This is a genomic window from Synechocystis sp. FACHB-383 (assembly GCF_014698605.1).
GTDB classification, from domain to species: domain Bacteria; phylum Cyanobacteriota; class Cyanobacteriia; order Cyanobacteriales; family Microcystaceae; genus Synechocystis; species Synechocystis salina.
The window spans coordinates 1-57,671 of record NZ_JACJTJ010000013.1 but is presented as its reverse complement, the minus strand read 5'-3'; the positions used below and the strand labels follow the sequence as shown (position 1 = coordinate 57,671).

The 57,671-nt window shown below is 49.5% G+C and carries 47 protein-coding genes (1 of these 47 running past the window's edge); 31 read left to right on the top strand and 16 right to left on the bottom strand.

Translation table 11 applies throughout. The annotated features are described in order from the left end of the window. The 5 genes from urtC to H6G45_RS02495 form a co-directional block, all read right to left on the bottom strand. Nucleotides 1-224 carry the beginning of an urea ABC transporter permease subunit UrtC gene (urtC, locus tag H6G45_RS02515; protein ID WP_190596289.1) on the bottom strand. 1,009 nt of this gene lie to the left of the window's left edge, so the window shows 224 of its 1,233 coding nt (coding positions 1-224); its start codon is at nt 222-224; the stop codon falls past the left edge of the window. 103 nt (nt 225-327) lie between these two features. Then, a complete protein-coding gene (gene urtB, locus H6G45_RS02510) occupies nt 328-1,494 on the bottom strand; it encodes an urea ABC transporter permease subunit UrtB (protein WP_190596287.1) in 1,167 nt (388 codons plus the stop codon). 183 nt (nt 1,495-1,677) lie between these two features. Beyond that, nucleotides 1,678-3,357, bottom strand: a complete 1,680-nt coding sequence (mutL, locus tag H6G45_RS02505; protein ID WP_190596285.1) for a DNA mismatch repair endonuclease MutL — start codon at nt 3,355-3,357, stop codon at nt 1,678-1,680. 220 nt (nt 3,358-3,577) lie between these two features. Then, nucleotides 3,578-4,213 (bottom strand): peroxiredoxin, encoded by a 636-nt coding sequence (locus H6G45_RS02500; RefSeq protein WP_190596284.1) that lies wholly within the window; start codon nt 4,211-4,213, stop codon nt 3,578-3,580. Nucleotides 4,214-4,396: 183 nt separating this feature from the next. Further along, nucleotides 4,397-4,684, bottom strand: a complete 288-nt coding sequence (locus H6G45_RS02495) for a DUF2442 domain-containing protein (protein WP_190596283.1) — start codon at nt 4,682-4,684, stop codon at nt 4,397-4,399. A gap of 54 nt (nt 4,685-4,738) precedes the next feature. On the opposite strand from H6G45_RS02495, the gene H6G45_RS02490 reads away from it, so the two are divergent. Then, entirely contained in the window at nt 4,739-5,065 is a 327-nt protein-coding gene (locus tag H6G45_RS02490) for a YbjQ family protein (RefSeq protein WP_190596281.1), read from the top strand. Nucleotides 5,066-5,097: 32 nt separating this feature from the next. Here the strand turns inward: H6G45_RS02490 and dprA are convergent, their stop codons facing one another. From dprA to H6G45_RS02470, 4 genes are all read right to left on the bottom strand, one after another. Continuing rightward, nucleotides 5,098-6,294: a DNA-processing protein DprA gene (dprA, locus tag H6G45_RS02485; protein WP_190596279.1), complete on the bottom strand. Its 1,197-nt coding sequence runs from the start codon at nt 6,292-6,294 to the stop codon at nt 5,098-5,100. Between the two features lie 27 nt (nt 6,295-6,321). Beyond that, entirely contained in the window at nt 6,322-7,611 is a 1,290-nt protein-coding gene (locus H6G45_RS02480) for a hypothetical protein (protein WP_190596277.1), read from the bottom strand. A 28-nt stretch (nt 7,612-7,639) separates the two neighbouring features. After that, entirely contained in the window at nt 7,640-8,104 is a 465-nt protein-coding gene (locus H6G45_RS02475; RefSeq protein WP_190596275.1) for a DUF3531 family protein, read from the bottom strand. Between the two features lie 141 nt (nt 8,105-8,245). After that, nucleotides 8,246-8,914 carry a Mo-dependent nitrogenase C-terminal domain-containing protein gene (locus H6G45_RS02470; RefSeq protein WP_190596273.1) on the bottom strand — a complete coding sequence of 223 codons (669 nt, stop codon included), beginning with the start codon at nt 8,912-8,914 and terminating at the stop codon, nt 8,246-8,248. Between the two features lie 142 nt (nt 8,915-9,056). Here H6G45_RS02470 and H6G45_RS02465 point away from each other — a divergent pair, with 142 nt between their 5' ends. Continuing rightward, nucleotides 9,057-10,142 carry a phosphotransferase enzyme family protein gene (locus H6G45_RS02465; RefSeq protein ID WP_190596271.1) on the top strand — a complete coding sequence of 362 codons (1,086 nt, stop codon included), beginning with the start codon at nt 9,057-9,059 and terminating at the stop codon, nt 10,140-10,142. Between the two features lie 20 nt (nt 10,143-10,162). Here H6G45_RS02465 and H6G45_RS02460 read toward each other — a convergent pair whose 3' ends face one another. Next, complete coding sequence (locus H6G45_RS02460; RefSeq protein WP_190596269.1) at nt 10,163-10,372, bottom strand: hypothetical protein; 210 nt, start codon at nt 10,370-10,372, stop codon at nt 10,163-10,165. On the opposite strand from H6G45_RS02460, the gene smc reads away from it, so the two are divergent. The 21 genes from smc (at nt 10,371) to H6G45_RS02355 (ending at nt 43,510) form a co-directional block, all read left to right on the top strand. After that, nucleotides 10,371-13,973, top strand: coding sequence for a chromosome segregation protein SMC (gene smc / locus H6G45_RS02455; protein ID WP_190596267.1), 3,603 nt, complete (start codon nt 10,371-10,373; stop codon nt 13,971-13,973). The two genes, H6G45_RS02460 and smc, sit on opposite strands and share 2 nt — an antisense overlap. Before the next feature lie 344 nt (nt 13,974-14,317). Then, on the top strand, nt 14,318-15,349 hold the full coding sequence (gene hemB / locus H6G45_RS02450) for a porphobilinogen synthase (RefSeq protein WP_190596429.1): 1,032 nt from the start codon (nt 14,318-14,320) through the stop codon (nt 15,347-15,349). A gap of 34 nt (nt 15,350-15,383) precedes the next feature. After that, complete coding sequence (locus H6G45_RS02445) at nt 15,384-16,460, top strand: GTP-binding protein (protein WP_190596265.1); 1,077 nt, start codon at nt 15,384-15,386, stop codon at nt 16,458-16,460. Between the two features lie 87 nt (nt 16,461-16,547). Then, nucleotides 16,548-17,153: a GTP cyclohydrolase I FolE gene (gene folE, locus H6G45_RS02440; RefSeq protein WP_347338238.1), complete on the top strand. Its 606-nt coding sequence runs from the start codon at nt 16,548-16,550 to the stop codon at nt 17,151-17,153. Nucleotides 17,154-17,195: 42 nt separating this feature from the next. After that, a complete protein-coding gene (locus tag H6G45_RS02435) occupies nt 17,196-17,972 on the top strand; it encodes a GTP-binding protein (RefSeq protein ID WP_190596261.1) in 777 nt (258 codons plus the stop codon). After that, on the top strand, nt 17,969-18,781 hold the full coding sequence (locus H6G45_RS02430) for a metallophosphoesterase family protein (RefSeq protein WP_190596259.1): 813 nt from the start codon (nt 17,969-17,971) through the stop codon (nt 18,779-18,781). The genes H6G45_RS02435 and H6G45_RS02430 overlap by 4 nt, the downstream gene beginning before the upstream one ends. Before the next feature lie 58 nt (nt 18,782-18,839). Beyond that, nucleotides 18,840-19,574: a metallophosphatase gene (locus H6G45_RS02425; protein ID WP_190596258.1), complete on the top strand. Its 735-nt coding sequence runs from the start codon at nt 18,840-18,842 to the stop codon at nt 19,572-19,574. Next, nucleotides 19,571-21,337, top strand: coding sequence for an SWIM zinc finger family protein (locus H6G45_RS02420; RefSeq protein ID WP_190596255.1), 1,767 nt, complete (start codon nt 19,571-19,573; stop codon nt 21,335-21,337). The genes H6G45_RS02425 and H6G45_RS02420 overlap by 4 nt, the downstream gene beginning before the upstream one ends. A 39-nt stretch (nt 21,338-21,376) precedes the next feature. Then, nucleotides 21,377-23,647, top strand: a complete 2,271-nt coding sequence (locus tag H6G45_RS02415) for an ATP-dependent helicase (protein WP_190596253.1) — start codon at nt 21,377-21,379, stop codon at nt 23,645-23,647. Between the two features lie 93 nt (nt 23,648-23,740). Continuing rightward, nucleotides 23,741-24,538, top strand: a complete 798-nt coding sequence (locus H6G45_RS02410) for a DUF6816 family protein (RefSeq protein WP_199309538.1) — start codon at nt 23,741-23,743, stop codon at nt 24,536-24,538. Continuing rightward, nucleotides 24,535-28,653 (top strand): PAS domain S-box protein, encoded by a 4,119-nt coding sequence (locus H6G45_RS02405; RefSeq protein ID WP_190596251.1) that lies wholly within the window; start codon nt 24,535-24,537, stop codon nt 28,651-28,653. The genes H6G45_RS02410 and H6G45_RS02405 overlap by 4 nt, the downstream gene beginning before the upstream one ends. Before the next feature lie 95 nt (nt 28,654-28,748). Continuing rightward, the gene (gene rpsT, locus H6G45_RS02400; RefSeq protein WP_190596249.1) at nt 28,749-29,042 is read left to right on the top strand and encodes a 30S ribosomal protein S20; all 294 of its coding nucleotides are present in this window, start codon (nt 28,749-28,751) and stop codon (nt 29,040-29,042) included. Between the two features lie 135 nt (nt 29,043-29,177). Beyond that, nucleotides 29,178-29,963: a TatD family hydrolase gene (locus tag H6G45_RS02395; protein ID WP_190596246.1), complete on the top strand. Its 786-nt coding sequence runs from the start codon at nt 29,178-29,180 to the stop codon at nt 29,961-29,963. An 85-nt stretch (nt 29,964-30,048) separates the two neighbouring features. Next, a complete protein-coding gene (gene rpoB, locus H6G45_RS02390; RefSeq protein ID WP_190596244.1) occupies nt 30,049-33,357 on the top strand; it encodes a DNA-directed RNA polymerase subunit beta in 3,309 nt (1,102 codons plus the stop codon). 130 nt (nt 33,358-33,487) lie between these two features. Further along, the gene (locus H6G45_RS02385) at nt 33,488-37,441 is read left to right on the top strand and encodes a DNA-directed RNA polymerase subunit beta'' (RefSeq protein ID WP_190596242.1); all 3,954 of its coding nucleotides are present in this window, start codon (nt 33,488-33,490) and stop codon (nt 37,439-37,441) included. Between the two features lie 341 nt (nt 37,442-37,782). Further along, nucleotides 37,783-39,912 (top strand): ComEC/Rec2 family competence protein, encoded by a 2,130-nt coding sequence (locus tag H6G45_RS02380; RefSeq protein ID WP_190596239.1) that lies wholly within the window; start codon nt 37,783-37,785, stop codon nt 39,910-39,912. Beyond that, nucleotides 39,909-40,058 (top strand): hypothetical protein, encoded by a 150-nt coding sequence (locus tag H6G45_RS02375; RefSeq protein WP_190596237.1) that lies wholly within the window; start codon nt 39,909-39,911, stop codon nt 40,056-40,058. Before H6G45_RS02380 ends, H6G45_RS02375 begins: the two co-directional genes overlap by 4 nt. Nucleotides 40,059-40,284: 226 nt before the next feature. Next, nucleotides 40,285-40,521, top strand: coding sequence for a hypothetical protein (locus H6G45_RS02370; protein WP_190596236.1), 237 nt, complete (start codon nt 40,285-40,287; stop codon nt 40,519-40,521). A 217-nt stretch (nt 40,522-40,738) separates the two neighbouring features. Then, a complete protein-coding gene (cobQ, locus tag H6G45_RS02365; protein ID WP_190596234.1) occupies nt 40,739-42,256 on the top strand; it encodes a cobyric acid synthase CobQ in 1,518 nt (505 codons plus the stop codon). Next, the gene (locus H6G45_RS02360) at nt 42,256-43,299 is read left to right on the top strand and encodes an amidohydrolase family protein (RefSeq protein ID WP_242018010.1); all 1,044 of its coding nucleotides are present in this window, start codon (nt 42,256-42,258) and stop codon (nt 43,297-43,299) included. Before cobQ ends, H6G45_RS02360 begins: the two co-directional genes overlap by 1 nt. Next, nucleotides 43,271-43,510 carry a 2Fe-2S iron-sulfur cluster-binding protein gene (locus tag H6G45_RS02355; RefSeq protein WP_190596230.1) on the top strand — a complete coding sequence of 80 codons (240 nt, stop codon included), beginning with the start codon at nt 43,271-43,273 and terminating at the stop codon, nt 43,508-43,510. Before H6G45_RS02360 ends, H6G45_RS02355 begins: the two co-directional genes overlap by 29 nt. A gap of 5 nt (nt 43,511-43,515) precedes the next feature. On the opposite strand, the gene H6G45_RS02350 is transcribed toward H6G45_RS02355, so the two are convergent. After that, the gene (locus H6G45_RS02350; RefSeq protein ID WP_190596227.1) at nt 43,516-43,968 is read right to left on the bottom strand and encodes a hypothetical protein; all 453 of its coding nucleotides are present in this window, start codon (nt 43,966-43,968) and stop codon (nt 43,516-43,518) included. Between the two features lie 348 nt (nt 43,969-44,316). Here H6G45_RS02350 and H6G45_RS02345 point away from each other — a divergent pair, with 348 nt between their 5' ends. The 3 genes from H6G45_RS02345 to H6G45_RS02335 all read left to right on the top strand — a co-directional run bounded on the left by H6G45_RS02345 (nt 44,317) and on the right by H6G45_RS02335 (nt 47,105). Continuing rightward, nucleotides 44,317-45,021, top strand: coding sequence for a cupin domain-containing protein (locus H6G45_RS02345; protein ID WP_190596225.1), 705 nt, complete (start codon nt 44,317-44,319; stop codon nt 45,019-45,021). An 83-nt stretch (nt 45,022-45,104) separates the two neighbouring features. Continuing rightward, entirely contained in the window at nt 45,105-45,905 is an 801-nt protein-coding gene (locus tag H6G45_RS02340; protein ID WP_190596224.1) for an extracellular solute-binding protein, read from the top strand. A gap of 351 nt (nt 45,906-46,256) precedes the next feature. Further along, on the top strand, nt 46,257-47,105 hold the full coding sequence (locus tag H6G45_RS02335; RefSeq protein ID WP_190596221.1) for a hypothetical protein: 849 nt from the start codon (nt 46,257-46,259) through the stop codon (nt 47,103-47,105). A gap of 112 nt (nt 47,106-47,217) precedes the next feature. Here H6G45_RS02335 and pyk read toward each other — a convergent pair whose 3' ends face one another. Continuing rightward, nucleotides 47,218-48,639, bottom strand: coding sequence for a pyruvate kinase (pyk, locus tag H6G45_RS02330; protein WP_190596219.1), 1,422 nt, complete (start codon nt 48,637-48,639; stop codon nt 47,218-47,220). Nucleotides 48,640-48,714: 75 nt separating this feature from the next. Beyond that, entirely contained in the window at nt 48,715-49,941 is a 1,227-nt protein-coding gene (locus H6G45_RS02325; protein ID WP_190596217.1) for an NAD(P)/FAD-dependent oxidoreductase, read from the bottom strand. Nucleotides 49,942-50,304: 363 nt separating this feature from the next. On the opposite strand from H6G45_RS02325, the gene trxA reads away from it, so the two are divergent. Beyond that, on the top strand, nt 50,305-50,628 hold the full coding sequence (trxA, locus tag H6G45_RS02320; RefSeq protein WP_010873851.1) for a thioredoxin: 324 nt from the start codon (nt 50,305-50,307) through the stop codon (nt 50,626-50,628). 152 nt (nt 50,629-50,780) lie between these two features. On the opposite strand, the gene H6G45_RS02315 is transcribed toward trxA, so the two are convergent. Together H6G45_RS02315 and H6G45_RS02310 are read right to left on the bottom strand one after the other, a co-directional pair. Further along, a complete protein-coding gene (locus H6G45_RS02315; RefSeq protein WP_190596215.1) occupies nt 50,781-51,734 on the bottom strand; it encodes an asparaginase in 954 nt (317 codons plus the stop codon). A gap of 64 nt (nt 51,735-51,798) precedes the next feature. Then, nucleotides 51,799-52,314, bottom strand: coding sequence for a CGLD27 family protein (locus H6G45_RS02310; protein ID WP_242018009.1), 516 nt, complete (start codon nt 52,312-52,314; stop codon nt 51,799-51,801). Between the two features lie 179 nt (nt 52,315-52,493). Between H6G45_RS02310 and wecB the strand changes: the two genes are divergently transcribed. Both wecB and H6G45_RS02300 read left to right on the top strand, forming a co-directional pair. Further along, on the top strand, nt 52,494-53,609 hold the full coding sequence (gene wecB, locus H6G45_RS02305) for a UDP-N-acetylglucosamine 2-epimerase (non-hydrolyzing) (protein ID WP_190596211.1): 1,116 nt from the start codon (nt 52,494-52,496) through the stop codon (nt 53,607-53,609). 440 nt (nt 53,610-54,049) lie between these two features. Next, complete coding sequence (locus tag H6G45_RS02300; RefSeq protein ID WP_190596210.1) at nt 54,050-55,513, top strand: sodium/glutamate symporter; 1,464 nt, start codon at nt 54,050-54,052, stop codon at nt 55,511-55,513. Nucleotides 55,514-55,596: 83 nt separating this feature from the next. Here the strand turns inward: H6G45_RS02300 and aroH are convergent, their stop codons facing one another. Then, nucleotides 55,597-55,980, bottom strand: coding sequence for a chorismate mutase (aroH, locus tag H6G45_RS02295; protein ID WP_190596208.1), 384 nt, complete (start codon nt 55,978-55,980; stop codon nt 55,597-55,599). A gap of 203 nt (nt 55,981-56,183) precedes the next feature. Between aroH and H6G45_RS02290 the strand changes: the two genes are divergently transcribed. Beyond that, nucleotides 56,184-57,377, top strand: coding sequence for a tetratricopeptide repeat protein (locus H6G45_RS02290; protein ID WP_199309536.1), 1,194 nt, complete (start codon nt 56,184-56,186; stop codon nt 57,375-57,377). A 73-nt stretch (nt 57,378-57,450) separates the two neighbouring features. Continuing rightward, nucleotides 57,451-57,666 (top strand): hypothetical protein, encoded by a 216-nt coding sequence (locus tag H6G45_RS02285; protein WP_190596447.1) that lies wholly within the window; start codon nt 57,451-57,453, stop codon nt 57,664-57,666. The last annotated feature ends 5 nt before the right edge of the window (nt 57,667-57,671 follow it).

Here is a 57,671-nt window from a genome sequence, read left to right as displayed (position 1 = left end):
ATAATGGCCAAGGAAAGGAAACGCCCCATTAACCTGAGCCGTAGGAAGGGAAAATTCTTCAGCAACCATTGACCCACCACCCAATCCGATAGGGATAAAACGGCAATAATCAAGGGAATACAGGCAAAAACCAGCACCGCTCCAAATAGGGCATAGTCACTCCAACCTAGCTTCTTTAGGAGTTTGCCTAGGGGAGAACCAGGGTTTTGGGGAGGATTTTGCATAGGAAAAATGACCAGGGATAAACAAACAAGTTAGCTAAATGAATTACCCCCTTGGGCCAGAGCAACAGAACTGACCTGCCAGAGGGGAATGGATGGGTCACTGCTATAGCTCTGCGGTACGCCCCTTGGGGGGGAAAATGCCCGCTGGCTTAATTTGCAAAAAGAGAATAATCAAAGCAAATACCAACACCCGGGCCATACTGGTGGTGGCGAAAAAGGTGAAAAATTCGTACAGGGGTTGCAAGGCTCCCTCTGCGGGAAATAGGCGAATTAGGGTGCCACTACCGATGAGGTCACTGGATACCCCGATCGCCAGGGAAGCAATGATGGTTCCCAATAGGTTACCAACGCCCCCCACCACCACCACCATGAAGGTGTTGATAATGTAGTTTTGGCCAATGTTAGGCCCCACCGCCCCGAGAAAACTAATGGCACAGCCTGCAATGCCCGCTAGCCCAGAGCCTAGGGCAAAGGTCAAAGCATCCACCTGCCCAGTGGGAATGCCCAAACAGGCACTCATACCCCGGTTTTGGGTAACGGCCCGAATCCTCAGTCCCCAGTTGGAGCGGTAGAAAATCAAATATACCGCCAGTAAACAGAGCAGAGTCAGGAAAATGATAAAAATCCGGGTGGAGGGTACTTGGAAAGTGCCAATGGCAAATCCCCCCCGCAACCAAGTGGGAGCACTGACGTTAACGTTCCTGGCCCCAAACCAAGCCCGATTCCATAGGGGCGAATTGCCCTGGGCCACAGCGAAGCCACTAATGCTGGCGATCGCCACCGAGAGAAAGAAAAGAACTACCTGGGCTTTCCCTAACCAAGGTTTGCCACCGGCCTGGCGTTTGATTAACCAGGTGCCGCCAAAATAGAGCAGCAAAAATATGCCCACCACCAGCACCATAATCCAGTTCACACTGCGGACAAACTGCTGCAAAATCAGGCTTACTCCCCAGGTGGCTAGCAACGTTTCCAGTGGTCTGCCATACAAGTAGCGGATGACCTGTCTTTCCAAAACTAGACCGGCGATCGCCGCCACCAGGAAAGCAACGGGTAAAGCCGCAAAAATGTAGAGGTCAAACCAAGGGTCGCCAAAGCCCTGGAAGAGGTTTTGCACCACAAAGGTGCTGTAGGCACCCAACATCATCAATTCCCCATGGGCCAGATTAATTACCCCCATGAGGCCAAAGACGATCGCCAATCCCAGGGCGGCAATCAGTAATACTGAACTTGTGCTTAAACCGTTAAAAATACCTTCTAGGAGTACTGACACAATGTTTTCTAGAATTGGAAGAAAGGGGGGCAAATCCAGCTTAAACCCTTCATTTCCGATGGTTTGGACGGAAATGGCTTGGGGGAAAACCGAGTTAGCCTTTATAGTTAACCCTGCCCTGTCCGATAAATTTGTTACCCGTGATACCAAGAGTGGGTTAAGCCAGCATCGGTTCACAGTAATTTAAGGGGAAGAAGTTTTCGGGTTAACAAGCCAATTCCGGCGGAAAAAACGGGCCAGGGATGATTCTTCCAGGGCCAAATAGATGGGGCGACCGTGGGGACAGGTGTGGGGATTTTCACATTTTTGCCATTGCTCAATCAATGTTTTCCAGGCACTGCGATCCAATTCCGTACCATTTTTAATTGCACTACGACAGGCGATCGCCGCTTGGGCAGTGGAGAGGGAAGATAACTGACTGAGTTCCCGGAGAATGGCAATAATTTCTGCTTGCCCCTGAAGTAGGGCTGGTAAACTACGCACAGCCCAGATGTCCTCCCCGAAAGGATCTATTTCTAGCCCTAAACTTTGTAATTTTTCCACCTGTTCCAAGCTAAATCCTTGCAATATCAGCGGTTGCTCGAGGGAAACACATTGCCAATGTCGTTGCAACTCCTCGAACAAAACCCGTTCATGGGCCACGTGCTGTTCCACCAACCACATACCCCGGTCATGTTCCACCACAATGTAGGTCTGGCAAATTTGGGCGATCGCCTTGAGGGCAGTGGGCTGGCCCAACACAGTTTCCGTGAGGGAGGTTGGGGCCTGCAACTGGTAAACTCCTCCAGGTTCCGCCGCCTTGAGCAATTGGTTCAAGCGGGGAGTGGCACTGCCTTCTACTAGGGCTAACTCCTTTTGCAACAAGGCTTGCAGTTGTCCCTGCCAGTGGGGCATATCCTGCAAATAAATTTCCGTTTTCGCAGGGTGACGGTGCCAATCGATGCACTGGGGCGGCAGTTGCCAATGGGCAAAGCACAGGGGATAGCGTTGCCGGGGCAAGGTGCGGTGAAAGGCAGCCGTAATTGTCTGGGTTAGCTCTGGCACATTCACCGGGCGACCATTAATGGCAATGATTAACCAATCTGGCCGGGGACGATGGCAGCGGTCGGGGTAGCCAAAGGTCAAACTTAAATGGGCTGATGCCGCTGAATCCTCTGAATCATCTATGGTGGCGGGTAGGGGCAAAGATTGTTCCCCATGGCCAAGCTGGCTAGCTTGGAGGGATTTCAGGCATTGCAACAAGATCGCTTCAGCATCGGGGCCAGGGCTAAGGCTCAACCGTAACCGTTCGTCCTGCCACAGTTGCCAAGTTACCTGGGGATGGCAGAGGGCTAATTGTTGCAGATAGGTCACCATCGGCCGCCAAAACTGCTGACTTTTAGCAAAAGCCTGCCGACGTTGGGGAAAATTAGCAAACAGTTGCCGCACTTCCACCCTGGTTCCCACGGCGATCGCCACCGGTTCAATCTGCTCTGGTTGACCCTGGGGACTGTAGGTAATGCGCCAACCACAATCCGCACTGGCCACACTGCGACTGCTAATGGTTAACTGGGCCACCTGGGCCAAACTATGGAGGGCTTCTCCTCGAAAACCTAAAGTTTTAATCCGCTGTAAATCTGCTTGGCTACTAATTTTACTGGTGGCATGGGGCAAAACACTGGTTTTCAGTTCCGTCAAATCCATGCCCTGGCCATTGTCCAGCACTTCCAAGCGCCACTCTTCCCACCAAAGACGAACCAAAATTCGATCAGCGCCAGCATCCAGGGCATTTTCCACCAATTCCCGCACCACCGCCAAGGGAGAATCAATCACTTCCCCCGCTGCAATTAAATCCACCAACTGGCGATCGAGAACTTGGATCATCGGAGTAAGTTGAGGAAATTTCTGCAAAGGGCCACAAAAAAGAGGGTAGATGATTATCCTCCCCCTTTGCTCAAAAGCTTGTTGAATTTAATTGATCAAATTGATCAAGTTGATCTCAGAACCCAATCGGTCAGTCCCTATGGCTAATGGCCAAGGAGGCGGATCAGAAAGTGTTTCAAATATCTGTCAATCGCGGCCAAAGGAGTTGTGCAAATCAAAACTACTTGTTTGGTTGGGGGGTCATGCGCAGGTAGGGTTTGATTTCTTCCACACCTTTGGGGAATTTGACCTTGGCATCCTCGGTGGAAATGGAGGGCACCACCACACACTTGTCGCCATCTTGCCAGTTAGCCGGGGTGGCCACTTGGTGATAGTCGGTTAATTGTAAGGAGTCAATGACCCGGAGGATTTCAGCAAAGTTACGGCCAGTACTAGCGGGATAGGTGAGGGTCAACCGTAGTTTTTTGGCGGGATCAATGATGAAGACAGAACGCACCGTCAAATTATTGAGGGCATTGGGGTGGATCATGCCATAGAGATCGGACACCTTTTTATCGCCATCGGCCAAGATGGGATAGTTAACGCTGGTGTTCTGGGTTTCATTAATGTCACAGATCCAGCCTTGATGGGATTCCACGTCGTCCACACTGAGGGCAATCACCTTAACGTTGCGCTTATCAAATTCCGGCTTCAGTTTGGCAACAGTGCCCAATTCGGTGGTACAAACCGGAGTGTAATCCGCAGGGTGAGAAAATAAAACAACCCAGCTATCGCCGGCCCACTCATGGAAAGAAATGGGGCCTTGGCTGGATTCTTGGGTAAAGTCGGGGACAACATCACCGAGTTGTAACGCCATAACAAATAGTTCCTAATACAATGCAAAATGGGGATCTTCTTCGATCATACTGCCATATCAGATACAGAATTTGGACGAATTGTTAGAAAACGCAAAATTGTCAGGAAAGGATTGGAATTGGGGCAAAAACTACTGACCTGACGCCCAAGATCCGGCCAGTTAGGCTAGGGCAAGGCGATCGCCTTAGGTCAAAGGCAACTGAAAATGGCCGGCCACTACTCCAGGGACAGTAATATCCTCATCTAACTCTTCCCAGCGGAGGGCATAACCATTCACTTCAACTTTGACCTTTGCCAGTTGTTCATTGGTAGCTTCTTTAAGGATACGGAAGCGATCGCCAGGAAAGCCAAAGATCCGTCCATCACTGAGTTCAATGTATATCATTCGTTTCTCCGCCCATGCTCTAACAGCAGTGGGTTCAACAATGGCATTACTGTTGGCATTTCTTGAATTTTTTGGGAGTGGTAACATCAGTAAGCTTTGAAGTTAAAACTAATTTAAACAAAATCGCAGAATCTTAAAACTATGCTGACTTCCACAACGGATATTGTTCAAGGCCGGACCATTGCTCGCTACCATGGCATTGTCACAGCGGAAGTGGTATACGGCACCAATGCTCTGCGGGACTTTTTTGCCGGTATTCGAGATTTAATTGGCGGTAGAACCGGTAGCTATGAACAAATCTTTGAAAAAGGCCACCGAGAGGCGATCGCCGAATTGGGTCAACGGGCCCAGAAACTAGGGGCCAATGGAGTAATCGGAGTGTCTGTAAATACCGGAACGATTAACATAGACGACCGGGGAGCATTGCTATTAATTACAGCGACGGGAACGGCGGTAACAGTGGATTAATTTGCCCGGTGGTGATAACTGATACCCCATATTCAACGTCTTTGGTAGCGCATGCCCGGTTCCTGGCTGACTAAACCAAGAATTTCCAACTGTAATAATCCAGCGGAAACATCTCCAATGGCCAGGGCTGTGACAGCGACAATTTGATCCAGAGCTGTGGGCTCTTCCTCTACTGCGGCCAGGATTTTCCCTAAAGTTGCCTCCAAGTCCTCCGGTGGTTCAGTCAAAGGTTTTTTACCCCTTGCCCCAGTGGTTAAAGTAGGAACATTGGTTGGGTCTGGATAGCGGGCTTGGCGATCGCCTTGGACATTTTTTTGCTCTTGTCCTTGATCTAGTAGGGGCATAGCTCCTAGGCTGGCCAACAATTGATTTTCCGAGAGAATTACCTCCGCTCCGTTATGGATGAGATTTAAACAGCCGTGGGCTTCGGGAATATCGGGGGAATTGGGTAGGCTAAACACGTCCCGGTTGAATTCGTTGGCATACTTGGCGGTGATTAATGCCCCGGATTTGGGGGGAGCTTCCATGACCAACACAGCCCTGCTCAGACCGGCAATGATACGATTACGGGCGGGAAAATTGCCCCTTTCCGGTTTACTACCCACGGGATATTCACTCAAAATTAGTCCTTCTGCGGCGATTTGCTCGAATAATTGCCGATTTTGGGGAGGATAAACCAAATCTAACCCAGTGCCTAAAACGGCGATCGTCCTTCCGTTCACCCGCAAACAACTGTTATGGGCATCAGCATCAATGCCAGCGGCTAAGCCAGAAACGATGGTGAAACCAGATTTGACCAGAGCTTGGCTAATTTTCCTGGTCCAACGGCTCCCATGCTCCGTGGGGTAACGGGTGCCCACCATGCCTACTCCGGGAATTTGTCCTTGACTTTCCCGGTGGTCAAGACGTCCCAGATAATACAACACCGGCGGCGGACTGGGGATTTCCCAAAGTAAACGGGGATAGTCTGGGTCATTGGGGGTAAGAAACTGAGGATTTTTTTGTTGATGTTCCTCTAAAAATTGAAAGGGATTGAGAGTATTTCTTTGTCCGACAATTTTCTCAATCAGTTTTTGGCCAAAACCCTCCACTTCCCCCAGGGCGATCGGTCTAGCCTTCCAGGCATTTTCCAAGAGCTCAAAATGTTGAGCCAGCCGCTTGAGCAACACTGGCCCTACCCCCTTAACCTGACTCCAGGCTAACCAATAGGCCTGTTCAGAATTCGCCATGGCTAATCAAAAATTTGTGAATAAAATCTATGACCCAGTGCCCCCAGAAATAGTTTGTATTTGATTAAGAATATTGTTTTCCTTTGTGCTGTATTTAAGGGAACGGGCTAGGGATAACGCTTGTTGATAGGCGGTTAACGCCGCACTGGGTTGTTGGGCATTGATGTAGAGTTGGGCAATTTTTTCGTAGGTAATCATCATGCCGTAATAGTTATAGGATTGCTGCTGTACCTGCAAAAGTTGTTTATAAATTTCCAAGGCATAGTTGGCCTGTTCACTGAACAGGTACAAATCCCCCAGCTTATCCAAGGCGATCGCCGCTGTGCTCAATTGTTTAATGGACCAAGCCAGGGTGTAGGCCTTTTGATAGGCTTGGCTGGCATTTTCCGCCTGCTCTAGTTCTAAATAATGATCGCCAATGGCAATCTGGATGTCGGGCACCAATTCTGGCTTACCGTCCTGCAATCTTCTTTGCACCAGTTGCTCTTTGATGCGAATGGCATTGTCGGGCTGGGCAGACTGTTTGTAGATTTCCCCCAATTTTTGTAAATAAATGCCTTCGTAATAGCTGTTGCGGGCGTTGGTGGCCCTGGCTAAAAGGGTTTCATACACTTCAGCGGCGGCGGGATAGTTAAATTTGGCCAGATACAGTTCCCCCAACATCGAGAGGGCCTGGTTTTCGCGGCGGTAATCCCCCTGTTGTTGAGCTTCCCGACGCATTTGCTGATAAACGGCGATCGCCGCATCTAGACTGTGGAGTTGCCCATAGGCTTTGGCAAAGGCCGTTAACAGTTCCGGGCTCATAGCCTTTTCCCTAGTCAGGGAAAGTTGTAAATCTTCCAAACGCTGACCGATGGCCATGACGTCCTGATTGCGCCCCTGCTCCCAGGCGATCGCCCCAATACGACCCAGGGCTTCAACCTCGGCCAAATCCCCCAACCTTTGTCGTCCCCGTAAACTGCGGTAACGGAGTTGAAAAGCCTGGTCTCCCTGCCCTGCTTGATCCAACACCAGGGCCTCAGCTTCCAATGCATCTAGGGCTTCGATTAACCGTCGCCGTTGCAAAGGGGTGAGGGTTTCCCCAGAAGGAATCAAGGGATCCGTGGGAAAAAGGCTGGGGTCAAAGGGATTTTCGCTGGGGCTGAGGGGGGGCGGTGTAATGGGCGGGGGAATGTAGGGAGTCCCCTGGGCCTGCACCGACTGAATATGGAAGGCCCCACCAATTAGGGCAGGGATAACCATCAACCAGACCAGAAGTAAGGCGGACTTTACTCCCAGGAAATATTGCCGATCGCCGGGGGACAGGGATGGATGCATAGGGAAAAGTGATGGGGACAGAGAGAACCTAATTGTGGTCAAAATCTTCGAACTGGTCGAAGCGGTCATCCTGGCGATCGCCAACGGGCCAATCTTCATTTACTCCCCCCACAATTAAACGGCGAATGGGTACGTAATCGAGGGAAAGCTGGTACAGTGCATTAATCAACACATCCAGGGCAATGAGGTCGCTAGTGCCCAAGTCAAACCAACAACGGCCCCAGTGGTCTTGGTATTGGAAGTCCGCCATATTATGCATGGGGGCCATCATGGAACTAGGAAGATTAGCACTGTCATAGTCCAAATAACTCAGGTCAATGCCCGTATCCTGTACTTGAAGATTTTCCGCATTAAAACCCCCTAGTTTGCCTAGGTAAAACCAAGAAGCAAACAATTCTTCCACATATTGTTGCTCCGCTGGGGCAGGATTAGTCTCGAATTCTAGCCAGATCCAAAAGTCAAAGGGATTTACTTCCCGAAATTGCACTTCCATAGGTTGGGGAGATGGTTAACTTTTAAACGTTATTAATTTTTAAGCGCAACGAGTCGGAGGGAAATGGACGGAATTAATCAGCCCAAAAGGGAAAAATTCCGAAAATTTCCAACAATTCGACCAAAAGAAATGAAATAGGATTCAAATATAAGGAGTGATGTCCTCTTGGCAGTCATCGGCCAGGTAGGAAAGGGCCCGGAACCTCAGGCCAATTAACTGTTCGTAGAGGGGATTAAGTTTGCACAGGGGGGGAATATGAACAATTTTGCGCCCAAATAGTTTAACATCCCGCTCGAAGGGACATTGGGGGGGCACCAGATGGCAAATGAAATGGGCCAAACGAGGATCCTGGATGGCCATGGCGTCCAGCCAGTCCTTGACGGGGTGAAGTAAATCGGGATGGGGATGTTCCTCCATTTCGGTTCGATCGCCGTTGGGATCACAGATGGTATGTTCCAATGACTCCAAGGCGTCAATTTTTATCCCTAGGGCTTGACTAAATTCCCGTAATAGCCGTCCTTCCACTGGAGAATAAAGGCCGTCGGCGATCGCCACCAACACCGCTGTACGCAGGAAATTTTCCGCTGTTTCCTTGTCGTTGCCCAAGCCTTCCAACAATTCCGCCGGGGTAATGGTCTTGAACAAGACCTCATCTTCTTTGTTGCCAAAACCCATCTCCTGGGTGAGGCCAGTAATCATTTGTTGCTCCGATTCACTGAAGTCCCCATCACTCCAAGCAATGGTCAGCAGTCCCCTCAACCAAGTGGCAATTTGGACATCGGTATAACGACTTTGGGTACGATTGGCCATGATTTTCCCCCGGGCAACTATGCGGTCATCAAACACTTAAATCAAACTCTAACTGAAGTGTAGCTTAGAATACGGAGCCCCTTCCCTTCCCTTCCTAAGCTAAAGGAGACTGCTTTGCGTCCTCACCACTCCCCCTACCCCCATGCCCCCCCTGCAACTACTCCGCTCCCTTTCCGCCCTACCGGACATTAACCCGGTGGTGGACTTTCCGGCTCCTAATCCAGCCCCGAAATCAACGGTGGGGGGAGAAGCATTTCCCAGCGTCTATTCCGCCTTGGCTCCCCATGCCCTAACAAATTTGGTGTTTAAGCATTACGACATTGAAGTGCCCAAGGGCTGTCGGTTTTGGCACCGGGGTTTGAGTGATGTTTATTTGGTGGAGACCCTAGCGGACGATTATATTTTGCGCATTTCCCACCAACATTGGCGCACAGAAAGTGAAATTCAGTTTGAGTTGGAGTTGCTCAATTTTTTAGCAGACCGGGAAGTGCCCGTGGCCGCCCCCCTCAGGCATCGGGGTGGGGGTTATGCCCTGGAAATTAATGCCCCGGAAGGCAAACGCTATGCTAGTTTATTTCCCTATGCCCCCGGCGGTGTGGCGATCGGCGATTTGAATAAAACCCAGGGATTTTTGTTGGGGGAAATGTTAGCTCAACTGCACCAAACAGCCCAACGGTTCAGACCTTCGGCCTACCGTCCTCCCCTCACCCTCAGCTATTTATTAGACGACTCCCTCCATACCATTGCTCCTTTCCTGCACCACCGGCTGGAGGAGTGGCGTTGTCTGATTGACATTTCCATGGCGATTAAAACCCAACTCAAATCCATTCCCACCCATGCTCCCTATTGGACTATTTGTTGGGGAGACCCCCACAGTGGCAATGTACATTTCACCGCTGAAGACCAGATGATGCTATTTGATTTTGACCAGTGTGGCATGGGTTGGCGAGCCTTTGATATTGCTAAATTTCTGCAGGTTTCCATGCAATCAGGCCTGGGGCGCAATATTCGGGATGCTTTTTTGAGCGGTTATAACTCCATTGCTCCCCTGACTGCGCTGGAGGAAAACTGCCTACAAGCGTTAACCCAGACGGCTTTCATTTGGTCTTGGGCAATTCATGTACAAACCCTGAAGCTATCGGATTACAGTCGGCTCCACAGCAGTTACTTCAAACGTCGGTTAGAGAATTTGCAACAGTTGGGGTCAACGGATTGGCAACTGTTTTAGACGCAGTGCTGAAACCATATTTATTTGAGCGCAAATTGGGAAACTTGCCCCCCATATATCTTCGTCCAGTGCACAGTGCCCTCACCAAAGCCCTCCCTCTGAATTAGTCCGTGGGCAATTTCCGTCGGACGGCGATCGCCAAGCATCGTATATTGGGCATATATTGAGCCGTTGGGCCTTGCCACTGTCAGGATTGGAAGGGCCTGAATTACCCCGTCCCCAGCCTCCATGGTTTATGTCAAGCGCATCGAACTATCCCATTTCAAGTCCTTTGGGGGAACCACCGCCATTCCTTTTTTGCCGGGGTTTACGGTGGTGTCTGGGCCCAATGGTTCGGGCAAGTCAAATATCCTCGATGCGTTACTGTTTTGTCTGGGGTTAGCCACGTCCAAAGGCATGCGAGCTGAACGACTGCCGGATTTGGTCAATAACACCTTCAAGGGGAAGCGGGGCAGTTCCGAAGCCAGTGTGTCGGTTACCTTTGAGCTGCATGATGGGGAAGCATTATCTGAGCAAGAGTCCAACAATAATGGCAACGGCAATGGAGCGAACATTTCCAAAGAGTGGACTGTTACCCGCCGCCTCAAGGTGACCAAAGGGGGCAATTACTCCTCCAACTATTACATCAATGGAGAGCCGGCCACCGTGGCGGAACTCCATGAACAGTTGAATGAACTACGCATTTACCCCGAAGGTTACAACATTGTCCTCCAGGGGGATGTGACCCGCATTATCACCATGAACTCGAAGGAGCGCCGGGAAATTATTGACGAGTTGGCGGGGGTAGCGGAATTTGACCGCAAAATTGTCAAAACTAAGGAGACTTTAGGCGAGGTCCAGGACCGGGAGGAGCGCTGTCAAATTATTGCGACGGAATTGGAGCGTACCTTGGAGCGGTTAGCTGCTGATCGCCAGAAGGCGGAAAAATATCAGGCTCTACGGCAACAGGTACAGGAAAAACAAGGGTGGGCCAAGGTTATTCAGTACAAAGCGGTGGAGCAACAACGGCAAAAATTATTGGGGCAATTAGAGCAGGATCAACAAAAATCTACTCAAATTCAGCAAGCCCTGGATCAACGCAGTCAAGCTATTCAAACCCAACAAATAGAGTTAGAAAAGCTCAATGCCCAGGTCAAGGCTCTGGGGGAAGAGGAACAATTGTCCGTGGCGGCCCAGTTAGCAACCCAAAAAGCCCAACGGGATCAACTACAGCAACGCTACAACGACGGCGATCGCCAAATCACCGATCATCAACAGCAGGTGGGGAAAATTCAGGCGGAAATTAGCCAGAGTCAACAGCAGTTTTTGCAAATTCAACAGGAAAAATCCTTCCATAACACCCAAACCTTGCCCCAACTGGAAGCCGTCGTGCAAACCAGTCAACAGCACCTGGAGCAACTCCGGCATCAATCCCAGGCGATCGCCTCTGCCTCAGAAGCTTGGGTGCAGGAACAAACCCAGCTCAGCCGCACTGTCAACCAATTACAAGATGAACTAATCCCCCAACGCAGTCAGTTGGCCCAGCTAGAAGAACGCCAACAACAATTGCTGACTAATTTGGCCGAGTTGACCCCTCTATTGGCCAAGGTTTCGGGAGAATTGGCAGAAAAACGGGTTGCCCAAGGGCAGTTCAACTCCGAGGGGGAAGCCTTAACCAGCCAAATTCAAGCCCTGGCCAGCGATTTGGCCCAACTGGAACAGGAACGGAGTTTACTCCAGGAAACCCAAACCCGTTTGCTCAAAGAACAACAGGAAAAGCAACGGCAATTGGACAAATTAGAAGCGGCCAGCCAAGCCCAGCAAGAGGTGCAGGGGACCTACGCCACCAAAGTGATTTTGCAGTCGGATTTGCCTGGGGTCTGCGGCTTAGTGGCCCAGTTGGGTCAGGTGGAGCCCCAGTATCAGCTAGCGCTGGAAATTGCGGCCGGGGGACGCTTAGGCTTTTTAGTGGTGGAAGACGATGGCGTGGCGGCGGCGGGTATTGAAATCCTCAAACAGGCTAAGGCCGGCAGGGCCACCTTTTTGCCCCTTAATAAAATTCGTCCCCCCCGTGGTCAAAATCCCAATCTCAGTTATGCCCAGGGTTACATTGATTTGGCCGTAAATTTAATCGACGGCGATCGCCGTTACGCAGACATTTTCGCCTTTGTTTTTGGCAACACATTGGTTTTTGATAGCTTGGTTAACGCCCGCAACCACCTCGGCAAACATCGCATTGTCACGCTGGAGGGGGATTTACTAGAAGCCAGCGGGGCCATGAGTGGCGGCAGTCGTAATCAACGCTCAGGGCTACGGTTTGGCACCATGGTCAGTGAGGATACGGCAGAAGTCAAACAATTACGTCAACGGTTACAGGACATTCACCAGATCCAGGGTCGTAACGAGGAATTATTACTAGAAAGAACCGTTCGCAGTAAGCAATTAAGCCAACAACTGCTGGAAATGCGGCAACAACAAAGGGAAGTACAACTCCACGGCGAGCAAACGGAACGGGACATTACTCGCCTTAGCCAACAGCAAACAGAAATTAACCAACAACAAATTAATCAACAGCAAAAGCTAGCAGAATTACAGCAAAATTTAGCTTTGTTGCAACAATCTTTGCCGCCCTTAGAACAACAGCTAGCCTCCGCCCAGCAACAGTTGGCTGCTTTGGAAACTTCCCAAACCCATCAACAATGGCAAACTATCCAGGGCCAAATTCGCACCGTGGAAGCAGAGTATCAAAATCAACTGCAAGCGTTACGCCAGGGGGAAGACCACCTCAAAGATTTACATAACAGTAGCCAACGCCTAGAGGAAAAAATTAGCCAAGCCCAGGAAAAAATTGCCCAACACCAAGCCCAGGATCAAACCCTTGCCCAGGAACAGGAGCAGTTAAAAATAGCTTTGGCAGAAATGAATGCGGCTATCCAAACCACGGAAACCCAGTTAGCAAAATTGTCGGAAAAACTGGGTAGTACGAAACAAGAACGGGACCAGTTAGAAACCCAACTTAATCAACTCCGTAGTCAACAGCAAGAACAGCAATGGCAGTGGGAAAAGCTACAAACTAATCAACAGGAATACCAGGAACACTTAACTCAATTACAAAATCAATTGGGAGAATTAGAACAAGATTTACCCGATCCCTGGCCGGAAATTCCCCTACTCCAGGACCGGGACGAAGCAAACTTGGATTTTGCCAATATTTTAGAGGAATTACAGCGCTCTATTCGCAACGGACAAAAGCGTTTGGAAGCTATGGAACCAGTGAACATGCTGGCGTTGCAAGAGTATGAAAAAACCGAAGCCCGCCTAGGGGAATTGTCCGAAAAATTACAAACCATTGCGGGGGAACGGACTGAATTATTGCTCAGAATTGAGAACTTTACCACCCTACGTCGTCGTTCTTTCCAAGATGCTTTTGATGCAGTCAATAAAAACTTTCAAATTATTTTTGCCGAGTTGTCCGACGGGGATGGCTATTTACAGTTAGACGATGCGGAGGATCCTTTTAACGGTGGCTTGAATCTAGTGGCCCATCCCAAGGGTAAACCAGTGCGTCGCCTCAGTTCCATGTCCGGTGGAGAGAAATCCTTGACTGCGCTGAGTTTTATTTTTGCCCTGCAACGCTACCGCCCTTCTCCCTTTTACGGCTTTGATGAAGTGGATATGTTTTTGGATGGTGCCAATGTGGAAAAACTTTCCAAAATGGTCCGCAAACAGGCCCAACAAGCTCAATTTATTGTGGTGAGCCTCCGTCGTCCCATGATTGAAGCGGCGGAACGCACCATTGGGGTGACCCAGGCCCGGGGGGCCCATACCCAGGTTTTGGGCATTAAGTTGTAGCTTCGTTTAAATGTAGTACAAAAGTCATTGTTCAAACAATCTGGCAAAACCATTGGGTTTGATTTGCTCAACAAGACCTACGTCAATTTGCTGCGCCAATGGCTAGATTGAAGGAAACCCGGAGGACGGCGATCGCCAAGTTAATGAATTTTGCTTGGGTCGGAGCAGTGGGATTTATCCCTGGGTAAATAGGGAAAATTTTGGGGCTCAAACCCCTTCCAGTTCAGGGCTTTATCAAGGGAGCAATCAACCTGGGTTCCTATTTAAGAGTCACTGCGGTATCATCAAAATGATAATCATTATCATTTCTGTTGCCCATGACTCCCAGTGCCCCAGCCATTGCTATGCCCGTTCAGGCTTCTTCAGTGGAATCTCCTGTCCCTTTATCCATCACCCAAAGACCGAGGCGATTACGACGGACGGGCACCCTACGGCGTCTGGTACGGGAAAATACCCTCGGAGTGGAGGACCTAATTTACCCCCTCTTTGTGACGGAAGGGCAAGACTTAGAACAGGAAGTGCCTTCCATGCCCGGCTGTTACCGCTACTCATTGGATCGATTATTAGAGGAAGTTCGCACCGTTTGGCAATTGGGCATCGGGGCGATCGCCTTATTCCCTCTCATTGATGACCACAAAAAGGACAATGGTGGCACCGAAAGCTACAATCCCCAGGGGTTAATTCCCCGGGCAATCCGGGCCATCAAGGAAACTTGTCCAGACATAATTGTCATTGCCGATGTCGCCCTTGATCCCTACAGCAGTGAAGGCCATGACGGCATTGTAGCCAATGGCCAAATTCTCAACGATGAAACCGTAGCAGTATTGGTCAAACAGGCCCTGATGCAAGCGGAAGCCGGAGCCGATTTTGTCGCCCCCTCCGATATGATGGACGGCCGCATTGGAGCTATTCGTCGAGCCTTGGATGCGGAAGGCTGGATCAATGTCGGCATCCTAGCCTACTCCGCCAAATACGCTTCTGCTTATTACGGTCCCTTTCGGGATGCTTTGGATTCCGCCCCCAAATTTGGTGACAAGAAAACCTATCAAATGGACGGGGCCAATGGTAGGGAGGCCCTCAAGGAAGTGGCTTTGGACATTTGTGAAGGGGCGGACATGGTAATGGTTAAACCCGCCTTGGCCTATTTGGACGTTATTTGCCGGATTAGATCCCATACTAATTTACCAGTAGTAGCCTACAACGTCAGTGGGGAATATGCCATGGTCAAAGCGGCGGCGGCTAGGGGCTGGATCGACGAAAAAAAGGTAGTGCGGGAAACCCTCATCAGCATGAAACGAGCAGGGGCAGACTTAATTTTGACCTATTTTGCCAAGGATATTGCTCAGCAATTACACACTAAGCGGATTGAATTTTAAACGGTTGCCATCACCATTTATCGATATTTTAATCATGAATAATTCCTCACCGTCAGACTTAATTATCCCCAAAAGAGGCTTGCCCGTTACTATCATCACTGGCTTTTTAGGTAGCGGTAAAACCACCCTACTAAATCATATTTTGAATAATAATCAAAATCTCAAAATTGCAGTTTTAGTCAATGAATTTGGTGATATCGACATTGATAGTCAATTACTGACGTCCGTTGATCAAGACATGGTTCAACTTAGTAATGGCTGTATTTGTTGCACCATTAATGATGGTTTAGTGGAAGCGGTTTACAATGTGCTAGAAAAAAATCAATTGATTGATTATTTGGTCATTGAAACCACAGGAATTGCCGATCCTTTGCCGATTATGTTAACGTTTTTAGGGACAGAACTAAGGGACTTTACCCACTTAGATTCTGTAATTACCCTAGTGGATGCCTCGGAATTTACCGTAGATCATTTTGAGAGTGAAGCCGCCCTCAAGCAAATTATTTATGGGGATATTATTCTTCTCAATAAATCTGATTTAGTTAACCCAGATAGTCTTTATCAGTTGGAATTTCAAATTAATGAAATCAAAGAAAATGCTCGCATTGTCCGTTGTCAAAATGCGAAAGTGCCCCTGGGGTTACTCTTGGATGTTGGTTGCAACTACAAAGACATTTATCAAGGGTTAATTGAAGAAGAAATTGAGCAAAACCAACGGGATCAGGAAGATCCTGAGCATCATGACCATGGCCATGACCACCACAACCATGAACACCACCATCACCACTCATCCCACTTAGATAATGATGGCTTTATTTCCATTTCTTACTATAGTCACCGTCCTTTTTTGTTGGCAGAATTTCAAAATTTTCTGGAAAATCTTTCCGGTAATGTTTTCCGAGCCAAGGGATTACTTTGGTTTCTTGATAGTCCCAATAAATATATTTTTCAACTCAGTGGTAAACGCTGCACGTTAGAAGTTGAAGAATGGCAAGGTTCTGCACCGGGTAATCAAATCGTCTTCATCGGTCGGGATCTTAACCGGGACGACCTTTACCAACAGTTAGAACTCTGCTATCCCAGTCCCGCTACCTTGGCAAGTTTGACTTAAATTGCCGAATTTTACCTTTATCCAATTATTTTTTTATCATCCATGACTGCTTTAATTCCTTCCCAAAAACTTACCGCTAACCAAACAATTTCCGCCCTTCCCACCCAAGCTAACCCCCCCGTTTCTGAAGCGGAAATGCAGGCCGCTGTTAGAACATTACTGTTGGGCATGGGGGAAGACCCTGACCGAGAAGGTCTCCGGGACACCCCTAAACGGGTAGTTAAAGCGCTGAAATTTTTGACCTCCGGTTATCAGCAGTCTTTGGACGAACTTTTGAATGGGGCCGTTTTCAGTGAAAATGCGAATGAAATGGTATTGGTCCGGGATATTGATCTTTTTAGTTCCTGTGAACATCATATTTTGCCCATTATTGGCCGGGCCCATGTGGCATATATTCCCAATGGCAAAGTGATTGGCCTGTCAAAAATTGCCCGTATTTGTGAAATGTATGGCAGAAGACTACAGGTTCAGGAACGCCTAACGGCCCAGATTGCCGATGCTCTACAGGGGTTACTACAACCCCAAGGGGTGGCGGTGGTGGTGGAAGCAACCCATATGTGCATGGTAATGAGAGGGGTACAAAAACCTGGTTCATGGACAGTGACTAGTTCGATGCAGGGAATTTTTGCTGATGATGCCAAAACCCGCCATGAGTTTATGAACTTAATTCGCCACAGTCCTTCTTTCCACTAGCTTTTTCCTTTCTTCTGTCCTTGATATTTTTGAACACTTTTTATGCGATCGCCTTCCTTAATTGCTGTTGCCGGGCCGCCGGGGACGGGAAAAACCACTTGGATTACTGAACAATTGCAAAACATAGCTTGCCCAACTTTTTATTTTTCCCCAGGATTGGGGCCAATTTCCGTTGATCTGGCTCGCATTAACTATACATTTCCCGCTGTGCAAATCATTACTGGCGATTGGGGAGAGTCCTGGTTAGCCAATGTCCCCCCGGAGGCGGTGGTTTACTGTGAATTGGGCTTTCATCTTGATTTAAATTCAGCCCAATTTGGCCCTTTGCCCTATCGTCGTGTGGCGGTATTGCCCCCTTCTTTAAAGGATTCGGAATGGCATGGTTGGGCCGACGAGATTATCCCCGGTAATGATCTTTCCCCAACTAATCCAGAGTCTTTGCCCAATTTATGGCGATCGCCGTTAACGGGAATTGTTTTTGATCCCCCCAGTCTAGAGATGATTCTCACGGAATTAACCGGGGGAGCCTACGGGGAACTACAACGGTTAAAGGGAATTTTTGAAATGCCGGACGGTCGGGCTTTTTACATTGATTTTGTCCAAGGACTGACGGGGATTGAATACACCGAATTACCCCTGGAGCCTTGGTTGGAGGGTCATCCCCAACGTTTCAGTGGCATTGAACTAGCGGGCTGGAACCTAAATCAGAAATTGATTGCCGATACCCTCCTGGAAGGATGCCTAGCCGATGAAATTCTGACCCATTACCAGCAACAGTACAAAAACTTTAATCCCCTAGAGGAGGCGATCGCCGGATGAAACTTGCCGTTATTTCCTGTATCCATGGTAATTTTGAAGCCCTCAACGCCGTTTTATCGGACATTGATCAGCACAAAGCCGACCAAATTTATTGCCTGGGGGATTTAGTGGGCTATGGTCCCTACCCCAATGCGGTAGTAGAAATGATCCGCTCCCTCGATATTCCCACTTGCCAAGGCTGTTGGGACGAAGACATTGTGGAAGGTCTCAATGCCTGTGAATGTAGTTATCCTTCCGTACTGGCAGAAAACCGGGGTCGAGCGGCCCACGAATGGACGAACAATGTCATTCACCCTGAAGTGAGGGAATATCTAGCCACCTTGCCCCTAACTATGCGGGAAGAAAACCTTTGTTTTGTCCACGGTAGTCCCAACAGCCAGCACGAATATTTACTGCCCAGCATGGATGGTTTTGCCGCCTTGGAAAGGGTTTTAGCCACAGAAGCCGATGTTCTATTTTGTGGCCATACCCATGTCCCCTATGTGCGGAATTTAAAGGGGGGAACCATTTCTGTGCGGGTTGCCCAGAGCGCAGAAGGTAAGGCAGATCAACAATTCACCACGCCCCTGAAACGGATTATCAACGCTGGATCCGTGGGGGAACCTCGCCATGGCAGACCCAATGCCACCTATGTTTTGTACGACACGGATAGCCAAGCTGTAACTCTGCGGGAAGTGCCCTACGACTATCAACGCACCTGCGCCGCCATTATTGAGCAGGGATTACCCCCAATTTTTGCTTGGCGATTGGCCCAGGGACTGGAATTTGCAGAACGGGCCGACGATCCCAGTCATGTCTGTCAACGTTGATAAAAATTCATCCTTAATCATAGAAATTTCAAGGCGGATTCCGGCATAAAGAAAAATAATGATCAACAGTTATTGGGCTATTTGTAGTGGCATTGAGGGAAATTTAGCGGCCTATGAGGCAGTGTTGGCCGATATTAAAAGCCAAAGTGATGCCATCACTGATTTCTATATTCTGGGGGATTTTGTCGGTTTACAGGGTGATAATCGGGCTGTTATTGACCGCATCCAGTCTCCCAGGGCTGATGAATTAATTCCCCAAGTTTGTCTCGGTTGGTGGGAAGAACAGTGCTTCAATCTCCACGGCCTGCAGGGTTCCCTGGATGCACCAGAATTAGTTGCTGAAGTAGGCACCGATGGGGCTAAATTGCTCTGGGAAAGTATCAATTGGGAACTAGTACAATGGTTGAGAACCCTCCATTTTGGCTTCCATGAATTGGATTGTTTACTTATTCACGGTAGTACGGTGAGCTATGCCGATGAACTGACCCCGGAAACCGCCCCCATTACCCTCTGCGATCGCCTAATTCGGGCCGATGCCAATAACCTTTTTTGTGGGCGATCGGGGTTAATGTTTGAGTGCTGGGTGGAGCCTCAACAATTACACTCCCAGGTGACCACCCTAGATGGCCCCCAACCTCCCCAGGATCAAGGAAAATCCCCCCGGAGAATTGTGGGAGTTGGCAATGTTGGTCGGAAACAGGGCCAGAGCAGTTATGTGCTGTACAATCCCGCTACGGATAAGGTTAAGTTTAACAAAGTAAACTACAAGCCCATGACAGCAACTAGAGCATGACTGATTTACCTCAAATCTCGGAACAGCACATTGCCGATTGTTCTACTATTCAAAGCTTTCAGAGGGGAGCAGACTATTTTCAACAGGGGGCAGTGGAATCCTTAATAAAACGGGGAAATTTAATCACAGCCCAGGTCAGAGGAAGCTATATTTACGATGTTTGTATTAATTTCGAGGGGAATAATGTTATCTCAACCCAGTGTAGTTGTCCCTATAAATATGGAGATTGGTGTAAGCATATTGTTGCCACTCTTTTAAATGTCTGTCGTTGTCCCCACACCGTTCAGGAACGACCAAGTTTACCGGAATTGTTAGGGGATTTAGACAAGGAAAAGATTATAGAAATTATGATAGCTCTGGTAGGAAAAGAACCAAAATTACTCAATAAAATTGAAAAAATAGTTCGCAAACAATATATAAAAAAAGTTGAAAACAATATCTTGATCGACACTAATTATTACCGTGGACAGATACGAGATGCCATTCGGGAAACAGAAATAATGGTAAGTGAATATTGGGAAGGAGAAGATGAAAGTGAGTTACCCTGTGAAGAAATAGTTGATTTGATTGATGAAGTCCGAGATCTAGGACTTGGCGAAAGATTGGGGGAGGCGATCGCCGCTTTAACGGTCATTACAGAAACCTGTGTACGAGAATGGCCAACATTGTACGAATACGGCATTTATGGCTATGACATCTATGATCAAATAAGCGAGCTATGGGCTGAACTAATTCTCGCCGCCGACTTTTCCGATTTAGAAAGGGGTAAATTATCTCGTTCATTGAAGAAATGGCGCGAAAGAGGGGAACCGGACTATGACCTGGCCACTCTGGCGATCGCCGAAATGTGGGAACTACCTGCATTGCGGAAAGTATTAGCGGCCCCGGGTCAAAGGGTAAACCTAACCCCAGAGGAACAAGAAAGCCTAGACACCCCGCTACTAGCAGTACGTCTAGAGGTGCTCAAAAAACAAAAAAAATACGAAGAATATCTTGCCCTAGCAATGGCGGCGGGAGCTATTACAAATTTTTTGAGGATGTTAGCTTACCTCGACCGGGTTGAGGAAGTAATGGCCAATGCTGACCAAATCGAGAATGGACAGCAAGCTTTGCAAATAGCAGAGGGCTTAGTGGAAGTGGGCGCTATGGCCGAAGCCATCACCATTGCCCGCCTAGGATTGACCTTAAAAGGAGAGGATAACTACGACTACGAATTGCTCAAATTGATCGCCGAACTGGCCAGGGAAACTGAACAGCCGGAGTTGTATTTAGCAAGCTTGTTGAAGGCAGTACAAGTTCGGCCCTGCTTGGCCGATTTTCACCAATTAGTAAAAATCGCTGGGGAAGACTGGCAATTTTTGAAAGATGACCTATTTGAGCATCTACTCAACCTTGATGATGACTGGAGCTACAGTACTAGGGCAGAACGGATCAGAATTTTCTTAGCCAGTGATTATGTACGAGGGGCAATGGTTCTGGCTAGCCAATTGGATCGTTGGGAGCAAGAGCTTTTGCGCCAGGTGATGTTGTTAGCTTTAAAATCTAACCCCCAATGGGTTATAGACAATGGCGTTCCCCGGGCGGAGGAAATTATGGATTCAGCACAGTCAAAATATTACGATCGAGCGGCTGAATTATTGGCTCTGGTCAAAAAAGGCTACGAAGCAATGGATCGATCGCCTGAATGGCAAAACTATCTGGGCCAACTGATGAAAGCCCATAGCCGCAAACGAAATTTAATTCCCCTTTTGCAAGGTTTATAAAACTCTCACCATTCGACTTCTGACCCAACGGCGATCGCCATGCATCAAACTTCCCTAAACCTAGAGCAACTACGCCAAAGTTTACGCAGTAGTCAACGACCCTTGGCGGATTGGCAGGGGGGAGAAATGGCCGTTTCCGCCGTGCCCGGGGCCGGCAAATCCCATAGTCTTTCTGTAGCGGCGGCGATCGCCATTGCCCACCATGGTTTACATAACCAAGAAAAATTACTGATTGTTACCTATACCCGTTCAGCGGCGGCAGCCATCAAAGGAAAAGTTAACCAGCGTTTACAGGCCCTGGGCTTGCCTAGCTTGGGGTTTGCGGTGCAGACCCTCCATGGTTTAGCCCTCAGCATTGCCCTCCGCCATCCGGAAATATCGGGGCTAGACCCAGAACAACAGACTCTAGTCTCTCCCCAACGGGGCCATCGCTTGATCAAAGATGCGGTGGAACAATGGCGACGGGAAAACCCTAAAACCTACCAAGCCCTGGTGGAAGCGGGAAATTTTGACGGGGAAACCACGGAAACTCTGCGGCGGCAGGCGGTACTGAGCACGGAAGTTTTACCCGAATTGACCAAAATTGTGGTGGCAGAAGCAAAAAGTTCTGGCCTTTCTCCCCAGGATGTGACGGATATGGGTCGCATTGCCCCCGGTAGTGAACTCCTGTCCATGGGAGCTGGTTTGTTTAAACATTACCAAGCCCTGATGGCAGCGAAGAATTGGATCGACTATAACGATATGATTTTGGCCGCCCTGCGGGTGCTACAAGACCCCCACCTTTGCCGCCAGTGGCAGGAACAATTTTTTGGCGTTTTTGAAGATGAAGCCCAGGACTCCAGCCCTCTCCAGGAAAAATTGTTGACCAAATTGGCCCAAAACGCCAACGGCACCATCCGTTTAATCCGAGTGGGAGACCCCAACCAAGCCATTAACTCCAGCTTTACCCCCGCTGACCCCGTATATTTCAATCAATTTTGCCGGCGGTGCCAGGCCCTAGGCAGTTTTGCCACCATGGACCAGGCCGGGCGTAGTAACTTGCAGGTGATTGCGGCGGCTAACTTTTTACTGGAATGGGTTAACCAAGATTGGCAAACTCGGTTTAGTGGCCCCAAGGCGAATACCACTTTACCTTTCCGTCCCCAAGCCATTCGTCCAGTGGAACCGGGGGACCCCCAACCCAATCCTCCGGCCACCGATGGGGGGGTGGAAATTCATTTTCCCCAGGATATTAACCAGGAAGTGGAACAAATTCGCCGTCGGCTAGTACCTCTGTTGTTGGCTAATCCCCACCATAATGCGGCCATCTTGGTACGGGAAAATCGCCAGGGCAGGTTCGTGGCCGATCGCCTGAAGGATGTGGAAAAAGATGGTGGTCTGAAGGTTTTGGACGTGGGGGACCAAGACCGTAACTCCCGCATCCCAGGGGAAATCCTGAGTCTCTTACAATTCATTGACCGTCCCCATTCCCCCGATCTACTCAAAGCCACATTGACGGTGTTGCAGGAGCGGCAACTAATTCCCACCCAGGATTTAAACGCCTTGGCCGCCGTGCCAGAACAATTTCTCTACCCCACCCCCCTAATGTCGCCCCTATCCTCCTTGGCGGTTTCTGCCCAGGGCCTCTGTCGTAGTTTGCTCAAAGCCCGCCTGGAACTGCCGGCCTATCAATTGATTGCTTTTTTGGGTCTGGCCCTCAACTATGACAGCTCAGATTTAGCCACCCTACAAAAGTTGTCGGAACGTTTACAGGTACAAACCCAGCCGGAACGATCGTTAAAAAATTTGCTCAGCGCCCTCCACACCATTGCCAACGACGAACAATTTGAGGCGATCGCCAGCGACAGTGACGAAAAGTACACCAGACCAGGACAAATCACCATCATCACCATGCATAAAGCGAAGGGATTGGATTGGGACTATGTCTTTTTGCCCTTTTTGCACCAGGACACCCTCCCCGGTGATCTATGGGTACCCAAAGGAGGACAATTTTTGGGCCAGTTTACCCTAGCGGAGGTGGCCCGGGCCCAAATTCGCACCGTGGTACACCATCGTCAACAACAAAAAGCCGGGGCGATCGCCTTGCCGGTCACCGCCACTGCTTGGCAAGAAGCCCGCCGCCTCAAGGAAGCAGAGGAATACCGATTGCTCTACGTAGCCATGACCAGGGCCAAGCGTTTACTGTGGCTATCCGCCGCCCAGGAAGGGCCCTTTGCCTGGAACCAAATGCAAGCCCGCCAATCCCCCCGTTTACGCGCCAAAGAACCGTCCCGAGCCCTATTGGCTCTGCAAAAGCGCTTCGGTTCCTAGTTCCTAGGGGAAAGACTATAATCGGATCCAAAGGGCATTGGCGGCCACGGCGATCGGTCCAAACCCTTACCCAATATCGGTTTTGGTAAATTTTTGTCTAGATTTTTCGTCCGCTTAACAGTGCTATTTTTGTGCAATTTACTCTGGCTAGTGGCCGCCAGGGCCCCTGCTGGGGCGGAATCACTCCCCGATCGATGGGATGCCTATCCCCAGTGGTCTAATTTGCCCATCCTGGAACAGAGAAAAGGAGAAATTCGTTATCCGGAATGGTTTGCCGGCACTTGGCAGGTCACCAGCACCCTTACCGAACAATTAGCCCCCCTGGCCCCGGACATCGTTAGTCCTGGCTTTGCTAAGAATGGGGCCTACCTGGAACAACCAATTAAATTTCCAGTCAGATTCATTGACCAAACTCCCCTGCCAGAATTTAACTGGGCCCTGTCGGATTTGGTCAACAACACCCCAGTTATTGTGCCCGATCGCCGTTTTAATGCCGAAGCCATCACCCAGGCCTATTTGGGTAAGGATGGAGAAGATATACATATTACTGTCCAGGTTAAAGAACAACCCAGTCCCCGCCTAGTCACCGTTTTTCCCCAACATCAACGACTGGTCTCCACCGTCCTTGGTTATAGCCAAAGCAGCCCCGACCCAGACCACTTCCTCGCCACGGAATTAACCAATCAACAATTTATTGCCGGTGGCACCCAGTACCTCAACCAAGTGGAAACCACCACCGCCTACTACCACCTAGGCCCGGGCAAAATTAGCGCCAGCCAAGTCACCGCGGTTTATTTGTCCCCCACTGACCCCGATTACTTCGCCGCCGGCCACCACCCCATTGCCCTCTATCGCTATGAACTTACCCTAGAAGCTCTGCCAGAACCATGAATTTTGCCGTCACTCCCAGGGAGACCATTGCCAGGGCCATTCAATGGTCCTGTCTTTGTTTGCCGGGGGAGTTGAGTGCGGCGGAAGCCCTGAACCGTTGGCACTACCACCATGGCCAACACCCCTGGGAGCCTGAGGTAGAGACCAAGGCTTTTCCCCCCTGGACTTTGGTGCTAGATAGCCATGGTCAACTGTTGGGTTTATTACCGGACTGGCAATTGGCCGCCGCCCTTTGGACTGAACATTTTTCCCCGGCGATCGCCTTGGCGGAAATCTGCTTACCATGCTCCCTGCGACTGGACTTGGCAAAGTTACCTAGTCTGGGGGAAGTGATGCAGATTTTTGCCACCTGGGGCCACGGCTGGGACGTCATCCCCGTGGTGGATCGACAACATCAAACCTGGGGCTTGTTGAGCGTTGGCAATCTCATCCGCTCAGTAAATCTTTGTCAATTGTGGCAAAGTCTTCCCCTCCAGGTGACGGCCTCTCCTCCCCTTTGCCTAGGGCCAGAAACCACTTTGGGGCAATTGGTCCGCCATTGTTTCGAGCAGCAAATTTCTGGCTTGCCGGTGGTCTATTCCTCCCCTCTACTACCCACCGCCACCACCCGCATTCCCTTGGGGAATATCAGTCTCAGCCATTATTTTAGGAGCCCCAACTATGGCTCTCTCGGTTTGGATAATCCCATCGGCCCAGACCTCAGCCCCACTTTTCCCCTCTGTACCATTAACCAAACCTATTGCCATGCCAGGGAGCTACTCCGCCGGCAGAATGATGATTATGTGATCGTCACCGATATCAGTGGTGCTTTTGTTGGTTGGGTAGGACCCCAGCAATGGCTTGCCACTCTCCAACCGGACGTTTTACTGGAGGCTCTGCAACGGGAAATGGAAATGCCCCGCATTGTCCAGCATTTGGAAGCCCGCATCGTTTGGCAACAGCAACAGCAACAACGTAACCAGCATTTAATCCAGAAACTACTCAGCCATAACCCCAATCTTATTTACCTCTACGATCTGATCAAAAATGAAATCGTCTATCTCAATATCCCCTCCACATTGGTAAACGGGGAGTCCGCTGGAGCATCAATTCCCAACCCCATGGTTGATGCCGGCCCCTGGCGGGATCTCTTACTCCCCCCTGGTTACTTTTCGCGGCAAGAATTGGTGGCACTCGAAGCCCACGAGAAAAAGGAATTTAGCTTTGAATTTACCGATGCCCGGCGATCGGTACACTACTTCACGGTGGAAATTTCCGCCTTTGAAATTGATGGGGGCGGTCAAACGAGCAAAATCCTCTGCTTGGCCCAAGACGTTAGCCAAGGCAAACGGGCAGAAGCGGCACTCCATACCAAGGAACAACAATTGCAAACCTTGGTGAATACCATTGCCGATGGCATTATCATTTTAAATAACCGTGACAAGGTAATCTACGCCAATCCCATGGCTTGCCAGATGTTTGGCCTCAGCGAGGAGGAGTTTTTACAATCCCAACTGGGGCTGTCCAACCAAGGACAAACGGAAATTGGCATTAATGTTTCCCCGGAAGAGGAAGGGGTGGGGGAAATTAAGGCTGTGCCCATCCATTGGCAGGGGGAAGATTGCCGCTTGGTAACGGTGCGGGATGTGACCGATCGCCAACGGGTGCTGAGGAAACTGCGGGACAGCGAACAAATTCACCGCACTTTGTTGGAGGCCTTGCCCAATCTGGTTTGGCGACTTTCTTCCACTGGAGAGGTGTGGGAGTGTAATCAACGGACCTTGGCTTATTTTAGTCGCCGGGGTCGAAAAATTTTGGGTAACACTTGGCAGCAGTTTATTGAGCCGGGGGAACGGGAAACGGTGCAAAGGCAGTGGGGTCAAGGCATCGCCGCCCAGCAATTCTTTCAGTTGGAATGTCGCCTGTGGAGAAATGATGGTCAGTACCGTTGGCACCTGTTGCAGGTATTGCCCCTCCAGGACCGCTTTGGCAGTATCAATGGTTGGCTGGCCAGCAGTACGGACATCGATGATTTGAAAGAGGCGGAAAAGGCCCTCCGTAACCAGGCCCAACAGGAAAAACTGTTATCTTCCATCAGCCAGAGAATTCGGCAGTCCCTCAAGCTAGAAACGATTTTGCGCACCACTGTGACGGAAGTGCGTCGCACCATCCACGCTGACCGGGTGTTAATTTACCACATCCAAGAAGATGGTCTGGGCATCACGATCGCCGAATCGGTGGTCAATGGGCAACCTTCGGTGATGCAAATGGACCTCAGTCCCGCAAGCTTCCCGGAGGAATGCTACCAACGATACCTCAACGGTTACATTTATGCTTCCCACGATCAATTACCGGAGTGTGCCAGTAATTGTGCCGTGCAATGTTTCACCGTGGCGGAGTCCCAATCCAGAATGGTAGCCCCCATTGTTTTTGACCATAGTCTTTGGGGATTACTAATTGTGCACCAGTGCTCCACTACCCGCACTTGGCAAACGGCAGAAATCCAATTAATGCAAAGCCTCGGTAACCAATTGGCGATCGCCATTCAACAATCACTACTGTACGAACGCCTGCAAGAGGAGCTATCGGAAAGACAAAGGGCCGAACAAAAACTGTTGGCAGTCAACCAACTGCAAAAAGGCATTTTTGATGTGGCCAACTACATGATTATCTCCACCGACGGCGAGGGCTTGATCAGTACTTTTAATCGCACTGCGGAGGAGATTTTGGGCTACACAGCGGCGGAACTGATTGGCCAACAAACCCCCCTCATTTTCCATGATCCGGAAGAAATGGCCAGCCAAGCCGCCCAGCTTTCCCAACAGCTAGGGCAAACCCTCCTGCCCAATTCCATCGACATGTTTGCCATTCCCGCCATTCAATGGGGCGTTTATGAAAGGGAATGGACCTACATCACCAAAACTGGCGATCGCCTACCGGTGTACATCTCCATCACCGCCCTGAGGGATAACCAGGGGAACGTGGACGGCTTAGTGGGGGTAATCACCGACCTACGGCGACAAAAGCAAATTGAAATAGAGCGACAAAACCTGGATTTTGTGGTCAAAAATAGCACCGAGCTCATTGTCATTACCGACCTAGAGCAAAGGGTGACCTTCCTCAACCAAGCAGGGCAATCACTAATGGGCCTAGAAAACTTGGAAGCTGCCCAAAGCACCTATCTAAGCGAATACGTGAGTCCCGAGTACCTCAATTTTTGGCAAACAGAAATCATTCCCCAGGTATTCCGTGCCGGCGCTTGGGAGGGGGAATTCAGTCTGCAACATTACCAAACTGCTGCCGAAATTCCCGTCACCGCCTCCGTGTTTCTCCTCCAGGATGGCAACGGCCAACATCCGGCCAACCTGGTGGCGATCGTCCACGACATCACCCATATCAAAAATGCTGAAAAGCGTATTTTGGCTGCCCTGGAAACGGAAAAGGAATTGGGGGAATTGCGTTCCCGGTTTATTTCCACCACGTCCCATGAATTTCGTACTCCTTTGGCAATTATCAGTTCCTCCACTGGCATCTTGAAAAAATATTGGTCAAAATTGGATGGGCAAAGGCGCGGCCAACACCTGGAACGCATCCAGGAAAGTGTTCATCATATGGTAGAACTACTGGACGACGTGCTCACCATTAACCGGGCGGAAACTAAGTATCTGCCATTTGAGCCCCAACTCCTAGATTTAGTCGGCTTTTGTCAGGGCATCACCGATGAACTCCAGGGCAGTACGGAATACCATTGCCTGTTATTCAGCTATGATGGCCTTGGGGCTGGGGAAACCGTCGCCTTTGACCCCAAATTGTTAAGGCAAATTTTGACCAATCTCCTTGGTAATGCGATCAAATACTCTCCCCACGGCCACCAGGTGGAATTCCATCTCCAACGGCGGGGGGACGATGGCGTTTTTTCTGTCCAGGACTACGGTATTGGCATTGCCCCTGAAGAAATACCCAATTTATTTGATAGTTTTTACCGGGGCACCAATGTTGGATCCGTCCCTGGAACCGGCCTGGGGCTGCCCATTGTGAAAAAATGTGCCGAACTCCACGGTGGTGCCATCACTGTAACCAGCCAATTAGGCCAAGGTAGTCGCTTTGAGGTGGATTTACCCCTCTGGTACAGTTAGGCAACCATTGTCGTGGTGTCCCCAAACTGTTAGAATGACAATTCTGATCTTTGTGAACCCACCCTTTTTACAGTTACGTACCTTAGAGAGCAACCGTGGCTAATATTAAGTCCGCCCTGAAGCGCATCGAAATTGCTGAACGCAACCGACTCCAGAACAAAAGCTATAAGTCGGCCATCAAAACCCTGATGAAAAAAACCTTTCAATCGGTGGAGGCCTACACCAATGACCCCAATCCTGACAATCTTGATACGATCAACACCAGTATGTCCGCCGCTTTCAGCAAAATTGATAAGGCGGTGAAATGCAAGGTAATCCACAAGAACAATGCAGCCCGCAAAAAGGCTCGCCTAGCCAAGGCCCTCCAAAGCGCCCTGCCGGCTGCCTAGGCACCGTCCTTCCCCCTGGGGAAGTTGGTAATTGCGGGTAGTTTTGGCCGATTGTATTGACCAACCGGTATTCTCGCTGGGGACAGCCTCTGGTTTTTGGTTACTTGGACGATCGCCCACGGCATTAGGGGAACTATGCATCTAGTTGATACCCATGTCCACATTAACTTTGATGTTTTTGCGGCGGATTTAGACCAGTTACAGCGTCGTTGGCAGCAAGCGGGGGTGGTGCAATTGGTTCATTCCTGTGTGAAGCCCCAGGAATTTGACCAGATCCAAGCCCTGGCTGATCGTTTTCCTGAACTATTTTTTGCCGTGGGGCTCCATCCCTTGGACGCCCAGGATTGGCAAACTAATACTGCTGGGCAAATTTTTGCCTATGCCAAGGCGGATAGCCGGGTGGTGGCCATTGGTGAAATGGGTTTGGATTTTTTCAAGGCCGATAACCGTGACCATCAAATTGAAGTTTTCCGGGCCCAGTTGGCGATCGCCAGGGAATTGAATAAGCCGGTGATTATCCATTGCCGGGATGCTGCGGACACCATGCGCCAAGTGTTGACGAAATTTCAACAAGAACAAGGCCCTGTGACCGGAGTAATGCACTGCTGGGGCGGTAGTCCTGAGGAGACCCAATGGTTTTTGGACCTGGGTTTTTACATCAGTTTCAGTGGTACGGTGACTTTCAAAAAAGCAGAAGCTATCCAAGCCAGTGCCCAAATGGTCCCCCCCGATCGCCTGTTGGTGGAAACCGATTGTCCTTTTTTGGCGCCGGTGCCCCAACGGGGTAAACGCAATGAACCAGCCTTTGTCCGCCATGTGGCCGAGGCGATCGCCGCCCTACGCCATGTCCCCCCAGAAACCCTTGCCCAACAAACCACCGCCAATGCCCGCAACCTCTTTAAACTACCGGTGCCGGCCTAATCTGAGGGCATCGCCCCCCCGGTAACCTCCCCCCGGCCGTCCCTGACCCCAACCACCGCAATTTTCCGGAGACTTCTGAGCCACCATGACTAACCTTGCCACCACGATGTTGCCCGATTTAATCGAAATCCAACACGCTAGTTTCCACTGGTTTTTGGAGGAAGGTTTAATCGAGGAATTGAATAGTTTTTCACCGATTTCTGACTACACGGGCAAGCTAGAACTCCACTTTTTGGGCAAAGACTACAAGCTCAAACAGCCCAAGTACGACGTTGATGAATCCAAGCGACGGGATGCCAGTTACTCGGTGCAGATGTATGTGCCCACCCGTCTGATCAACAAGGAAACCGGGGAAATTAAGGAGCAAGAAGTCTTCATCGGCGATCTGCCCCTGATGACGGAACGGGGTACCTTCATCATTAACGGTGCCGAGCGGGTCATCGTTAACCAAATTGTGCGCTCGCCTGGGGTTTACTACAAAAAGGAACTGGATAAAAACGGTCGCCGTACCTATTCCGCTTCCCTGATTCCCAACCGGGGGGCCTGGCTCAAATTTGAAACCGACAAAAACGGCTTGGTCTATGTCCGCATTGACAAAACCCGCAAGCTTTCCGCCCAAGTCCTACTAAAGGCGATCGGTCTGAGCGATAACGAAATTCTCGACTCCCTCAGCCACCCAGAATTTTTCCAAAAAACCCTCGACAAAGAAGGTAATCCCACCGAAGAAGAAGCCCTGGTGGAACTCTACAAAAAACTCCGCCCCGGTGAACCCCCCACCGTCAGTGGTGGTCAGCAGTTATTGGAGTCCCGCTTCTTCGACCCCAAACGGTATGACCTGGGCCGAGTAGGGCGCTACAAACTCAACAAAAAACTCCGGCTCAATGAGGCGGACACCACCCGGGTGCTCACCCCCCAAGATATCCTCGCCGCCATCAACTATCTCATTAACCTGGAATTTGACGTTGGCACCACCGACGACATCGACCACTTGGGTAATCGTCGAGTACGCTCCGTTGGAGAGTTGCTGCAAAACCAAATCCGGGTGGGCTTAAATCGCCTAGAGCGTATTATTCGGGAGCGCATGACCGTCAGCGAATCCGATGCCCTCACCCCCGCTTCCCTGGTGAACCCCAAACCCCTAGTGGCGGCCATCAAAGAATTTTTTGGTTCCTCCCAACTCTCCCAGTTCATGGACCAAACTAATCCCCTGGCGGAGTTGACCCACAAGCGCCGGATTTCCGCCTTGGGCCCTGGAGGCCTAACCAGGGAGCGGGCCGGGTTTGCCGTGCGGGATATTCACCCTTCCCACCATGGTCGTATTTGTCCAGTGGAAACTCCGGAAGGTCCCAACGCCGGCTTGATTGGTTCCCTCGCCACCTGCGCCCGGGTCAATGATTATGGTTTCATCGAAACCCCCTATTTTCGGGTGGAGAGTGGTCGGGTCAGGAAAGATTTAGACCCCGTTTACCTCACCGCCGACGAAGAAGATGACATGCGGGTGGCCCCCGGAGACATTCCCACGGACGAAGAGGGCAACATCATTGGCGAATCCGTACCCATTCGCTACCGCCAGGAATTTTCCACCACCAGTCCAGAACAAGTGGACTACGTGGCCGTCTCCCCGGTGCAAATTATTTCCGTTGCCACCTCCATGATTCCTTTCCTGGAGCACGACGATGCTAACCGGGCCCTAATGGGGTCCAACATGCAACGGCAAGCAGTACCCCTGTTACGTCCTGAACGGCCCTTGGTGGGGACAGGCTTGGAAGCCCAGGCTGCGCGGGACTCCGGCATGGTGATTGTTTCCCGCACCCATGGCATTGTCACCTATGTGGATGCGACGGAAATCCGTGTACAGCCCCACTCCCCCGATAACCCCGCTGAGAAAGGGGACGAAATTGTCTACCCGATCCAAAAATACCAACGGTCCAACCAGGACACCTGCTTGAACCAACGTCCTCTGGTCTATGCCGGAGAAGATGTGGTGCCCGGGCAAGTGTTAGCGGACGGTTCCGCCACGGAAGGGGGAGAATTGGCCCTGGGACAAAACATTCTCGTCGCCTATATGCCCTGGGAAGGTTACAACTACGAGGACGCCATTCTGATCAGTGAACGACTGGTCTATGACGATGTTTACACCAGTATTCACATCGAAAAATTTGAAATTGAAGCCCGCCAAACCAAACTAGGCCCAGAGGAGATTACCAGGGAAATACCCAACGTGGGGGAAGATGCCCTCCGCAACCTTGATGAGCATGGCATTATCCGCATCGGTGCCTGGGTGGAATCCGGCGACATCTTGGTGGGTAAAGTCACGCCCAAAGGGGAAGCAGACCAACCTCCAGAAGAAAAACTACTGCGGGCCATTTTTGGTGAAAAAGCCCGGGATGTGCGGGATAACTCCCTGCGGGTACCCAACGGCGAAAAAGGACGGGTAGTGGATGTGCGGGTGTTCACCAGGGAGAAAGGGGACGAATTGCCCCCCGGTGCCAATATGGTGGTGCGGATTTACGTTGCCCAAAAACGAAAAATCCAAGTGGGGGACAAAATGGCCGGTCGCCACGGCAATAAGGGGATTATTTCCCGCATTTTGCCCATTGAGGATATGCCTTACCTCCCGGATGGTCGTCCCATCGACATTGCCCTTAATCCCCTGGGGGTTCCTTCCCGGATGAACGTAGGCCAGGTATTTGAATGCATGCTGGGATGGGCCGGGGAAAACCTTGGTGTACGCTTCAAAATTACCCCCTTTGACGAAATGTATGGGGAAGAAGCATCTCGGGATACGGTCCATGGCCTGTTGGAAGAAGCGTCCCAACGCCCCAACAAAGACTGGGTCTTTAACCAAGACCATCCCGGCAAAATTCAAGTGTTCGATGGTCGTACCGGAGAGCCCTTTGACCGTCCCATTACGGTGGGCCAAGCCTATATGCTCAAACTGGTGCATTTAGTAGACGATAAAATCCACGCCCGTTCCACTGGGCCCTACTCTTTGGTTACCCAACAGCCTTTGGGGGGTAAAGCTCAGCAGGGGGGACAACGGTTCGGAGAAATGGAAGTGTGGGCCCTGGAAGCCTATGGCGCTGCCTACATTTTGCAGGAACTACTCACCGTTAAATCGGATGATATGCAAGGCCGCAATGAAGCCCTCAACGCCATTGTTAAAGGTAAGAGTATTCCCCGCCCCGGTACACCAGAATCCTTCAAGGTATTAATGCGGGAACTGCAATCCCTCGGCTTGGACATTGCTGCCCACAAGGTACAACTGTCTGAAGATGGTGAAAGCGCTGACGCAGAGGTGGACTTAATGATCGACAGCCAGCGTCGGGCCCCCAATCGCCCCACCTACGAGTCCCTCCACACCGAAGAGGATTTGGAAGAAGAAGAAGTCTAAAACGGCGATCGGAGCACAGGAAACAGTGAACAGTGTCTTACCCCCTGCTAACTGCCAACTGCTTCCTGATACCTGCTTCCTGATATCTGCTAACTGCTAACTGCTCCCTGATAACTGAGTAACTGAAAAAATGACCTTCTATAACTACACCATCGACAAAGGCCGCCTGAAAAAACTCATTGCCCTTGCCTACCGTCGTTACGGTTCTGCTCGCTGTTCCCAGTTGGCCGATGAACTGAAGGAACTAGGGTTTCGTTTTGCCACCAAAGCGGGGGTTTCTATTAGTGTAGATGATCTGACAATTCCTCCAGAGAAAAAACAGATGTTGGAGGCGGCGGAAAAGGAAATTCGCACCACGGAGGAACGCTATGCCCGGGGAGAAATCACCGAAGTGGAACGGTTCCAAAAAGTAATTGATACTTGGAACAGTACTTCAGAAGAATTGAAAGACCAGGTGGTGGTTAACTTCCGTAAAACCGACCCTCTCAACTCCGTGTACATGATGGCTTTCTCCGGTGCCCGGGGGAACATGAGCCAGGTGCGTCAGTTGGTGGGAATGCGGGGTTTGATGGCCGATCCCCAGGGGGAAATTATTGACTTGCCCATTAAGACCAATTTCCGGGAGGGGCTGACCGTTACTGAGTATGTAATTTCTTCCTACGGTGCCCGTAAAGGTCTGGTGGACACGGCTCTCCGGACGGCGGACTCTGGCTATCTCACCCGGCGTTTGGTGGACGTATCCCAGGACGTAATTGTGCGGGAACAGGACTGTGGCACCGAGCGCAGTCTGCGGGTCACAGCTATGACCGATGGGGACCAAGTCAAAATTAGCTTGGCCGATCGCCTGTTTGGTCGTTTGTTGGCTAAGGATGTGGTGGATGGCGAAGGGAATGTCATTGCAGAGCGTAACCAGGAAATTGATGAAGCGTTAGCTAACCGCATCGCCGCTGTCACCGATGAAGTTTACGTCCGATCGCCGTTGACCTGTGAAGCGGCCCGGTCTGTGTGCCAAAACTGCTATGGCTGGAGCCTGGCCCATGGTCACAAAGTTGACTTAGGGGAAGCGGTGGGGATTATTGCCGCCCAATCCATTGGGGAACCTGGTACCCAGTTGACCATGCGGACTTTCCACACTGGGGGGGTATTCACCGGGGAAGTGGCCCGCCAAGAAAAGGCTCCCGAAAACGGCACAGTTAAATGGGGCAAGGGTTTAAGCACTCGTAAAGTCCGTACCCGCCACGGGGAAGATGCGGAACAGGTGGAAATAGCCGGGGATTTGATCTGGAAAGGGGAAGGGAAAAAGGCCGCCAGCCAGACCTACTCCCTCACCCCCGGTTCCCTACTGTTTGTGCAGGACGGGCAAACGGTGACGGCCAGCCAGTTGATGACGGAAATTTCCCTCTCCAAAACCCAACGTTCCACGGAGCGGGCCACCAAGGACGTGGCCGGGGATTTGGCTGGGGAAGTGTTGTTTGATCGCCTGGTGCCAGAGGAAAAAACCGATCGCCAGGGGAATACCACCCGGATTGCCCAACGGGGGGGGCTGGTGTGGATTCTCTCCGGGGAAGTGTATAACTTACCGCCCGGAGCGGAACCGGTGGTGAAAAACGACGAGCAGGTGGAAGTCGGCAGCATCATGGCCGAAACCAAGCTGGTCACCAATGATGGCGGGGTAGTTCGCCTGGTGAGTAACCGGGAAATTGAAATCATCACCGCCTCCGTGCTCCTGGACCAAGCCCAGGTAAAGCTAGAAAGCAGTGGTGGCCGGGAACAGTACGTAATTTACACCGCTGATAAACAACGTTTCCTGCTCAAGGCCGCTCCTGGTACCAAAGTGCAGAACCATAGCATTGTGGCGGAATTAATCGATGACCGCTACCGCACCACCACCGGGGGCATGATTCGCTACGCCGGGGTGGAAGTGGCCAAGGGCGGCCGCAAACAGGGCTACGAAGTCACCAAAGGTGGCACCCTGCTCTGGATTCCCGAAGAAACCCACGAAATCAACAAGGATATTTCCCTGTTAATTGTGGAAGATGGCCAGTATGTGGAAGCAGGCACGGAAGTGGTCAAAGACATTTTCTGTCAATCCAGCGGCATCGTCGAAGTGGTGCAGAAAAACGATATTCTGCGGGAAATTATCATCAAACCCGGCGACTTCTACCAAGATGTGGACCCCGGTTCGGTGAAAATTGAAACCGGCCAATTGCTCCAACCAGGGCAGGATGTTTTCCCCGGTGTCACCGTTAGCACCCTCAGCCAAGCGGAGTGGATTGAAAGCCCCGAAGGCAATGGTTTACTGCTCCGGCCCGTGGAAGAGTACAAAGTGTTTGATGAGCCCGCCGCCCCCTCCCAGGGTTCCCAAAATGAAGAAGGGGGTCGCCAAATTGAATTGCGCTCTGTTCAGCGTCTGTTCTACAAAGATGGCGATCGGGTGAAATCCGTTGAAGGGGCTCCCCTGCTCAGCACCCAGTTGGTGTTGGAAATTTATGGCAGTGGCAATGAAGGTATTTCCCACCTTTCCGCCGATATTGAACTGCAGGATGACGAGGAGGAGGATTGCCAGCGTTTACAGTTGGTGATTCTAGAATCCTTGGTACTGCGGCGGGACCAGGAGTCCGATCCCCTCGGTGGGGCTTCCAAAACCCGTTTATTGGTGCAGGACGGCGACCAAATTCCTCCGGGAGCGGTGGTGGCCCGGACTGAAATTCAATGTAAGGAAGCCGGCATTGTCCGGGGTATCAAGGAAGGACAGGAATCCATCCGTCGGGTGTTACTGGAACGGGAAGCCGATCGCCTAGTGATGGATCTACCCAGTGCCCCGGAAGTCAAACCAGGACAACTGTTGGTGGCAGGGCAGGAATTGGTGCCCGGCGTCAAACTAGAAGAGTCCGGTAAGGTACTGGAAATTAACGGTAAAGGAGACAACTATCAATTAGTTCTACGGCGGGCGCGGCCCTATCGGGTTTCCCCTGGGGCAGTGCTCCACATTGAAGATGGAGACCTGGTGCAACGGGGCGATAACCTCGTACTGCTGGTGTTCGAACGAGCCAAGACTGGAGATATTGTCCAGGGTTTACCCCGGATTGAGGAACTTTTGGAAGCTCGGAAGCCCAAGGAGGCCTGCATCCTTGCTCGCGCCCCTGGGGTCTGCCAAGTGGAATACCTCGAAGATGAAAGTGTCGATATCAAAGTGTTGGAAGACGATGGCACCGTGAGCGAATATCCCCTCTTGCCAGGGCAAAACGCCATGGTTACCGATGGCCAACGCATTGATGTTGGGCACCCCCTCACCGATGGTTACAACAACCCCCACGAAATTCTGGACGTGTTCTTCAGTTACTACGTGGACAAGGACGGTTGTTACCAAGCGGCCCTTAGGGGCCTCCAAGCGGCGCAAAAATTCCTAGTCAATGAAGTGCAAACGGTTTACCAATCCCAAGGGGTAGATATTTCCGATAAGCACATTGAGGTAATTGTCCGGCAGATGACGGCCAAGGTCCGCATTGATGACGGAGGAGACACCACTATGCTCCCAGGGGAACTGGTGGAACTGCGCCAGGTGGAACAGGTCAACGAAGCCATGGGCATCACCGGTAGTGCTCCCGCCCGCTATACCCCCGTGTTGTTGGGTATCACCAAAGCTTCTTTGAATACCGATAGCTTCATTAGTGCGGCTTCCTTCCAAGAGACCACCAGGGTCCTCACCGAAGCGGCGATCGAGGGTAAATCCGATTGGCTGCGGGGCCTGAAGGAAAACGTGATTATTGGTCGGCTCATTCCTGCGGGTACGGGGTTCAGTAGCCACGAGGAAATTCTGGGATTGGTGGAAACCCAGGATGATATCCAAGGCTATATGATTGAGCCGATTGAATTACCCACGGCGAAGAAAAAAGCCAGTGCATCCAAGGTGAAAACCAAAAAAGTTGAAGCCGATGACGACTTGTTAGACGACACCAGGGCCCGGGCCTATGCGGGCACTCAACTCAGTCAGGATGACGAAGAGTTTGAAGAAACCTACGACACCGATGAGGATGATTTCGACATGGATGACGACGACGATTTTGAAGACGATGAGGATTAAGGATAATCCCTGATTCTTTGAGCTTAAAGACGTTTAGCATCCCCATCTTTATCTTTCTAGCTAATTAGCATCCCTTCCCCTTCTCCGGGAGGGGATTATTTTTTTTGCGGACTGCTATGCTTTAGTACGGATACCGATTTCCTAAGTTCCAACCACCAATACAGCAAATTCCAAATCAACCTGATATTGACAGAACCGTTGTAACGCTTATTCGGCAAAGGTTTTGCTGTGCCCCTTAGATTTTGCTGTGCCCCTTAGATATCGTAACCGCTGTAAAAATTGTTTCCCTTTGCTTCCCCTCGTCGGGAAGATTTTGGGAAAATTGACATGGAGTTAAACTGATGCGTTTCCATCCCCTGGCCCTGATTTGTCTCAGTTTTATGCTCGGATTATTGGGGGCAGGGCTAGATGTGGACTGGTTTAATCTCCAGAAGGGGGCTGCCCTAGCGGTGTTGTGGTTTCTGGCTACGGCGATCGCCGTTATGTTTATGCCCCTAGTTTGGCGACGGGGGCCGACTAGATGGCAGTGGTTGCTGGCGGGCATGATTGCTTTGCTGGCCAGTTATTACGCCCTTTGGCGCACTCCCCAGCCGGGGGTGAATGACATTAGCCGTCTGCTAGATCCTCCGGCCAAAAGTTTTCAGACCATCACGGCGATCGGCACTTTAACAGCGGGGGGTAGGGAAAATGCCCAAGGTCAACAACAATTTTGGCTCCAGATAGAGCAGTGGCAACGACCACCGGAACAAGAATTCCGGCCCCGTTCTGGCACCGTGTACCTGACCCTACCCATGGCGGAAAAACCCTGGCAACAATGTCAGCAAATACGAGTCACCGGTTTGTTATACCGTCCCAGTGCACCCCAGAATCCAGGGGCGTTTAATTTTGCCCAATATCTGGCTCGTCAGGGTATTTTTGCTGGGTTAAGGGGGGAAACGGCGACGCTGGTGGGGGAAAAGTTTTGTGGTCTCAATCCCCTACGGCAAAGGATTGTCAACGCTCAGACCGCCTGGTTACAAGCCCAAGGGCAAGGAAAATGGCCAGGTTTGCTGATTAGTTCTATTGTCCTGGGAGCGAAAGCAGTTAATTTGCCCACGGAATTACGCAATCTTTTCCAAGCGGTGGGGCTTTCCCATTTCCTGGCCGCTTCTGGCTATCAAGTTTCCCTGCTGGTGGGCACCGTATTGCTCCTGGGCAGAAAGGCCGGTGTCAGTTCCAAATTGGCGATCGCCGTTGGGTTGATTATCTTGGTATTTTACCTGGGTTTAACGGGGCTGGAACCATCAGTGATCCGAGCTAGTTTGCTCTGGGTGGGGGTGATGGCGGCCCTAGTCAGCGGCCAAAAATTAAACACGGTGGGGGCATTGTTGCTCATTGCCACAGGGATGCTATTGGTTAATCCCATCTGGAGCCAAGCTTTGGGTTTTCAACTCAGTTTTTTGGCCACTTTGGGCATTGTGGTGATGGTGCCGGCTTTGCAACAACGGCTGGACTTTTTGCCGGGAAAAATTGCCGCGGTAATAGCGGTGCCCCTAGCGGCCAGTATTTGGACTACGCCCATTCTTTTGCAACAGTTTGGCTATTTTATCCCCGCTGCCTTACCCCTGAATATTCTGATTACGCCCTTGCTGGCCCTGTTGAGCTTGGGAGGCATGATCAGTGCTCTGTTCGCCCTCATTTTTCCACCCTTGGGTAGCGCTTCGGCTTGGTTGCTAGCTTTTCCCGCCCGTTGGTTAATGGCGATCGCCGCTCAATTTCAACAATTGCCCACGGTGGCGGTGGGGGAAGTGGGGCTGGGACAAGTGGTCATAATCTACGCTGCTTTTGGTTTGATCTGGGCCTTTCCCTGGTGGCGACGGCGTTGGGGCTGGGTTACGGTATTTTTGCTCGCAATAATCATTTTGCCCCTCATTTTTGCCCTGCAAACTAGGGTGGAGTTGACCATTTTTGCTAGTAAAAAATTTCCTGTCATTGTGGCTCAGGCCCCCGGCACGGTCACAACTATCACCCAAGCTGAAGATCAGTCCGCGGCCAGATTACTGGCTCCTTTCCTGGCTCAAAAAGGAATTAGCCAAGTTGATTGTCAATTAACCATAACTCCCGCCATGGTCGGTCAACCGCTGCCGCCCTCTTGCCCCCATCTAAGTTGGGTAGAAATCAACCCAGCAATTTTGCAACTGGAATTTGGCCAACAACGCTGGTGGATTTTTCTGCAAGTCCCCCCAACCGATCAAACTCCATTGCAGTTACCGCTGGATCAGCGACCCCAAACCATCATCTGGGTTGGCCAGTTTTTTCCCTACAGTTGGCTGGATAGTTTACGACCTCCCACGGCGATCGCCATTGCGCCCTATGTCAGCAAAGATTTGAGGCAAACAGTGGCAAAATACCGGGGTCAATTGTGGGTAACCGGACCGGGCGCTATCCAATGGAATCCTCGTCAGGGCTTTAATTCTGCCCTTGATCTGTGAGCAATTCTTTTAGAAAAGTCAACTTTCCTTCTACTAATCCCGGCGATCGCCGCTATCCCCCTCTTTGGGAAAGAAAAGCCCAAGCCAGTCAATGTTGTTGCCTGACCCATTCCATCGTCCTTACTTGCCAATGTCACGATTTGTGAACTTAACCCCGCGCCTTATGCCAATATTGCTCAATTTTGTTAAAGTCGATACAGAATTTATTCATTTTATTCTTTTCGACTTTGCTTGGTAACAAGAATCCTGGGGAAATTGCCTGGCATTTTGTCACCCTTATGGCCACAGGGTCTGGAACCCAACACTGTTTCGTCCCAACCGTTCCTAAGTCGGAGAGGCATAAAACCTTTTGAGCAATATGGAGGAACGCTGATGAATACCACATCCCCCATTGACTGGGATGAAATGTTTGAGTATTTGCCGGGGACAATAGTAGAACTCAAATCCGAACCAGGGGTTTTATATCAAATTGACTGTTACGAAACCAGTATGGTCCCACCCATTTGGCTAGTGGGGGATCCACGGCCACGCTATCCCCACCAAATGCGGATTGTGTCGCGCCAGCAGGTTAAAGCTTGTGAATTGGAACTCGAACCATCCTTTGCCTGATGGGACAGACTCCAATGACCCGTTATTGAAGTTGTGATTCCCAAACCTGAATGCCATGGCAATGGGGATTTTTCAAACATAAACTCAGCCATAACAACACAAAGCCAAAACGCTGGGTGTAACAACGGATGACCGAGAGAGGGATAATACAATGGAATTCCCACTAGAGTTGGCATACTCCGGTTAATCCCTCATCAGACCTCAGCAAAATTTGGCTATGAAAGCAATTATGGTGGTTGGTACCACGTCCCATGCCGGGAAATCCTTTTTAACCACCGGTCTGTGTCGCCTGCTCCATCGTCGGGGTTATCGGGTCACCCCCTTTAAAGGACAAAATATGGCCCTCAATGCCTTTGTCACCGTTGATGGCGGGGAAATGGGCCACGCCCAAGCAGTGCAAGCCTGGGCTGCCGGGACTGTTCCCAGGGTGGCCATGAATCCCATTTTGCTCAAACCCCAGGGGGATATGACTTCCCAGGTGATCATGTTGGGTAAGGCCGTAGGCACAACCAGGGCCCAGGAATATTACCAAAATTACTTTGACCGGGGCTGGCAGGCGATCGCCGCATCGTTGGAAATTTTAGCCCAGGATTTTGACGTCGTGGTGTGTGAAGGGGCCGGTAGTCCAGCGGAAATTAACCTTAAACATCGAGACTTGACCAATATGCGGGTGGCCAGTCATCTCCAGGCCGCCACCATTCTTATTGCCGACATTGACCGGGGCGGTGTGTTTGCCCATGTAGTGGGGACTTTGCAACTGCTAGAACCAGAGGAAAGAAAATTAATCAAAGGCATTGTCATCAATAAATTTCGCGGCCAGCGTTCTCTCTTAGACAGTGGCATTACTTGGCTGGAAGAATATACAGGTATTCCCGTGTTGGGAGTCATTCCCTATGGGCAAAATCTCTTCTCAGCGGAGGATTCCCTCGATTTACTGGAAAGAAGTGGTCGCCCCAGCCCAGAAGATATTCGCATAGTAGTACTCCGCTTGCCCCGCATCGCCAACTTCACCGATTTTGAGCCGTTGGAGGCAGAATCCGGTGTTTATGTCGATTATCTTCCCCTGGAAAAACAGTTGGGCAAGCCCGACGCCGTAATTATTCCCGGCAGTAAAACCACGATCGCCGATTTGCAAGCGTTACAAAACAGTGGCATGGGTCAGCAAATTATGGCCTACGTCCAAGCCGGCGGCACTGTGATGGGCATTTGCGGCGGCTATCAAATGCTGGGGCAAACCATTGCCGATCCAGAAAATATCGAAGGCAGTCTCACTAACTGCCAAGGGTTGGGGCTCTTCCCCCTGACCACCGTCATCACCCAAGAAAAAATTACCCGCCAACAGGAAACCATCAGCTACGCTCCCCAGCCAGGTTTAAGGGTCACTGGCTACGAAATCCACCAGGGCATCAGTCGGCGATCGGAGCACAGCCAAGACTTTCTGCCCCTGTTTGACCAAGAAGAGCTGGGAATGGTTAATGGGCAACAAAACCTCTGGGGCTGCTACCTCCACGGCCTATTCGATAACGGTACCTGGCGACGGTGTTGGTTGAATAATCTACGGCAACGACGGGGCTTGGGACCATTACCAACTGCCATTGGCAATTATCAAGAACAACGGGAAGCTATGTTAAATTCATTAGCGGATTTTGTCGAAACCCATGTCAACCTCAATCCGATTTTGTCGTCATTCCCAGGGGAAAATTCAGACACTTTAGTTAATAGTTTTTTAGGATGATGAAACGAATTGCTGTAGAAGAGGCTTTTGTCACCCAGGAGATTGCTGACGAGTGGACTAAGGTTCTTGCCAAGGGGGCAAAGAACGAACCGGGTTTTCGCAAAATGGGCGAAACGATTCTAGCGGACAGTCCTGGCACAAGAATTATCCACGAGCGGCTAATAGACCTCGGCGCTGGACGCATTGCTCATATGGATGCCACTGGCATTGATATACAAGTTATTTCCATTACTTCCCCAGGTGTACAGGTATTTGAGCCTGAGTTGGCCATAACCCTTGCCCGTCAGGCTAATGATCAGTTAAGTGAAGCTGTCAAAAATTATCCTGATCGTTTTGCCGGACTAGCAGCAGTGGCCCCCCAATGCCCCCAAGCCGCCGCCATGGAAATTGAGCGAGCCATACAGAAACTTGGGTTGTGCGGTGTATTAATTAATTCCCATACTGGCGGAAAATATCTCGATGACAAGAATTATTGGGAAATTTTTGCCGCTGCCGTAGCCAACAATGCCCCCATTTATCTTCATCCTCGCACCCCTTCTCCAGAGATGATTTCTCCCTTCCTGGACTATGGACTCTATTTTGCGGGCTGGGGATTTACCGTTGAAACTGCAACCCACGGTTTGCGCCTCATTATGGGCGGCGTATTTGATCAGTTCCCGAAATTAAAAATTATTTTGGGCCATATGGGGGAAGGATTACCGTACTGGTTACAAAGGATAGATAACCGTTATTCACTGCAGGTAGAAATTGGCGCAGTGCCTAAAATGCCTCGTCTGCCTAGCGAATACTTCAAAGATCATTTTCTCATCACCACCAGTGGGGTTTGTTCCCCACCTGCTCTGCGTCATGTGCTAGACGTACTGGGTGCCGATGCCGTACTCTTCGCCGCCGATTATCCATATGAGTCGGTTGAAGAAGCTGTTTCTTTCTTGGATAATGCACCAATTTCTGATCAGGAAAGACACAAAATCTACCAAACAAATGCTGAAAAACTATTTAGATTAGGAATTACCAATGGCAGTAACGATACGCTTTCTACCTGATGATGTGACTGTGATGGCCAGGGCAGGGGAACCTATTTTAGATGTGGCAGAAAGGGCTGGAATTTTCATCCCCACCGGATGCTTGATGGGTTCCTGCCATGCCTGTGAGGTGGAATTGGGGGACGGCACTCCCATTTGCGCTTGCATCAGTGCGGTACCAGTGGGGGTAAACGAATTAGAGATCAATCTCTATGATGACCCCACTTGGTAATCCACTTAAATTTCTTCAAACCGCAGATTAAGGTTGATGGTGTCAGGGCCAAGCATCGTTCCCTGAATGACCAGCACTACTGATTTTTCCGCATCTTTTGGAGTCAAAGTTAGCCCGGCGGGGGTATCAAACACAATGCTAAAGCCCCAGTCTCCCTGGGTAGCATTAATGGTTCTTTCCTCATAACCCAGTTTAGTGAGGACATCTTGGTAGAACTTAACCGTGGGGGCTGGTTTACCCTTAGTTTGGAAATTTAATCCCTGTTGTCCATAGGCATTGGCCATAAACATACTACCCACATTGTTCGGACTGCCCTGGGGCCTGGGGAGCTTCACTAAAATATCCGCCGCATTGGCCTGGCTGACAATAAAAGGCCGGGTCTCAAAAGTGACAGGAGCTTGTTCAATGGCGGTGGGCGAAATACTCAATAGGGCGGTAAAAATGGGGAATAATGACATGATCTTGCTGTTTTTCAAAAATTAATCCCCAGTATACTGCCCTTGGAAAAATAGCCACTATGGGCGTGTAAACTTTGTTTACCCTGACTGAATCAATATATTGGGTCAATTGCTGCGATAATTGGCATAGTATTCGGATCAAGGACTTTTAACTCCCTAAAACGAGGTTAATTGCCCTTTTTCTCCGCCATGTCACCGTCCACTCCGCCGTAGTTGACAACTTAAGACAATGGCCGCCACAAAAAACTATGGTTTAAAACAACTGTGCATGAAATCATCTTACCCAGAGAGCTAATGACGACATATCTATGGTTTTTGTCTGGTCTAAAATTTACTCCATAGTTGATTGTGAAAATAAAAATTAATCTCGTCAATAAAAAAAGCTTTCCCTGGATAGTAGTTATTTCATTAGCTTTATTTTTGTTAATTCAAATAATTTTTTCTGTTAATCCTGTCTTAAGTCAGAGCACCAAAGAAAATAACAAAGTAGCAACTAGATTAGAAGTCCCAAAAATAGCGCCAATCAAGATTGAAGATGGGACACAATTAGCTAACAATCCTATGGCCAGGGAAATGGGTGAAACTCAGTTTAGCTGTGAACCAAGAGAAGTGGAAGTTTATAAATACAAAGCCGGAACTATTTCCTACTGTAGAAAAAAGAACTTTCCCGTTGCTGAAAATGACACTGCTAGGGTGGAAATAAAGCCAGGCGCGGCTCGCACCCCCCATTGGCATGACACTTGGGAAGAACAAATTTTGATCTCAGGTAAGGCAAAAACAGTTTTGATTGATCCTAAAGGCAAAGTATTTGAGCAAAATTTAGAATCAGGCAATCTCGTTTTTATTCCTTCAGGCTGGACCCATTGGTCTGAAACCGTTGGTAATGAAACAGCTACTTTCATTTTCTTATTTCCGGCAAATTTCAAAACTTTTGAAGTTCTAGATTCGATGGTCGCCATTAATAATCCTTTAATGGAGTCAATTCTTGGCTATGATCTACCAAAGGGCAATACTGATCATGATCTATTGATTATGATCAATAAAAATCCTTAGTTAATCTCGTCACTAAACCAACGTTAATTCAAATACAATTTCGCTTCACTTTTTATTATTAATTACGGAATAATTCGACTACCATGAACCGGAAAACAACTTCCCTGGGATTGTTATTATTTTTCGCTTGTATGCTCCGTGGCGCAACATTTGCCAATCCGATCGCCGATAGCGACTATCAACCAAAGGATGGCGTCGTTAGACTATATGGTGCCGGAGGACCACACACCGCCATTATCCGGGCCGGTAAACTCTTCACTGCAAAAACGGGTATTCCTGTGGATGTGCAGTTTGGACCAGAAAGTCAATGGTCTCAGAATGCCCAGCGTGATGCAGACATAATTTGGGGCACTTCGGAGCAATCAATGACTGCCTTTTTGGAAACCTATAAAGAATTCAATAGCAATGATGTGGAACCAATTTATCTGGCCACATCGGTGATTGCCGTTCGTAAAGGTAATCCTAAAAACATCAGGGGATTTGATGATTTACTCCGTCCCGGTATGAAAATTGTTGTCACCGAAGGAGCGGGTGTTTACAACACTTCAGGCACTGGCGTATGGGAAGATATTGCCGGTCGCACAGGTTCCCTTGATGATATCAAAGCTTTCCGTCGCAATATTATTGCTTTTGCTAAGGGCAGTGGCGCTAGCTTTCAAGCATTTAAAGAGATGAACGCAGACGCGTGGATAACCTGGAAAGATTGGCCCATTAACCATCCCGAAGAAGCTGAATGGGTTGAACTTTCTCCTGATCGAGTTATTTACCGAGATTTAAATGTTGTCACCAACGCCAAGGCCGATCCAGGGGCGGAGCTATTTATTGATTTTCTGCAAACTGAAGAAGCAGAAGCGATATTTCATTCGGAAGGCTGGTCAAAGTAAAGCGTTTAAGATTTTGTTTGAGAAGTTGAGTTGTCGGAGTTAAATTCCTCCTATTCTTCCTTGACAAAGGGAGAATTTGAGTTAAATACTCTTTTTATTAGGGGATTAAAAGGAATAAATCCATTGCTCTAAATTTTTTAAACATTCTCTAGATTCTTTGATTAAAATTTTGAAAGATTATAGACAAAACATTTGTTCGGCGACTAAATTTACAGCAATTTTTGTTACTTTAGAAAATTTTTTAACTATTTTATATCAAGGAATGCCATGACTGACACGATCAATTTAAATTTATTTAAATCTCTCTCTTTTTTGGTCAAATTAACTGATTAAATTTTCGATATAAACTCTATGGATAAAAACCTTAAAATCTCTGCGTTTAAGGATATTTCGGCTTTTTTATTAACAACTTTACAAAGTCAGACCAGTATTAATTTGGATATCAAATATGTCAAAAATGCAGATGAGGCCCATCAGGATTTAAAACAAAATCTGGCCCATATTATTTTGATGTCCTATGACGATACACTCTCAATTGCTTTGGAGGAACAATACTCTGACATTCTGGCAATTCTTCCTATCCATGGCGGTATGTTGGATTTATGTGGTGAGATTAATCTACAAACTAGGAAAAATCGCATTGGCATTGACACAGATTCAGGTTACGCCAGGGCCCTACGCTTATTTTTGCGCCATCGATATTCTCCCGAAGACTATGGCAAGTTATTATTCATCAAAGCAGGGGCAACAAATATTCGCTATGAAGCGTTGAGAGATAATTCACTGGATGTTACTCTCCTCAATCCGCCATTTTCCTATCAACTAAATATTCATCGTGATCCGGAGTTTCAAACATTTCTGGGCGATTATCAGGGGGTAGTTGCCAACACAAATAAAACTTTTTGGTATGACTATGAGTATCATCAGTTATTGCAAAGCTTTATGACTGACTACTACGCAATGATCAAGAGAATACAAAATAATTACCAAGAATCGATTGAAAGCCTGGCCAATTACTACGGCATTTCTAAACCAATAGCTACTAATATTTACAATCGTCTTTGGCAAAACAACGGATTGAGCACAACCTATGAATTTCTCGATTCACATTTGCGGAGGACGGAAGCAATTTTTGCTCAAGATACCGGCATTATCATCCCCTCCGAACGGCACTGGTTAGAGCAATTTCACGGACATTAAAGAAAATTGGGGTGAAACTTTATCTTGATTAGCTTTCGCATGGGATTCAAAAACCTTTCTCATCTGCATTTGCCGCTACCATCAGCGCCTCAGCCTGAATGTTAGACATAATTTAAGAAATACGATGGATCTTAAGAAAATTAGTGCCCCTGGGAATTTTTGTCGGAATTCCCGCCATAATCAACAACTGATCGCCCTTTTGCACCATTTTTCGATCCTTTAATAGTACCTCCGCCTGTTGGATTAAGTCTTCAAAGGTGTCGAATTCTTCGTCAATTAAAAAGGGAATAATACCCCAAACTAAGTTGAGGCTATGGTAAACCTTTTCTGAGGGGGTAAAGGCAATAACCGGCACCGATGGCCGTTGATTGGAAGCCAGCAGAGAAGTAAAACCAGAGGTGGTGAAGGTGACAATATATTTCAAGTCTAAAATTTCGTCGATGACTACCAACGCTTCACTTAGGGCATGGGTTTCCGTATTTTCGATTGGTGGATTGTTGGCAAGATGGAGACCCAACTCCGTTTCTTCGGCAATTTTACGCAACATTTGCACTGATTTAACAGGATATTGTCCCACTGCCGATTCCCCGGATAACATCACCGCATCGGTACCATCCAAGATAGCGTTGGCCACGTCACTGGCTTCTGCCCTGGTGGGTCGGGAATTATGAATCATGCTGTCTAGCATTTGGGTGGCGGTAATGACCGGAATGGCCCGCACGTTACAACGCCGGATGATTTCCTTTTGCAGGCGGGGCACTTTTTCTGGGTTTACTTCCACCCCTAGATCGCCTCGGGCCACCATAATGCCGTTGGAAACTGCCACAATTTCTTCCAGATTTTCGATCGCCTGGGGTTTTTCGATTTTGGCAATGACCGGCAGGTCGGGATGGCCCCGTTCGGCCAAAAATTGTTTGAGGTTGTGGATATCTTCCCCCTTACGGACAAAACTAAGGGAAACCCAATCAATGCCTTGGCTTAGGCCAAATTCCAGGTCCTGCTTATCTTTGGCAGTCATGGAAGGTAGGGTTAGCACTAACCCCGGTAGATTGACGCCTTTGCGACTTTTGAGGACGCCCCCCGTCACCACTTCACAAATTACCTCCGGATCTTTAATCGCCACCACTTTCATTTCCAGCAAACCATCATCCAACAAAATTCTTTCCCCCACCTGGGCCTCCGCCGCCAAATGGGGATAGTCAATGCCCACCGCCTCACCATGGCGATCGACAACTTCCACCGGCACCAAACAGATTTTTTCCCCTTCCCGCAGTTGTTTTTCTCCCCCTGGCAACTGACCAATGCGAATTTTGGGTCCCTGTAAATCCTGCAGAAGAGTAATGGGAGTATCCATTTCCTGCTCCACCGATCGCAGCATTTTGACCATGGTGGCGTGGTCCTCGTAACTACCGTGGGAAAAATTGAGCCGGGCCACATTCATGCCCGCATCCACCATCTGACGTATCACCTCCACCGAACTACTGGCGGGGCCAATGGTGGCCACAATCTTGGTGCGATGACTTAGGGGTCTCATAAAACTTCACCGGGGGTTAATCTGGGCTGGCACTGGAATTCTAGTCCAACTTACGGAGGGGGAATTAAGGGAATGTTATGGAGCCGCCATCCCTTGGGCTGCCAACCAAGCTGTAGTCCAGGCATTTTGAAAATTAAAACCGCCGGTAATACCATCTACGTCGAGGATTTCCCCGGCAAAATGTAAACCTGGGCAACAACGGCTGGCCATGGTTTTAAAATCGACTTCCTTGAGGGTAATACCCCCACAGGTAACAAATTCCTCTTTGAACACCCCTTTGCCTTTGATCTGACAGTGGTAGCGGTGGATATTATCCGTTAGTTGTTGTTCCTGAACTTTGGAAAAATCGGCCCAGCATTGCCCCGGTTTAATCCCCGCCTGGGCCGTTAATCTCTGCCAGAGTCGTTTGGGAAGGGCTGTGGGGCTAAAATTAGCAATTTGTTTGCGGGGATGGTTTTGCTTTGTCTGTTGCCATTGGGCCATGGATTCCTGGGGGTTAACTCCCGGTAACCAGTTGAGCCAAAGGGGATGGTCATAGCTTGACGCCTGCAATTGCCTTGCTCCCCAGGCAGATAATTTCAGCACCGCCGGGCCGCTCAGCCCCCAATGGGTAATCAACACCGGGCCTGCTTGGCAATAGGTTCCTTTAAACTTTGGCGACAAACTCACTAGGGCCTTTTCCACACTGACTCCGGCGAGGTCGGTCAACGGGGCATCGGGAACATTAAAGGTGAACAAAGAGGGCACCGGGGCCTCGATTGTATGTCCCAATTGTTCCGCCCAGCGATAGCCCAAAGGATTACTGCCCGTGGCCAACAAGAGGCGATCGCCGTTAATTGTTTCCCCCGTCTTCAGCAACACTTGAAATTTCTCCCCCTGTTTGGCCACTCCCTGTACCGGCGACCTTGTTCTTAGTTCCACTCCCGATCGCCGCGCTGCCGCTAATAAACAATCCACAATGGTGGCAGAATCATCGGTAACAGGAAACATTCGGCCATCTGCTTCCGTTTTCAGTTGCACCCCCTCCGCCCCAAACCAGGCGATCGTTTGTTGGGGTTGAAAACGACTGAACGCTCCCCGTAACGCCTTCCCCCCCCGGGGATAATTTTGCACTAATTGTGTTGGGTCAAAACAATGGTGGGTCACATTACAACGACCACCTCCAGAAATGCGGACTTTAGCCAGGAATTTTGACCCCGCCTCCAATAAAATTACTCTGCCCTCTGGTAGATTTCTTGCACAATTAATTGCCCCAAAAAAGCCTGCCGCTCCTCCCCCCACCACAATTACAGTTCTTGGCATAGTTCTGATTAACCTTTAGACCTGGGTTTCTCCAGAAAATAGATCCGATAGACCCAAAAATCCCTTTAAAAAACTTAACAAATACGGAACTCCCCACCGGCGAAACCCCTAAGACCCCCGTCCCAGCCTGTACAATGAAGAGGGCGGAGACGTAAGTTTCCGTTCACTCCTCACACCACACTCCGCCTGGATGATGTTCGGGCGGTTTCTTCTTATCTGCTCACCATGGAGGGAAGTGTGACACCAACTGTGACAAAAGATGAACAAATTCTAAGTTTCACGATATTTTTCCATACAGAGGTCAACAATTGGTTATGGTAGTATTCTAATCAGCCCATCACGAGGTTTAAAAGGATTTCCAGTATGAGTGCTACCCCTCAAGTTTCCGACGCAAGTTTCAAAGAGGATGTATTAGACAGCGAGTTACCCGTGCTCGTAGACTTTTGGGCTCCCTGGTGTGGCCCTTGTCGCATGGTGGCCCCCGTCGTTGATGAAATCTCACAACAGTACGAAGGCAAGGTCAAAGTCGTTAAGTTGAACACCGACGAAAACCCCAATACCGCTAGTCAGTACGGCATCCGCAGTATTCCCACCCTAATGATTTTCAAAGGGGGTCAGAGAGTGGACATGGTGGTGGGAGCTGTGCCCAAAACAACCCTTGCCAGCACCCTAGAAAAATATCTTTAAGCGCTGGTCTCCCTGCTTTGTGACGGTTTCCCTCCGGATCGTGCCCCTCCCTAGGACACGGTCTTTTTTGTTGGTTTTTTGCCCTGGAGGAAAAATAACAACCACGGGGTAAAAGTTTTATCTTGTCCCCGTCTTTTAATTGTCATCGCAGGTTAAAGCATGGCCAATTCGCCGATCACTTCCAGACGTTTATATCTACCCAGCCGGACAAACTTTTCCGACAGAGTTTCCGCCACCTGGGGAGGAATCCAACCCATTTGTTGGAGCAGATGAATGGCTACGGCGTACTTAGCTCGTTTGGAGCCATCCTTAACTTTGATTGCTAAACCCAAGCCTTCTCCCACTCGGCCCACACATTGCACCCCTTCGGCACCGGACTTGCTGACCAATTCCCCTTCCATTTGTTGCATAAGTTCCGTATCGAAACAGCCTTCCCCGGCAACAAAATAGGGATAGTAGGTCATGGCCCGAGCGACCCGCTCTAAACCCAATTGTTGTCCTGAAGCTAACAGTGCATACAAGTGGGCTATTTGTCCCAACTCCATGGCGTAGGTAGGGGCCCCACAGTCATCGTGGGCGGCGATCAATTCCGCTCCGGGCATACCGAGAAGATCGGCAACCTTGGACAAAATTAGTTTTTGAATGGGACTGCTTTGTTGCAAATAACTGTGGAGCGGCCAGTCCTGTTGCTGGCAAACGGCCAACATACCGGCATGTTTACCGGAGCAACCATGGTGCAGGGGGCTTTCCTGTCCTGGTGGAATGGGACATTGTAAGGCTTGGGGCTCAATGTCGGCCCGCCAAAGAATGTTAAATACTTGCCGAGCCTGTTCAATGGTGCCTTGGTGGGAACCACACATAATGGCCAGGTCTTTGTCGGTGAGGCCATAGCGCTCCATGGTGCCAGTGCTGGTGACGGCCAGGGCCTGAAACGGTTTGAGGGAAGAGCGAATGAAGGCGTTGCTGGTGCTGTTACCGGCAAGCATTAAAACCCTTCCCCTGTCGTCGTACACTGTGGCTTCGGCCCAGTGCTGGGATTCGATGATGCCTTCCCTCAGCAAATGCACTTCGATGGGGGGAGTGTGGGGGCGTTTTCCTCTGCTCATGCTGTTGGATTTAAGGCTCGGTGGTAATGTTTTTCAGGCTTGGGTTTTTTAACCTGTTTCAATTCTAGGCACTAATCAGTCGAAACATTGCCCAGAGGAGTAGATCGATCGCCATGGTGACCCCCAGGAGTTTAAAGGTCACTTGCCAGCGTTGCAGTACAGGGTTAACTTGATAGCGCAAAATAAGTTGATCTCTGGTTTGCACTTCTAGAGGTTTGCGCCATACTTGGCCATCGTACCAACCGGATTCTTCGTAGGTGACGGTTTCCGCCTCCAGGCGATCGCCAACGTAACGCCAGCCCAACATCAGCCGCAACACAAATAGGGATAACAGAAGACAAATACCGAGCACAATCAAAAAACCGCATTGAATTGGTTGCTTTTCCACCGAAAAACTGGCAGAGGCGATCGGGCTGACAATGAAACTAATCAGCAGAGCTAGGCGGGTTAGGTTTTTGCCGTAGCCGAGGAGGTCTATTTGACCCCAGGAATATAACCAGGCAGATTTGAGGGCTTCGTATTCGTTGACCGGTTGTTGTTCCAGGGGCACCGGACAGATTTTTGGGGAAGATTCCCGCATCGGCTTCATGGGGTTGGGGGGATAGGCTAGAGGATTTAGTATAATTCCTTCCCATTTTGACCCAGAATTTCGGTGAGCACCAAGTTACCCTTGACTAGAAAAATTTGGCCAATTTTGCCCCAAGCCGATTCCCCCGGGGCCCCTCTCCGCTAACCTGGGATTATCTGTGTTGGTGACCTATGCCTGTATCTCCCCTATCAGTTTGTATTACCCTGGGTACCCGCCCCGAAGCGATTAAATTAGCCCCGGTTATCCGTGCTTTCCTGGCCCAGCCTGATATGCACACCCAAGTGCTGTTAACAGGGCAACACCGGGAAATGGTGCAACAGGTCATGGATTTATTTGCATTGTCGGCGGATGATGATCTGGCCATCATGCAACCGGGACAAACCTTGACGGACATCACCCAGGGTTGTTTGGAAGGACTAGGACAACTCTGGCGGGAAAAACCACCTCAATTAGTTATTGTTCAGGGGGATACCACCACGGCCTTTGCGGCGGCCCTGGCGGCTTTTTACCAACAAATTCCCATTGGCCATGTGGAAGCGGGTTTACGCACTGATAATTTGTTTAACCCCTACCCAGAGGAAGCCAATCGTCGACTAATTTCCCAGCTTGCCCAGTTGCATTTTGCCCCCACTACCTTAGCGGTGGAGAATTTACGGCGATCGGACGTCACCGGGGAAATCCATTTGACAGGCAATACGGTCATTGACGCTCTATTGACAGTAGCCGACCAAAAACCCGCTTGCCCCATTGAAGGTTTGGATTGGCAAAAGTATCGAGTTTTGCTGGCCACAGTGCATCGCCGGGAGAATTGGGGGGAGCCCCTGCAGGATATTTTGACTAGCTTTGAGCAAATTCTAGAGCAGTTTCCCGACACGGCTTTACTATTGCCCATGCATCGTAACCCCACTGTGCGGGAGCCAATTCAACAAGCTTTGGGCAATCACCCCAGGGTTTTCCTCACAGAACCATTGGACTACGCCCAATTAGTGGGAGCCATTCAGCACTGCTATTTGTTATTGACCGATTCTGGTGGATTGCAAGAAGAAGCCCCCAGCTTAGGCAAACCAGTGCTAGTTTTGCGGGAAACCACCGAAAGACCAGAGGCGATCGCCGCCGGGACAGCGAAATTAGTGGGGACAAATCCGGCCACAGTTACGAAGGCCGCCGGGGAGTTACTGAGCCAGCCCCAGGCCTATGAACAAATGGCCAATGCCATTAATCCCTTTGGGGACGGCACTGCGAGCCAAAAAATCATCCAAATTGTCCGTAATTATTTCCAACGCTAACTTGAATATTCTTATCCTGCCCATGTTTAACGGGCCGTTCTCCTAACCCAGAAAACAAAATATCTTTTGGCAATATTTTAGTTATTCGTAGCTAATTAAAATGAAATTGAGATAGACGCAGGGCTCGTAACAGTAAATAAAATTCCCTGGGGTTATGTTGGTCACAACCACAGACTTGATTGACTAGATCATTCGTATGAAGAGCGACATCAAAGCGTGACCATCGCAGGGAGAATTTTGTAGCCGATATTACAGAAAATCCAGATCAATACAAGATAGCATCGAGCCCCGCTTGCCATACCTAGCGGGTTAAGCATATTTACCCCTGGGGTGAAATACTTTTAAATTGTACCAAGGGCGAGACTCCCAACTTTCGCCGCTAATTTATCCCCTGGATCTTGCCACCGCTACGAAAAAAAACGATTATCATAACTATCAAAATGCTTAGTTTAATCAATGTTTTATTTGCGTTTATCACCCTGGCGATTTTAATTCTGGCAGGTAGATTTATAAAACAGAAAATTAAACTATTTCAAAAATTATATTTACCAGAATCGATTATTGCCGGGGCGATCGCCTTATTGTTGGGGCCGGGGGTAGTTGGTTCCATTGCCGTGGCCCTGGGGGTGCCTGCAGATGGTTATTTGGCGGGGGGAGTATTCCCCGAAACTACCCGCACTGTCTGGACCCAGTCTCCTGGAGTATTCATCAATATAGTTTTTGCGGCCCTATTCCTAGGGGAAACCATTCCAAAACCGAAGGAAATTTGGCGTAAAACTTCTCCCCAGGTGGCCTTTGGCCAGACGTTGGCTTGGGGGCAATATGCCTTGCCCATCCTGGTAACTTTATTGATTTTAATTCCTCTGTTCGATGTTGATCCGATAATTGCTTCCCTGGTGGAAATCAGTTTTGAAGGAGGCCATGGAACTGCCGCCGGTATGGCGGAAACTTTTAACAGATTAGATTTTCCTGAAGGTGGAGATTTAGCCCTGGGATTGGCCACTGTGGGTATTGTCACTGGGGTAATTGCCGGAACGGTTTTGGCGGATTGGGGCAGGCGCAACAATTACATCCAAGAAATACCGACGGAGGTAACATCGGGAGACGCCCAATTTCAACCCACTGTCCATCTGGAAAGTGATCGTGTTTTGAGCAGAAGGGCTCAGTTAATGCGCAACCTTTTAATTGATCCCCTATCTTTGAATTTTGGCTTTACAGCTTTAGCGGTGTTAATCGGCTGGATAATTTTAGAGCTACTCAGATTGTTGGAATTTTTTACCTGGGGAAAAACGGGTTTTGAATTGGCTGGAGCCATTCCTTTATTTCCCATGGCTTTGATTGGCGGTATCATTGTCCAACTAATTATGAAAAAGTTGGATTTAGATTCCCTGATTATTAGAAATTTACAGGAAAGAATTGCTGGAGTTGCCTTGGATTTGGTGGTGGTAACGGCCTTAGCCTCGATCAAGTTGCAGGTGTTGGGAGCTAATTTGCCCGTTTTTCTCAGCTTGTCCTTGGTGGGCATTATCTGGAACATTGTGGCATTCGTCTACTTAGCCCCGAAAATTTTACCTAGTTATTGGTTTGAAAGAGGGATTGGTGATATGGGTCAATCCATGGGAGTTACCGCCACAGGAATTCTGTTAATTAAAATGGTGGACCCCCATAACCGCACCGGCGCCTTTGAAAGCTTTGCCTATAAACAATTATTTTTTGAACCCATTGTTGGTGGTGGATTATTTACGGCGGCGGCCCCCACTTTAATTCGTCAATTTGGTCTGATTCCCATGCTGATTTCCACCTCTGGCCTATTAGCTTTTTGGCTAATTTTTGGTTTCTGGAACTACAAGGTGATTAAACGGGAAATGATGGCTGAGGCGGACTCCCCGAACCCAGTTAGTTGACATGGAATTTCATGGAACAATCGACACACTGAAAATTAGGTTTATTCCGTTGCTCAACAGGTCCAGTGTTTAAAATTAAGGTCTTAAAACCGAGCCAAATGCCAGTCGGGGCGCAAACTGCGGGCTTGGCGCAAATAGGCGTGGTACATTTCTGACTGGGGACTTTGGCTGTTGACGTGAATTAACACCCGAATGCACCGTTCTAAGCTACCTTTGACATACATTTGTTGCACATCTAACAGCGGTACATTTTCCCAGCGGGGCCTCTGCCTGGCGATCGCCGCCGGAAAAATTGCATCGAGGTCGGGGGTAACGGAGAAAGTGACGCTGACAATGTCCTCCGGGGGGCAGGCGTTGTTTGCTTCGATGACATCCAGCAGCTCACAGACCGCATCTCGGATTGCCTCAGAGCTATTTTCCGAAACCGTCGTTGCACCCCGAATTGCCCGAACTTTCCAGTCCACCACCCTCAACCTCCTCGTTAATCGCTAGTAAGTTTAGTCTTTTTGAGTTGAATTTAATCTAATCGGTCTAGTTACGGGGGCAAAAGTTCCCCGTTTAGCCCTATCCCAAAGGTAAGGGACTATTTTGTTTGGAAACCACACCCATCTTACCGGACAATTCGGTTAGGATGATTGACTGACCTTTTGCCGATTTTGCTTAAATCCCTATGCCTCGCCTCAGCCTTTGCATGATTGTTCAAAATGAAGCCGCTTTCCTGGGGGAGTGTCTGGCCAGTGTGGCGGGTCTAGTGGATGAAATGGTCATAGCGGACACGGGGTCCACAGATAATACAGTGGAAATTGCCACCCAAGCAGGGGCCAAGGTGATCACTGTGCCCTGGGAAGATGACTTTGCCCTGGCCCGCAATCAGTCCCTGGCGGCCACCACGGGGGATTGGTTGTTAGTGCTCGATGCTGACGAAAGGCTGAATATTCTGGTTAAAGATGGCATCCAAAAGGCGATCGCCATGGAAAATGCCTTAGTGGTGAATTTAATGCGCCACGAACTGGACAGTAACCAATCCCCCTATTCGTTGGTATCCAGGCTATTCCGTCGCCATCCGGCGGTGCAGTTTAGTCGTCTTTACCACGAAACCATTGATGACAGTGTTTTGGCTTTACTGGAACGGGAACCCCATTGGCAAGTGATTGATTTACCAGGGGTAGCCATCCTCCACCAGGGCTATAGTCCCACCTTGCTTAAGGAACGGGGCAAAACCCAGCGGGCCAAGCATTTGCTCGAAAAGGCCATAGCGGACAGTCCCCAGGACCCTTACATCTGCAGTAAGTTAGGGGCTTTATATTTCAGTTTGGGGGATGAAAAAGAAGGAGTAAAACTACTCAAACAGGGTCTAAAACGCAACACAGCTTCCATTCCTGTGCGGTTTGAATTGCACTACCATCTGGCCAATGCCTACCGCCGCCAACAAAAATGGGAGCTGGCCCGCAAACATTATCAAAAAGCCCTCGACGAAGAAATTTTACTGCCTCTAAAATTAGGCGCTTTGATTAATTACGGTGCCTTTTTACAAGACTTAGGGGAATTGGGCGAAGCCATTAAGGTTTATCAAGCAGTGGTTCACATTGATCCTTCCCAGGCGATCGCCTTTTTCAACTTAGCCATGATTCACAAAGCCCAAGGAAACTTACTCGAAGCTATTAAGGGTTATCAACAGGCCATTGCCCTCCAACCGGACTATGCCGAAGCCTATCAAAACCTAGCTGTTACCAGCTTTAAGGCTGGTCTAATCCAAGAAAGTGTCGATGCTTTTCAACAGGCGATCGCCCTTTATGAACAACGACAATCTCCGGAGGCAGAGCGACTCAGGAAAAATCTACAGGAAATGGGTTTGATCGCATAGCCCATGAAATTACCCAATGCCGCCCAGGCAGACTATCTGGAAAAAATTAACAACTACTGCCTTAATTTTGACTATGGCAGAGGCAAGGATAAAGCCTATCTATTTCAAAAAAAAATTAGGGATTACCCTAGAAAATGCTGAAATTCTTATCCAGGCTATTGAAAAAGCTATAATAACTGAGCCAGAAACGTTGAATGGTATTTATGTGCCACCGAAAAATAAGCAGAATAACCCTATAGCAAAGCAAATTCATCACCTTAGTGCTAACTCCCTTAGCCAGTGTACATAGCTTAT

Bases quoted from the DNA above. Each gene is read 5' to 3' on its own strand.
- H6G45_RS02385 (WP_190596242.1), top strand. From the start codon at position 33,488: ATGACCTTCTATAACTACACCATCGACAAAGGCCGCCTGAAAAAACTC.
- H6G45_RS02290 (WP_199309536.1), top strand. From the start codon at position 56,184: ATGCCTCGCCTCAGCCTTTGCATGATTGTTCAAAATGAAGCCGCTTTC.
- H6G45_RS02470 (WP_190596273.1), bottom strand. From the start codon at position 8,914: ATGGCCAATCGTACCCAAAGTCGTTATACCGATGTCCAAATTGCCACT.
- hemB (WP_190596429.1), top strand. From the start codon at position 14,318: ATGCCCGTTCAGGCTTCTTCAGTGGAATCTCCTGTCCCTTTATCCATC.
- H6G45_RS02310 (WP_242018009.1), bottom strand. From the start codon at position 52,314: ATGCGGGAATCTTCCCCAAAAATCTGTCCGGTGCCCCTGGAACAACAA.
- H6G45_RS02460 (WP_190596269.1), bottom strand. From the start codon at position 10,372: ATGGAGGCTGGGGACGGGGTAATTCAGGCCCTTCCAATCCTGACAGTG.
- dprA (WP_190596279.1), bottom strand. From the start codon at position 6,294: ATGGCGAATTCTGAACAGGCCTATTGGTTAGCCTGGAGTCAGGTTAAG.
- H6G45_RS02420 (WP_190596255.1), top strand. From the start codon at position 19,571: ATGACTGATTTACCTCAAATCTCGGAACAGCACATTGCCGATTGTTCT.
- H6G45_RS02415 (WP_190596253.1), top strand. From the start codon at position 21,377: ATGCATCAAACTTCCCTAAACCTAGAGCAACTACGCCAAAGTTTACGC.
- H6G45_RS02380 (WP_190596239.1), top strand. From the start codon at position 37,783: ATGCGTTTCCATCCCCTGGCCCTGATTTGTCTCAGTTTTATGCTCGGA.
- pyk (WP_190596219.1), bottom strand. From the start codon at position 48,639: ATGAGACCCCTAAGTCATCGCACCAAGATTGTGGCCACCATTGGCCCC.
- H6G45_RS02335 (WP_190596221.1), top strand. From the start codon at position 46,257: ATGGATAAAAACCTTAAAATCTCTGCGTTTAAGGATATTTCGGCTTTT.
- H6G45_RS02465 (WP_190596271.1), top strand. From the start codon at position 9,057: ATGCCCCCCCTGCAACTACTCCGCTCCCTTTCCGCCCTACCGGACATT.
- H6G45_RS02475 (WP_190596275.1), bottom strand. From the start codon at position 8,104: ATGGAAGTGCAATTTCGGGAAGTAAATCCCTTTGACTTTTGGATCTGG.
- H6G45_RS02315 (WP_190596215.1), bottom strand. From the start codon at position 51,734: ATGAGCAGAGGAAAACGCCCCCACACTCCCCCCATCGAAGTGCATTTG.
- H6G45_RS02355 (WP_190596230.1), top strand. From the start codon at position 43,271: ATGGCAGTAACGATACGCTTTCTACCTGATGATGTGACTGTGATGGCC.
- H6G45_RS02430 (WP_190596259.1), top strand. From the start codon at position 17,969: ATGAAACTTGCCGTTATTTCCTGTATCCATGGTAATTTTGAAGCCCTC.
- H6G45_RS02435 (WP_190596261.1), top strand. From the start codon at position 17,196: ATGCGATCGCCTTCCTTAATTGCTGTTGCCGGGCCGCCGGGGACGGGA.
- rpoB (WP_190596244.1), top strand. From the start codon at position 30,049: ATGACTAACCTTGCCACCACGATGTTGCCCGATTTAATCGAAATCCAA.
- H6G45_RS02285 (WP_190596447.1), top strand. From the start codon at position 57,451: ATGGCAGAGGCAAGGATAAAGCCTATCTATTTCAAAAAAAAATTAGGG.
- mutL (WP_190596285.1), bottom strand. From the start codon at position 3,357: ATGATCCAAGTTCTCGATCGCCAGTTGGTGGATTTAATTGCAGCGGGG.
- H6G45_RS02495 (WP_190596283.1), bottom strand. From the start codon at position 4,684: ATGTTACCACTCCCAAAAAATTCAAGAAATGCCAACAGTAATGCCATT.
- H6G45_RS02425 (WP_190596258.1), top strand. From the start codon at position 18,840: ATGATCAACAGTTATTGGGCTATTTGTAGTGGCATTGAGGGAAATTTA.
- H6G45_RS02445 (WP_190596265.1), top strand. From the start codon at position 15,384: ATGAATAATTCCTCACCGTCAGACTTAATTATCCCCAAAAGAGGCTTG.
- H6G45_RS02340 (WP_190596224.1), top strand. From the start codon at position 45,105: ATGAACCGGAAAACAACTTCCCTGGGATTGTTATTATTTTTCGCTTGT.
- wecB (WP_190596211.1), top strand. From the start codon at position 52,494: ATGCCTGTATCTCCCCTATCAGTTTGTATTACCCTGGGTACCCGCCCC.
- H6G45_RS02350 (WP_190596227.1), bottom strand. From the start codon at position 43,968: ATGTCATTATTCCCCATTTTTACCGCCCTATTGAGTATTTCGCCCACC.
- H6G45_RS02360 (WP_242018010.1), top strand. From the start codon at position 42,256: ATGAAACGAATTGCTGTAGAAGAGGCTTTTGTCACCCAGGAGATTGCT.
- H6G45_RS02480 (WP_190596277.1), bottom strand. From the start codon at position 7,611: ATGCATCCATCCCTGTCCCCCGGCGATCGGCAATATTTCCTGGGAGTA.
- smc (WP_190596267.1), top strand. From the start codon at position 10,371: ATGGTTTATGTCAAGCGCATCGAACTATCCCATTTCAAGTCCTTTGGG.
- trxA (WP_010873851.1), top strand. From the start codon at position 50,305: ATGAGTGCTACCCCTCAAGTTTCCGACGCAAGTTTCAAAGAGGATGTA.
- H6G45_RS02300 (WP_190596210.1), top strand. From the start codon at position 54,050: ATGCTTAGTTTAATCAATGTTTTATTTGCGTTTATCACCCTGGCGATT.
- H6G45_RS02500 (WP_190596284.1), bottom strand. From the start codon at position 4,213: ATGGCGTTACAACTCGGTGATGTTGTCCCCGACTTTACCCAAGAATCC.
- H6G45_RS02490 (WP_190596281.1), top strand. From the start codon at position 4,739: ATGCTGACTTCCACAACGGATATTGTTCAAGGCCGGACCATTGCTCGC.
- cobQ (WP_190596234.1), top strand. From the start codon at position 40,739: ATGAAAGCAATTATGGTGGTTGGTACCACGTCCCATGCCGGGAAATCC.
- H6G45_RS02325 (WP_190596217.1), bottom strand. From the start codon at position 49,941: ATGCCAAGAACTGTAATTGTGGTGGGGGGAGGAGCGGCAGGCTTTTTT.
- H6G45_RS02405 (WP_190596251.1), top strand. From the start codon at position 24,535: ATGAATTTTGCCGTCACTCCCAGGGAGACCATTGCCAGGGCCATTCAA.
- H6G45_RS02395 (WP_190596246.1), top strand. From the start codon at position 29,178: ATGCATCTAGTTGATACCCATGTCCACATTAACTTTGATGTTTTTGCG.
- H6G45_RS02370 (WP_190596236.1), top strand. From the start codon at position 40,285: ATGAATACCACATCCCCCATTGACTGGGATGAAATGTTTGAGTATTTG.